The sequence below is a fragment of the Methylomonas aurea genome (assembly GCF_024505045.1).
Taxonomy (GTDB): Bacteria; Pseudomonadota; Gammaproteobacteria; order Methylococcales; family Methylomonadaceae; genus Methylomonas; species Methylomonas aurea.
Genome location: NZ_JANIBM010000006.1, coordinates 1 through 57,223 on the forward strand (window position 1 = coordinate 1; position 57,223 = coordinate 57,223).

Sequence of the window (57,223 nt, forward strand, 5' to 3'; positions counted from 1 at the left end):
TAATAAATTAATGAACTGTTTTATAAAGAAATTTTTTACCAATTGTATGCACAAAAATCCCATGAAAAAAAGCGTGCATTCTGAAACGTTATTTCACGTTTGTAAACAGCTTGACACCGTAAAGAGCATTTTATCCGATATGGCTTTTAGGCCATCATTTGCAAGAGAAGTTGTTAATGTGAACAACATGAAAACTCCTTATTATTGGGTCCCAATGGTTAGTTTCTGTGACTTTAAGCTATCTGAACTCGATTTGCATTTTCAGAAATATGGTTATTATGGAATAGGAGCTTCCAAGGACTGGGGGATAGGTAATGGATTAAATCCAGTTCTTTATTTAAGTCAAGGCTGTATGTTTTTTGGAGACGTACGCGAGGCCATAATTGAAATTCATAACATCTACGATAAACTTGCCCAAAGACCGCATAACCAGGACGATGAAGCTCTCTATCAATCTCTGTTAAATAGAAGTCAAACAATTTTAAAAATATATAGCTATACAAAAAATTATCAAGGCGACCTAGATCGAGATGGAGAATTTATTGAAAACTTCAGATTTGCAGATGATAAAGAATGGCGGTTCGTTCCTCAAATTGAACCTCAATTTTGGGGTTGTAATTTAGTAAATCCCACCAAAGAAGAGAAGAGAAGTAAAAAAGAAAGATTGAACAACCTGTTAGGTAGAGATCACTGGTTAAGATTTGAATATACAGATATTAAGTTTCTAGTAGTGTCAAATGAATCTGAGAGTATGGAATTAATTGAGTTCATAGAAAAACTATCTATTGATCATAAAACAAGAGTTTTACTGATAAGCAAGATTCTTATCGTTGAGCATCTTGAACTATAAAACTCCAGCTAGGGCCGTAGGCTGGGTGGAGCGGTAGCGATACCCAGCGGATGCTTTGAGATATCCAATTTTTTTGTATCCAATATGTTTTATGAATTTCAAAACTTATCCGCTTTCAAGCTGGGTTTCATTATCATTCAACCCAGCCTACTTCCGCAAATCTAACGTCGGCTTATTATCATTTGCTGGCATCGGCAAAACTAGAGCGATTGTCGGGTTAGCAGGTTGGTGAAAAACCATATTTTACCCACTAATTTGGCAGGAACATACCTATGTCTAGTATAAATTATTTTATTTTAACACTAGATATAGGCCTGACTAATATCGAAAAAGAGTTTTTCACCAACCTGTTAGGGTCGTTTGCGTCACAGTGATCTTGCCTGCGTTTCACAGACAGGACCGTAGGCTGGGTAGAGCAAAGCGAAACCCAGCGGATACTTTGAAATGGTCAAGTTTCTTTAAATCCAAATATTTTTTGAATTTCAAAACTCTTCGGCTTCAAAGCTGGGTTTCATTATCATTCAACCCAGCCTACGTCCACAAACGTAGATTCAGGTTATGCCCTATTAGCAGTCATTGGAGATCTCAACCAACTGTCGCTTATGGGTCGTTCGCTTCGCGGTCATTGTTATCCGTTCCACCTCCAATCTGCCGCCGCCGAGCCGGTTAGCCGTTGGTCTGTCACATAAAGGTGCCGCCATCCCTGGCGGCTTTTGTTAACGCATTCCTCCGAACACGCTAAAACGGTATCGCGGCGCAATCGAGCGCCAGCCGCATGGACCGACGCTCTCATTGCGCCGGCATGCCGGGCGCGGCTTGCCGTTGCGGAATCACCAGCAGCGCCTGCGGGTGTTGCGGGTGGCTGGCGATGCTGACTGGATAATCGAACACTTGCCGGATCGATGCGCTGTTCAAGGTTTGTGCCGGGGTGCCGACGGCGGCCAAGTGGCCTTGGTGTAGCAGGGCGATGCGGTCGGCGTACAGTGCGGCCAGGTTCAGGTCGTGTAACACCGCCAATACCCCGGCCTGTTGCCGGTCGGCAAAACGGCGGGCGATGGCTAACACGGCGTGTTGGTGGGCCAGATCCAGCGCCGAGGTCGGCTCGTCCAGCAGCAAATAACGCTGCAGCGGGTGTTGCGGCTCCCAGATTTGCGCCAGCACCCGCGCCAATTGCACCCGTTGCCGCTCGCCGCCGGACAGCGTGGTGTAGATGCGCTCCGCCAGATGGCCGGTGTCGGTCAGCGCCAAAGCTTGTTCGGCGATCGCCCGATTTTGCGCGGCGCTGTGGGTTTTACGTTGCGGGCTGCGGCCCATCAAGACCACGTCCCGCACGCTAAAGCGGAAGGCCAGTCCGGAACTTTGCGGCAACACCCCGCGCAAACGCGCCGCTTGCTTGGGCGGCCAGTCGGCCAGCGGCCGGCCGTTCATCAGCACTTGGCCGGCGCTCGGCGCCAGTTCGCCGCTCAAGGCCCGCAGCAGGCTGGATTTGCCGGCGCCGTTGGGGCCGGCCACGGCTAGCACTTCGCCGGGACGCAGTTCCAGCGTCACGCCGGCCAGCAAGGTTTTCGGGCCGGCGCGCAAGCTCAGGTCGATTGCTTGCAGCATGTCAACGCCCCATCAGTTTTTGCCGAAACAGCAGCCACAGAAAAAACGGACTGCCGAGCAGGCCGGTGACAATGCCGATCGGAATCTCGGCCGGCGCCGCCAAACTGCGGGCCAGATAGTCGGCGCAGATCAGCAACAAGGCGCCGAGCAAGCCTGAAGCCGGCAACAGCGAGCGGTGATCCGGACCCAACGCCAGCCGCAACAGATGCGGCACCACCAGGCCGACGAAGCCGATCACGCCGGACAAGGCCACCGCGGCGCCGACACCGAGCGCGACCAAGGCCACCACCCCGGTCTTGATCCGTTCCACCGGAAAACCAAGATGGCCGGCTTCGGCCTCGCCGAGCAGCAATGCATTCAGCGCGTCGGCCAGCCACGGTAACAGCAGCAGATTCGCCAGTAAAAACGGCGCACCCAACATGACGCCGTCCCAGCCGGCACCGTTCAGGCTGCCCAGGCTCCAGAAGGTCAAGCTGCGCAATTGGTCGTCGTCGGCCAGATAAACCAGCAGGCCGGTGGCGGAGCCGGCCAGGGCGTTGATGGCAATACCGGATAACAACAGTGAGGCCACGTCCAGCCGGTCGCCGCTGTCGGCCAGCCGGTACACCAGCCAACTGACGCCAAAGCCGCCGGCAATGGCCGCGACCGGCAACAAATAGGCGCCGAATGCGTCGGCCAGCGCGCCGAACAGGCTGTCGCGCAGCACGATCACCGCCACCGCGGCCAGCGCCGCGCCGCTGGAGACGCCGATCAAGCCCGGATCGGCCAGCGGGTTGCGGAATAAGCCCTGCATCGCCGCGCCGGATGCGGCCAAGGCGGCGCCGACCAGCAGGCCAAGCACCAGACGCGGTGCGCGGATCGCCAACAGCACCGCTTGTTGCTCGGCGGCGAAGGGCCACGGCAGGACGATGCCGAAGCGGTCGGCAACGATCGCGGCGGCCTGGCCGGCCGAGATCGCCACCGCGCCGCTACCCAGCGCAGCCAAGGCCGCCAAACATAATAGGAGCGCCAGCAGCCAACACAGGCCGGCCCGGCTCAAGGCCGGTTTCAGCCACTGGCTCGGTCTGGCGGCCTCGGTTGCGGAACAGGCAGTCATCGATTGGCTCCCGCGTCGGCGGCAACCGCCGGCTCGCCGTGCAATTGCATCGCCAGTTCCAGGATGGCCTGACCGCTGTGCAAACCAAAGCCGAGCAAGGCCAAGGTATCGACAACCAGGATGTTGCGGTTCCGTCCGGCCGGCGTTTGAGCAATGCCGGGTTGTCGGTAGAACGCGTCCAGGCCGCCGATGGCATTGGCGGCGACGTCGGTCAACAAAATCACCTCCGGCGCGGCAGCGATCATCGCCTCGGTACTGATAGGTTTATTACCTTGCAATTCAGCGGCGGCATTGCGGGCGCCGGCCAACGCCAACACCGCGTCGGCGGCGGTGCCGCGGCCCGACGCCAGCGGTGCGCCGTGGGCGACCGCCATCAAAAACAAGGCCTTGGGTTGCTCGCTGTGTTGCGCGCGCCACTGCGCCAGCCGCGCGAAGTCGGCTTGCACTTGCCCGGCCAGTTCCCGGCCGCGCTCGGGCCGTTCCAGCAAGCTGGCAATCGTATCGATTTTGGCGGCGATGCCGGCGGCGGAATAATCCTCGGCCAGGGTTTCGATCCGTACCCCGGCCGCGTGCAATTGCGCCAATACCGCCGGTGGCCCGGCGTGGGCGCTGGCCAGCAGCAAGTCTGGGCGCAGCGACAGCACACCTTCGGCCGACAGCGTGCGCATGTAGCCGACTTGCGGTAACGCTCTGGCGGCGTCCGGGGTCAGGCTGGTGCTGTCGACGCCGACCAGGCGCGCCTCGCCGCCCAGTGCGTAAACAATCTCGGTCAACGCGCCGCCGACCGAAACGATGCGGGCCGGTGCGGCGGCCGATACCGGCGTGGCGGCCGCCAGCCAGACTATGGCGGCGAGTGCGTTTCGGCCGGCAAGGCTTAGCGATAGGCTGAGTTTCATCTGCAAATCCCTGCCGCTTATGCCGGCGCTTCGACCGGTGCGCGGGACTTGTGACCGACATCGTTCATGTGGCGGATTTGGCTCAGATCGTCGCCTTCTATCGCAAATGCCTTGGCAAAGCCTTGCACAAAGCTGCCGCGCTGCGGCTGGATGCGGAACAAATGGAAGTCCTGCATGCTCTGCAGCTGGCGGATGAAGGCGCCGAATTTTTCTTCGAACAGACTCATCAGGTCTTCGAAGGCAGCACTGTCGCGCTCAATTTCGCCGGCCTTGCAGTGGTAGGTGACGCGCTGGCGGGCGAACAGATGCGTGGCCTTGTCCTCGTCCTCAAGGAACAGCAAGCAGACCTTGCCATTGGCGAGCAGGTTACGGGTGTGGGCCGACAACTCGCTGACGTAGATGTAGTAGTCGCCGTCGTGTTGCAGATAGGCGGCATAACTGGCTTCGGGTTCGCCGTCGGCGCTGACGGTGGCCAGCAAAACCGAGGAAAAGCTTTGCGCCAACGCGCTGTAGCTTTGGCGGATTTGGTCGGGGTCTATCGTTTTTGGATTCATGGTCTTATCCTGTGCCCGGAGACGACCGGGCCGTTAATTGAAAATACGATTGCCGGGCAGGGCGTCGATGAATTCCTGCCACAACAGACTCTCACCGTCGACGGGGTCGTAAGCGCCGAAAACGGTCGCCGCGGTGTACCCGAGGCGGTCGCGCAACAGCAAACCGCGCAGCGTGTGCCGTCCGTGGCCGAGTTGGATGATGGCGGTCTCGGCCACGCCTTTTTCGTTCAGATGCAAATTGAAGCCCTGATCCAGCACGTTGAACCAAGGCTCGGTAATCCGCAGGTTCTGCACCGGGCCGGTGTGCAACTGCAGCGCGCCGGGGCTGGGGACCAGGATTTGCAGCGGCATCGCCAGCCGCGCCAATTGCTGCAGCAGTTCCCGGAATTGTTGCCCGGAAATGAAGCCGAGGGTTTGCAGCCGGCCGGCCAGCGGCCGGCTCAGACGCTGCCATAACTCCGGCAGGCGCTCGGTTGTCGCCCAGTCGATATCGGCGGGTCTGGCAATATTCAGGGGCTCTACCGTCGGCGATTGGTCGGCGGCGGCGAAGCTGGCGACCAAGCGCCGGTAACGCGCAGCATCGGACTGCTCGGTCAGGTAGATCTTGTGCACGGCCTCGCCTTCGGCGTCGAAAAACTGCAGGCTTTGCCGCGGACCGATCCGGCTTTGCTCGGTCACCGCGTAGCCGGAATGCCAGCGGCCGGTCAGCAGACACAGTTCTAGGTTATGCCCGGACACCAACAGCAGATCGCCGCATAAACGCAGCCGTTCGTAGCGGCCGGTTTTTTCGTGTACGGCAACGTCGTTGCGGGTCAAGGCCATCACCGGTCCGAGCCCGCCGACGGCGTCGATCAGGGCCGGCCAGTCCGGACGCAGCCGGACGGCGTTGTCGCCGCAGCCGGTCGCGACCAGCTCGGCCTCGCTGACGCCAAGGCTGCTGGCTGCGTCGCGCGGCCGCAGATGGGGGTGGTCGGCCAACAGGTCGCGCCAGGCCAGTTTCAATTCGTAGGCGGCGCTGGCGTTTTGGGTAGCGGTCGCATTCAGCATCATGTTCAACTCCGGTTGCTAAAACGCGATGCCGCTGTGGCGGACATCGCGCTAGTCGGGCTTGGCGCCGACGGCGCCAAGCGCAAACGGCGGCCTAGGCCGCCAAGCCTTTTTTACGATTCACGCCCAGCACGGACATCAGCCCAGCGCCGAACATCCACACCGCGGCCGGCAGCGGTACTCCGGAAATTGGGCCGGTACTCGGGCCGATGTCGATTGCGACCTGGGCCAGGCTCATACTGTGTTCGGTGCTGTTGAAGTCGAATGCGTAACTGGCCGCCGCGGTTGGCAGATCCCAGATCGCCAGATACTGGACCAGATCGACAGGGCCGAAAGAACTGGCATAGTTGGCCTCGAAATAGGTCGTGTCGACATAGGTCGGCGCAGCGCCGTTCAGCAAAATGCTGTCGTAATCCATTTGTACGCCCCAGGTTTCGAATTGCAGGGCCACGCGTAGCGGGCCTGACGCCGTGCTGCCGCTTAACGACGCGGTGAAGTCTTCAATGACACTGAAGCTGTAGAGATTGCCCGACCCGGCGGCGAAGGTACCGGCATTCCAGGCGATATTGGCGTTGCTGGTGCCGGCGCTGCCGACATCGGGTGCGGCGGTGCGAGTGCCGGGATAGGTACTGTCAATAAAGGTATCCCATTCGGCGTAGAGCGTGCCGGCATCGCCGCGAGTCCAGCCGCCCCAAGTCGCTTCGGTGGGTGTGTCGAAACCGTAGCCGGCGGCGTAGGGATTCGGGCCGTTGGTGATATCCGCGAAGGCCGCGCCGGACAGCGATAACAGGCCGGCGATCAAAGTCAGTTGATGAGTCGTTTTCATAATGCTTTCCTATGCTTGATTGAATTAGCGTTGCTCTTCGCCGTGAAGACGCAGCGTTGGTTTTGCCAAAAATTGTTTCCGCCGCTTCGGCCCCGTGCCGGCGATCCGCGTCTGTGGTTGCGGTGGCGGAAATTTAAAAATCAATCCGGTTTTCCGGGCTCCGCAGCGGATTGCGCCGAGCGATTTACGCTGGCCGCATCCCGTGCTTGAAAGTCCACGACGTAGCGGTACTGTTTGCCGCAGTAAATGATCACTTCCTTCTGGCCGCGTTTTAGCAAGCGCATTTCTACCCGCAAGTCGCCGTAACCGTCGTGGTCCAGCAAATCGCCGAACAGGGTTTCCAGTTTGCGTTGGGCCGCCTGTTTGGCCCTGGCTGTTGTGCTCATCGGTTTGTCCTCAATCAAAATGCCAGTTTCATGGAGACGCCGAGGTTGCGGCACGGCCGGGAATAGCGGTCTCCCCAATATTCCGAACTGGAGTAGCGGTTCAACGTGGCGTGGGGGTCGTTGCCGCGGGTGTTGATGTCTTCCCAGTCGAAATATTTCTTGTCCAGCAGATTGAACACCCCGACGTTGAAGCTGAGATGTTTGCCGGCGTTGTAGTAAGCGTTGAAATCGATAACGCCGTAACCGCTGGGCAGCAGCCGGGCTTTTGCTTCCACCTCGTCGGCGGGCTGCGGCAGGGTCGAGGCTTGTTTCGGGCCGACCAGGGTCAGAATCAACTCAGAGCCCCAGTCGCCGCCGGGCTGGTCGTAACTCAAACCGATGACGGCTTTCTTCGGGCTGATTTGTCTGAGTGCCTCGTCGTCGCTGCGCTGCGTTTCCAGGTTGATGCCCTGGGTATAAGAACCGCTGACCAGTAGGCTGGCGCCGGTTAGCACCGGTGTCAGCCAGTCCAGATAAAACCGGCTTTTGAATTCGATCCCCTGAATCCGGATCGGGTCGGCGCTGTTGACGTTTTGATACGTCAGGAAATTCAGTGGTGGACACAGGGATTTGATGGGATTACAGATTGTCTTTTGGTAAATGAAGTGTTGGTAATCGTTGCGGTAAACGCTGATGTCGAACTCTCCGGCCGCGCCCCGGCCGCGTAAGCCGGCTTCGGCTCCGATGCTGGTTTCCGGCTGTAAATTGATATTGGGTATTGTGCTGTAACCGCCAGTGACGTTGGTGAAGCCCAAATTGCTTTCGCTGAAGTTGGGGCCGCGGAAACCGTGGCTGTATTGGCCGTGCACGCTGAAAATATCGTTGAGGTGCAGCAAGGCGCCGAACTTCGGCAGGAAGGCATGGGCGTCGATGACGCTGGGCACAATCGGATCGCCACCTTCCGCAACCGCGGCATCAGAGGCTTTTTGAAACGGGTAATCCACTTCCGGCAGCAAGCGGAAATATTCGAAGCGGCCGCCCGGAATCAGTTCGATGCGTTTGTCGAGTAAGCCGATGTTATCCTCGATGTAAGCGCCCGCTTTGGTGACGGTGGACAGCGGAAAGTCGCGTACCGGAAAATCGTCCGGCGTAACCGCGTTGCTGATGCTGCCCTTGGCACAAACTAATGGATTAGGTGAACCGCTGAGGCAGGCACGGCTGCCGTTGCGTTGTTGTTCGATGCTGTTCTTGCTGATTTGGCCGCCGTATTGCAAGGCATGCCGGGATTCGCCGAGCGTGAAATTTTTGTTCAATTTCAATTCGCCGCCGAAATCGTCGTTGGCGAAATCGAACAGTCGTGTGGTCAGCGTGTTACCTTCGTTTGCATTAGTGCGATCCTGCAGGGTGACTTGGCCGGTGGCGGATTTTTGAGTGTAAAACTTCCACATGGCATCATCGACGAATGCCGTGTCCAGGTGCTTCAGGGTGTGGTCCAACGTCAGCCGCCAACGCGTTTGGGTATCGGTGGTCAGCATGCGGTTGACAAAGCGGCCGCTAAAGTCGGGCTCGCCCATGATGAACAGACTTTCGAGATCGGAACGGCTGTTCAGCCATTCGCCGCTCAGCCGCAAGATGTTGTCATCATCGAACCGGTACAGCAGTTTGGTCAGCAGGTTGTAATTGCCGTTGTCCTGCGGGCTGGGCGCGGTACGAGTACTGCCCAGGGTTTCGACACTGCCTTTGTTGTCGGTTTCGTTGCTGGCCATGTGCGTGAATAGCGCCATGCTTTCCCAGCCGCCCAGTGCGTTAGCGAAGGTGGCGGTTTGGGTAAAGCCGTTATCGGTGGTGTTGTAGTTCAGTTTCAGGCCGGTGTAATAGTCCTTGCCGAACACCTGCAAGTAGTCTTGAGGGTCCTTGGTAACGAAATTGACGGTGCCGCCCATGGCGTCGCCGCCGTAAGCGGCCGGGCCAGCGCCGCGCACGATTTCCACCGCCTTCAGCGCATCCATGTCCACCGCGTTGCGAGTGGCGTTGGAGAACGAGCCGATGCTGAAAGCTTCCGGCAGCCGCACGCCGTCGATCTGCATCAACACCCGGTTGCCGCCCAGGCCGCGGATCGTAAAACCGCTGGCGCCGAAGCGCTGCGGATCGTTACCGACGTTGACGCCGGGTTCGTAGCGGATCAAATCCTTGATATTGCGGACCATGCGTTGCTCGATGGTTTTGGCGTCTATCGTCGATTGGGTGCCTGGCGGGGCGGCGGCCGGTTTGTCGGTTTTTGCTTTGACCGTGACGGTTTCCAGCTCGAGTTCTTCGGGCGCCTCGACGACTTCGGGTTCTAAGGGCTCGGCCGCCAACGGCGTAGCGGCCAGCAGCCATAGCAGCGTGCACAGTGCGGCGCGGCTGCAAGTCTCGGCAGATTCGGCGCAGGCCGCATAGGGGCAGCGGCCGAGGGTTGGCGATGAGTCAATCAGTTCGGTTGCCATGGCACATACAGTGGTTACTGCTGGCTGCCTGGCGCGAAGGCTAGGGGGCTGGCGGGTTGTTTCGGTTGGTATTGCTTGCCGGCTATTCGGCGCCGGCTGTTAATTTATCCGTGTAGGGTGACATCCTTGTCGGCCGACGGGTCCTTGTCGGTATCCTGTGCCGCAAACGCCGGCGCCGGGCAGATCGGCGCGGCGGCTGGCGGCATCGTTGCTACCAGTGCTCGGTTGTTCACCGCCGGCCGGTTTGCAGCGGCACGAAAGCGGTCGGCATGTGTCTTTGCCGGCTTTGGGATATCTGACGTAACGGCGTTTTACTGTTCATACCATTACAACGCGGCGTCCCTACCTCGCCTACGCCAGACATCCCAAAACCGGCAAAGGTCGGAATTTTGCGTACTATTTTTTCTCCGGCTCCGAGACGAAACCGATCTTGCTGACGCCGGCATTCGCCGCGTCGGCCAGGGTTTCGGCGATAAAGTGGTAAGCCACGTTGCGGTCGGCGCGGATATGCACTTCCGGGGCGTCGGCTTGCTGGCCCAGCGGCTGCAAGCGTTGTTGCAATTGCTCGCGGCTGACGGCGTCCCGGTTCCAGAACAATTGGCCGTCGGCATTTATCGCCAGATTCACCGGCTCGACCGGTGTCGGCGGCTGCACCTGGCTGCTGGCTTTGGGCAGGTCGATTTTGACGCTGTGGGTCATCATCGGTGCGGTGATCATGAAGATCACCAGCAGCACCAGCATCACGTCGATCAGCGGCACCATGTTGATTTCGGCCATCGAATGGCCGCCGGCTTTGTTTTGGTCGAAGTTGCCGAAGGCCATTATTCCGCTCCCACGCTAACCAGCGTTAGTTTTTGGGCGGGATTGGCCGGCGCGGCGCCGGATTCGATCGCCGAGCCGGTGGTCAGGAACGCGAACAGGTCGTGGGCGAAGGCGTCGAGTTGCGCCAGCAATACCCGGTTGGAGCGGACGCAATCGTTGTAGGCCAGCACGGCCGGAATCGCCACGGCCAAGCCCAGACCGGTCATGATCAGCGCTTCGCCGACTGGGCCGGCGATTTGTTCCAGCGAACCCTGGCCGCTTTCGCCGATGCCGATCAAGGCGTGGTAAACACCCCAGACCGTGCCGAACAGGCCGACGAACGGCGCGGTGCTGGCGATCGAGGCCAGTACGGTCAGGCCCCATTCCAGCTTGGCGGTTTCCTCGTCGATGACCCGGCGCATGGCGCGGGTCAGGAATTCGCTGGCCGAACCGGCTTCCTGCAGGCGTTGTTTGCCGTGCTTGGCGTGGTGGCGGCTGGCGCTGATCGCGTGGTATGCCAGATGCGAAAACGGTTCGTCGTCGCGGTGTTGATGCAGCGAGTGCGCCACTTCGTCCAGCGAGGCGGCATTCCAGAATTGGTTCAGGAAATGTTTGCTGTTTCGCCGCGCCTGCAAGCCGTGCCAGGCTTTGACGGCGATGAAATACCAACTGGTGACCGACATCAACAGCAGTAGCCCGAACAGGGTTTGGCCGACGGCGTCGCTTTGCGACAAAAAATGACTGAGATTTTGGTTGAACGACATGGCTTTATCCCTCGAGGCTGAATGAAATCGGTACTACCACCCAAGCGGCGACGGCTTGTTCGGCGCGTTTGGCCGGCACGAAACGCCATTTTTTGACGGTTTCCTGCGCGGCGGCGTCCAGGCGTTCGTGGCCGCTGGTTTTGCGTAACGTGACTTGATCGACGTTGCCTTCGGCGTTGACCAAGACCCGCAAATACACCTTGCCTTGTTCACCCAATTGGCGCGAGATCGGCGGGTAGGCCGGCGGCGGGTTGTTCAGGTAGTCGGCGTTCAGGTTGGGCAGGGTCAATGGCGCCTGATTGTTGTCGGTTTCGCTGGTTTTGGCCGCGGCCGGTGCGGCTTCTGCTGTCGAAACGGCGGCAGGCGCCGGCGGTGCGGGTGCGGGCAGCGGTTCGGCCGGCACGCTGATCGGCGAGGCGGTTTCGCTGGGCGTGGCCAGTACCGGTTTCGGTTTGGCGACTTGAGGCAAGGGTTTGGTTTTGGGTTTGACCGCTTCCGGTTTCGCTTGGGCGGCGGTCGGCGGCGGAGCCGGAGTAGGGGCTTTGGCTTCAGGTGCGGCGATCCAATTCACCATAATGGCCTGCGGCGGCGCGATTTTGGCTTCGGGCTGGCTGTCCGGAATCAGACATAGTCCGGCAATGTGCAAGGCAACGACCAAACCCAGACCGAGCCAATGGCCGGAAGTCGACGCTTGCGGCGGCGAACCGGCGCGGCGGAACGCGGGGTGCCGTTGCGGGCTGGTTGCTACAGCGCTGGCTTGTAGAAAACACAGATTGACGGTCATATAGCCTCGACTATTGCGTGGGTTGGTTGACGCTTGGCTGGCTACCGACAGGATGGCTGGCTATGCGGTACTACGGTCTATTTGGTCAAAATCAATTTGCCGTTGCTGGTGATGCGTAAGCGATATTCTTCGCCTTGGTGTTCGATAATCACTTCGCTCTGCGCGGCGAACAGCTCGCGGGTACTGATACGCGGGCGGTTGGCGACGTTTACGGTGTTTCGAACCTCTTTGTTTTTGTCGTTAAAGTCATTCATAACGGGACTCAGTGGTAAACGGCGGTTTGCCGTTGTTGCTGCTTATGGTCTATCAATTGTTGCGTCACTCCTTGCCAATGCGTCAGTAGTTGTTGGTAGAGCTCGCGGCTTTCGGGCCGCGCTTTCAATTGCGGATGGTTTAACAAATGTCCCAGTTGGCTGACGATTTGCTGCGACAATTTCGGACAGTGCCGGCCGTTGATGAACTGGGTCATCAACAGACAGGCCGTCGCATGCAACCGGGTCAATTCGGCTTGTGATCCCGCCGCGATTTCGGCTTCGTCCATAGAGACCTCGTTGTCAGGGTGCTAACCCGGCGGCCGCTTTACTGTTAGCGAGGACGCCGGATTAACGGGCTTAAAAAACCGCATTCTCCAAGCGAGACGGAAGATGCGGAGATGCCGGCGCGAGAGAAGCAACGGCATTTGTTACAAATGATAATGATTCGCAATTATAAGTCAAGCAAAAATATCCGCCGCCGCTCCAGCCTGAGCCGGCTTCTGCCGAAACCCGCTGGCGTGTGGCGGTATCGAGCGATGGGGGCGGTGAAATTGGCGGAGTTTCTAGGCGAGATCGGTTGCGGGCGGAACCGGTATTTGAGGCAATACCGGTTCGGATTGGATTTAGGCCCTATCCGGGACCTGTTCGATTCGGCTTGTAGCCGCGGATCGGCAGTTCGGCGGCTGGGGCCGACGCGGTGCCGGGGCTGATAACGCCGGCACCGCACAAACCGAGACTGCGAATTTGCGCTTAATGCAGTTTGCCGGCCGCGGCCGGTTTTGCTGCGGCTGGCTTTAACAAGTCGTCGAGTTTTTTCGCCAGATTGGCATGTTTATAGGCGGGCAAGGCAAATTGCCAACCGTGCAATCGCCGCTGCAACTGCTCGGCTTCCTGGCGCCTTGCCGCCAAACGTTGCTGTAGTTCCTGATCGGGGTTGGGCTGAGCCGGGGTTGCCGATTGGCCGGCGGCAATGTTTGCCTGAGCCGGTTTGGCCTTCGCCAGTTCTTCCCTTAACGCCTGTGCGGCGGCCGACTCATCAAACGCAACCGTAAACCGGGCCCAGGCTTTGCCGTCTTTTTGCCAGGTGTCGACCCGAATCGTCAGGCCGTCGAAGGTACGGAACATGGCTTGATTTAACGCGGGTTCGGCCGGTTGGTCGGTTGCGGCTGTAACGTCTTCCAAGTTCAATCCGGCCAATGTGGCAGCCAAGGTATTGGCGATGCCCGGCGTTACCAATTCGCGGCCGGCCGGGATGTTTTCGACTTTGAAATCGGCATCGGCGCGCTGGGTTTTGACTATGCGCAAAGGCTGGCCACCGGCCGGCGTCAACACCACTTCGGCGATGCGTTCGCTGGCGATGTCGGTCAAAGAGGGGTTCAACCATTGCGCCGGTTCGCGTTCGACGCCGAACTGGCCGCTGGCCAGCCAGCTTTGCGCCTCGGCCGGACGGCGGACGAAGGTGCCGCCGCCGTGGCTGCTGGCGTTGCCGACGATCAACGCCAGCGGCGGATCGATCCCCTCCAGCTTGACCACAACGCCTTTGGCGTCTTTGTTGTGCGGATCGTCGACGCCCAGCTCGGCATAGCGTTCCAGACTGGCGGTCTTGGCTGCCAGCAATTTGGCGTCGGCCAGATTCAGCAGCAGTTCGCGCAACTTGCCGGTATCGGCCGGATAACCGCCTTTTTCGCGCACCGTCCAACCCCGCTCGCCATGGTCCAGTGAAACCAAGGCTTTGCTTTCCGCGCCGACGATGGCGACGGATTTGACGGCGTTGATTTGCCCGCTCAGACCGGGCAAGGCGTAATCGGCTGAGCTTGATTCTGAAGCCGGCTGGCGGCTGATGGCAACCCAGGCCGCGGCGGCGGCGGCCAACAGCGTCGCGCCGGCCAGACCGGCGATCAGTTTGTGATTGACATGATTCATCGATTCAGTCCTCGAATTGGTTTTTGCTAAACGCTGAAGCGTGGATACGCCGACGTACCCACGCCTGATTCAATACTCAAACCGCCGCGCGCCTGCTACCCCAAGCCAGATACAGCAAACTGCCCAGCGTGATCGCAATCGGCAACAGCGCGATGTTGACGAATTTCAGCCAGGCCCCCAGCGTGTCGATGTCGGCATCCAGTTGCCGGCGCACCTCGCGCAACTCCTTGCGGATTTGCAGTTTGCGCTTCAGGAAATTTTCCAGTTCGCGCTGCTGCTCGGCGCTCAGCAACTGTTTCTGGTCGGCGGATTTGCCGCTTTGCAGTTCGACCAGCTTGCGTTCGGTTTCGCCGAGTTCGCGCTGCAGCTCCTGCTCCTTGACCCGGAAGCGATCGTCAGCGGCCAGTTTCAATTGCTCGACCAGGGTAAACGGCCGATACGAGGTGCCGCGGCCGCGGATCGAAATCAAATCCGACGAGCCGGCCAGGTTATCGACGGCGTTGACCAGCCAATCGCCGTTGTCGGCAAAGGCATTCAGCAATTTCTGGCCAAAGAAGTTTTGCACCCTGACCCAGTAGCGGTTGCTGAGCAGGTCGGTGTCGGCCACCAATAAGATTTCGCTGCTGTCCTTGGCTTCGGCCAGATGCTCGGGGCCGCTGCGGTTAGGGAAGGCGGTCTTGAACTTGCCCTGCAGCCGCGCCGCCAATACGTAGCCTTCGCCGCTGGCGGCAAAGCCGTTCAACAACTCAGCCGGGTCTTGGCTCATGCGCACCCGCTCGGCCGGTACCGTCATCGCCTGGCTGCCGGTTTGCAATAGCGGTACCAGTTGATACGGGCTGTCCTTGGCGGCCTTGAAGGCGCCGGCGCTGCCGACGATCAAGGTGTCGAGATTGGCGCTGACCACGTCGTTTTGCGGCAAGTCGGCCTTGCCGAACCGCAAGATGCCGGGATGGCGGCTGGGCGGTGCGTCGGGATTGCTGCTGACCGCCAAGGCATGCTCGCGGTCCAACACCACGTGTTTGGCGTCGTATTCCACGCCCCAGGCCTTGAACAAGGCCGGCAGGTCGGAGGCTTTGCTGGCCAACATGCCGGCCATCGGGTTACTCGGATCGGCACTGGCGAAGTCCGTTTCCGCGTTGGGATCGACGAAGGCCAGCAAATGGCCGCCGCGCAATACGAACTGGTCGATGGCGTATTGAGCGTCATCGCTCAGCTGTTTGGGATGCACCAGCACCAAGACCTTGACGTCGGCCGGGATGCTCTTCAGGTTGTTGGCGTCCAGCGCTTTGACCTCGAACAGCTGCGCCAATTGCTGGTAGGCTGCCCAGCCGTCGCTCATCTGCATGCTATTGGGATCGAAGCCCGGAGCCAGGTTCAAACTGCTCAGCAAGGCCACGCTGGGCTTCTTGGTGGTGGTCAAGTCGTGGATCAATTTGGCGATGTCGTACTCCAGAAAGGTTTCCTTGCTGGGGTCGAAGAAGGCGATCGCCGCCTGGCCGTCGGTGCTGTTGCTGCCGACCAAGCCGAAAAAGATTTTCTCGCCGGCCGGCCCCAACGGCAGCCCTTGCACGCCGGCCGCGACGGCGCGGTCCTCGGCTTCCGAATAGGCGACGGGGTCGACGACTTCCAATCGGATTTTACCGCCGGCAACGCCGTTCATTTCTTCCAACAGCTCCCGCACCCGCTCGAAATAGACCCGTAAGCCGCGAACATCGGTGCGGTTGCTTTCGGCGGTGGCCTTGTCGGAGAAATACAAGGTCAGCTGCAGCGGTTCGTCGAGTTTTTTCAGGATGTTGCGGGTGCCGTCCGCCAAGGTGTACAGCGACTGCTCGGTCAAATCCAGCCGCGCGCCGCGCAACAGTTGGTTACTCAGCAGCACCAACGCCACGAATAATACCGCCAGCAGCGCCAGCGCGCCGCCGGTCAACGATTGTCGAGTCGAAAGCATGGCCCCTCCTTAATCGGCCTTTTTCAGATCGATCACCACGGCATTGGCGTACAGCCAAAAACCGATGCTGAAAACAAAATACAACAGGTCGCGCAGGTCGATGACGCCCTTGCTGATGGCGTTGAAATGAGCAAAAAAGCTCAAGCCGGCTATGGCATCGACCAGGCCTTGCGGCGCGATGGCGCGGAACAGGTCCAGCACCAGCGGAAAACCGGCCAGCAACAACAAAAAGCAGACCACGACACTGAGAATGAAGGCCACCGCCTGGCTGCGGCTGGCCGCCGACAAACAGGCGCCGATCGCCAAAAACGCCCCGGCCATCAACAGGCTGCCCAAATAACCGGCGACGATGACGCCGTTGTCCGGCTCGCCCAGCACATTGACGGTAATCCAGATCGGGAAGGTCAAGGCCAGCGCCAAGCCGATGAAGCACCAGGCGGCCAGGAATTTGGCGACCACCGCCTGCCACATCGTCACCGGCAAGGTCAGCAGCAGCTCGATGCTGCCGCTCTTGCGTTCGTCGGCCCACAAGCGCATCGCCACCGCCGGCACCAGGAACAGGTAGAGCCAGGGGTGAAAGCGGAAAAACGGCTCCAGATCGGCTTGGCCGCGCTCGTAAAAACCGCCCAGATAAAAAGTAAAGGCACCGGACAGCAGCAAAAAAATGACGATGAAAACGTAAGCCACCGGCGTTGCGAAATAACTGCGCAGTTCGCGCTGAAAAATGGTCAAGATCGGATTCATGCCCGGCCCTCCACTTGCTGTGCCAGAGTGATGCTGCGGAACACCTCGTCCAGCCGTCCCGCTTCCAATTGCAATTCGCTGACCGCGATTTGCCGACTGCTCAAGGCTTCGCTGACCGCCGCCAGAATCGCTTTGCCGGGTTTGGGGAAGGCGGTCAAGCGGCGGTCTTGCGGATCGATTTCGATGCTGGCGATGTCGGCGATGTCGGCCAGCGCCGTCTTGGCCTGTTCGGGATTTTCGGCGGTTAGCGACACCGCGCGGTGGTAACGCGAGCGCGCTTCCAGTTCGGCCGGCGTGGCGTCGGCCAGCAATTTGCCGCCGGCGATGACGATGGCGCGGTTACAGACCGCATGCACTTCTTCCAGGATGTGGGTGGAGATGACGATGACCTTGTCCTTGGCCATGGCGTTAATCAATTCGCGCACCTGGTGCTTTTGGTTGGGGTCGAGGCCGTCGGTCGGCTCGTCCAGGATCAACACCTTGGGATCGTGCAGAATCGCCTGCGCCAGGCCGACCCGGCGTTTGAAGCCCTTGGACAGGGTATCGATGCTCTGGTCCAGCACGCCTTCCAGTTGCAGGCGGCCGATTACGTCGTCCAGGCGCTGCTTGCGGTAGGCGCCGCTCAGGCCGCGCAGCGCGGCAATGAAATCCAAAAAGCCGCGCGGCGTCATTTCGCCGTAGCTGGGCGCGCCTTCCGGCAAATAGCCCAGCGCCTTTTTGGCTTGCAATGGCTGTTCCTCGACGTCGAAACCACAAACGGTGGCTCTGCCCGAGGTCGGCGCCAGAAAACCGGTCAGCATTTTCATGGTCGTGGATTTGCCGGCGCCATTGGGGCCGAGAAAGCCGAGTACCTGGCCGGGCTCGGCAGTGAAACTGATTTGATCGACGGCGGTAAAGTCGCCGTAGCGTTTGGTAAGGGCGGTGGTGGTAATCATGCTTTCCACCTCGCCTGGCGTGGAAACAGATCGGCGTGCATTGTGGTTTACCTCCTGGTTTTGGTTGTCATTTTTCCGCTGGCGTCGGGCGGCTTGGTCTTTAGCGGATGGCCGGACGCAAAAAAGCCCCGGAATCCCGGGGCAAAGCTTGCAGGTAGGTGTCTTAGTAGTCGTCCATGCCGCCGGCGGGTATTGCCGGTTTGTCCTGTTTCGGCAACTCGGCCACCATAACTTCGGTGGTCAGCATCAAGCCGGCAATCGAGGCGGCGTTTTGCAAGGCGCAGCGGGTGACTTTGGTCGGGTCGAGGATACCCATCGCGATCATGTCGCCATACTCGCCGCTGGCGGCGTTGTAGCCGTAGCTGCCTTCGCCGGCTTGCACCTGGGCCAGCACCACCGAGGCTTCGTCGCCGGCATTGCTGACGATCTGGCGTAGCGGTTCTTCGATGGCACGGCGCAGGATGCCGATACCGACGTTGCGGTCGGCGTTGTCGCCTTTCAGCTCTTTCAAGGCCGCTTGGGCGCGAATCAAGGCCACGCCGCCGCCCGGCACGATGCCTTCCTCGACCGCGGCGCGGGTAGCGTGTAGCGCGTCTTCGACCCGGGCTTTTTTCTCTTTCATTTCCACTTCGGTGGCCGCGCCGACCTTGATTACGGCGACACCGCCGGACAATTTGGCGACGCGTTCCTGCAGTTTTTCCTTGTCGTAACTGGAGCTGGTTTCCTCGATTTGCTTACGCAACTGCTCGACGCGGGCCTTGATGTCGTCGCCACTGCCGGCGCCGTCGACGATGATGGTGTTCTCTTTCGAGACCTGCACTTTCTTGGCGGTGCCCAGTTGTTCCAACTCGGCTTTTTCCAGGCTGAAGCCCAGTTCCTCGGTAATCACCGTGCCGCCGGTCAGAATCGCCATGTCTTCCAGCATGGCTTTGCGGCGGTCGCCGAAGCCGGGCGCCTTGACCGCGCAGACTTTCAAAATGCCGCGCAAGGTATTGACCACCAGCGTCGCCAGCGCTTCGCCTTCCACGTCTTCGGCGACGATCAGCAACGAGCGGCCGGATTTGGAGACTTTTTCCAACAGCGGAATCAGGTCGCGGATATTCGATATTTTCTTGTCGTGCAGCAGGATGTAGGGGTTGTCCAGCTCGGCGGTCATGCCTTCCTTCTGGTTCGCAAAGTAGGGCGAAATGTAACCGCGGTCGAACTGCATGCCTTCCACCACGTCCAGCTCGTTCTGCATGCTGGAACCTTCCTCGACGGTGATCACGCCTTCCTTGCCGACCTTGTCCATCGCGTCGGCGATGATTTGGCCGATGGCATCGTCCGAGTTGGCGGAAATGGTGCCGACCTGGGCGATGGCCTTGCTGTCGGTGCAGGGCTTGGACAGTTTTTTCAATTCCTCGACTGCGACACTCACAGCCTGGTCGATGCCGCGCTTGATGTCCATCGGATTGGCGCCGGCCGATACCGACTTCAAGCCTTCGCGGACAATGGCTTGCGCCAGCACGGTGGCGGTGGTGGTGCCGTCGCCGGCGACGTCGGAGGTCTTAGACGACACTTCCTTGACCATTTGCGCGCCCATGTTCTCGAACTTGCCTTTCAGTTCGATTTCCTTGGCGACGGATACGCCGTCCTTGGTCACGGTCGGCGCGCCGAAACTGCGCTCCAGCACCACGTTGCGGCCTTTAGGGCCCAAGGTTTGCTTGACGGCATCTGCCAGAACATTGACCCCCGCCAGCATGCGGTGGCGGGCTTCGTCGGCAAATAACACTTCTTTTGCAGCCATAAATGCTTTTCCTCCAAAAACACTTAAATCAGGATTTCAAAAAAGAATTCGCTTGGAACATCAGGCTTCCAAGACGCCGAGGATTTCGTCCTCGCGCACCACGACGTGTTCGACGCCGCCGACCTTCACTTCGTTGCCGGCGTATTTGCCGATCAACACCTTGTCGCCGGCTTTGACTGCCAGCGGCCGCAGCTCGCCGTTATCCAGCGGCTTGCCGGCGCCGACCGCGATCACTTCGGCTGTGATGGGTTTTTCTTTGGCGTTGTCCGGAATAACGATGCCGCCGGGCGAGGTAGTCTCGCTTTCCAGGCGTTTGACGACGACGCGGTCGTATAAAGGACGTATGCTCATCAGCTTATGCCTCCTTGATAATCAACGTAAAACACAAAGACTCAACGCTGCTTGCCAGCGTTGCAGGCGTGAGTATGGGCGGCCGTTTTATTTTTCAAGTGCTGCTGATATGCGCAGCCGGAGCGGAGGGGTACAAGTTTGCGGCGAACCGCCGCAGCGCGGAAACCCGGCCGCAGCCGAGCTTACTGCGCGGTGGCGGCGTGGATGCCGTCGTCCGGCCGTTTTGCGGCAACGGCTTCCAGCCTGGCCTGGAATTGTTCCAGCGGCAGCGGCCGGCCGAACAGGAAGCCCTGGTAGAAATTACAGCCGTGGGCTTGCAGGAAGGCGAACTGTTCTTCGGATTCGACGCCTTCGGCCAAGCTTTCGATACCCAAATTGTCGGCCATGCCGATGATGGTTTGGATGATGACCGCATCGTTTTGGGTCACGCCCAGGTTATGCACGAAGGAACGGTCGATTTTTAACTGGTCGAACGGCAGTTTGGTCAGGTAGTACAGCGACGAATAACCGGTGCCGAAATCGTCCATCGAAAAGCGCACGCCGCTTTCTCTCAGTTGTTGCATTTTGAGGATGGTGTCGTCGATATCGTCCAATACCAGGCTTTCGGTCAGTTCCAGTTTCAGGCGGCTGGGGCAAAGCCCGTGGCGTTCCAGGCAACGGCGGACCTGGTCGACGAAATCGGCCTGGCGGAATTGCGGCGCGCTGACGTTGACCGCAAGCTGCAAGCTGTCCAAGCCGGGCTGGCTTTCCCAGAGCTTCAGTTGAGAGCAAGCGGTTTCGACCACCCAATCGCCGATCGGCACGATCAGCCCGGTTTCCTCGGCCAGCGGGATGAATTCCGCCGGCGGCACCAGGCCGCGTTGCGGATGCCGCCAACGGATCAAGACTTCGGCGCCGATGGTGCGGCCGCCTTGGTCGACTTGCGGTTGGTAATACAAGACGAAACCGTTTTCTTCCAGCGCCCGGCGCAGATCGCCTTCCAGTGCGGCCTTGGCTTCCAGCGCCAACTGCATCGCCGGGTCGTAGAATTGCATCCCGTTGCGGCCGCTGCGTTTGGCCTGGTATAGCGCGGTATCGATGCATTTCAGCAACTCTTCCACCGTGGTATCCGGCTGGCGGAACAAGCCGATGCCCATGCTGGCCGAGCAATGGTACTCGTAGCCTTGCAGCGGATAAGGCCGGCCGATGGCGGCCAGGATTTTACCGCCGACCATTTTGGTCTGCGCCGAGGCTTGGGCGGCATCGCCGTGCAGGCCGTTCAAAATCACGACGAACTCGTCGCCACCCAGTCTGGCTACGGTGTCGCCTTCGCGCACGCAGGCTTCCAGGCGGCGGGCTACTTCGACCAGCAGCAGATCGCCCTGGTTATGGCCTTTGGTATCGTTCAAAGCCTTGAAATTGTCCAGGTCGATAAACAGTGCGGCGCCGTGGCTGGCGGCGCGGGCGTTGGCGACGATGGCCTGGTGCAGACGGTCGTAGAGCAGGCGGCGGTTGGGCAAGCCGGTCAGCGGGTCGTAAAACGCCAAGCGTTCGATTTCGGCTTCGGCTTGTTTCTGGGCGCGGGAGCGGCTGAAGTTGTCCAGCGCGATATCGATGTCCGTCGCCATTTCCAGCAACAGGTCGCGGGCGTCGCTGTCGAATGCGTTGACTTCGTCGGCATACAATACGAATACGCCAACGACCGCGCCGTCCTGGTGCAACGGCAGCGAGGCCGAGGCTTGCCAGCCGGCCCGCAGCGCTTGCGGCCGCCACGGCAGCGTCAGCGGATCGTTTTGAAAATCCTGGCACCAATAAGGCCGTCGCTCGCGAATGGCGACGCTGGTCGGGCTGCGGCTGAAGGCGCTGCCGGCGGCCAAGGCCATGTCGATGGTTTGCAGTTCTTCGGCGCCTTCGCCGAAACTGGCGCACGGTCGCAGCACGCGCCCAGCGCCAGCCAGCAGACCGACCCAGGCCATTTTCATGCCGCCGAACTCCACTGCGGCCTGGCACACCCTGAGAAACAGATCGGCTTCGCTGCTGCATTGGACGATGGCTTTGTTGCAACGGCTCAGCGCGGCATACAGTTGCATATGACGTTGGATTTTGGCTTGTGCGGCCCGGCGTTCGCTGATGTCGCGGGCAATGCCCAGCACGCCGATCAAGTTACCGCTATTGTCGCGGACCGGCGTCTTCAGGGTTTCGAACAGCCCCCGGTAGCCGTTGTCGGCGAACTCCAGCCATTCCTCGTTGGCGCAAACCTTGCCGGCCTGTACGGCCTTGAGGTCGTTCTGCCGGAAAAAGTCGGCCAGTTCCACTGAGACGAAGTCGCGGTCGGTTTTGCCGACGATCTCGGCCTCGCGGGCACCGTACAGGCGTTCGAATTGGCGATTGCAGGCCAAATAGACGCCGTTCGGGTCTTTCAGCCAGACCAAGTCCGGAATGGTGTCCAGCAGGGTACGTAAGTGAGTGTGGGCGGAAACGTAATCGTCCAGCGTGGTTCTGAGTTTTTGCTCGCTCTGGCGCAGTTGGCTGCTGCGTTCCGCTACCGCCTCTTCCAGCCGATTGCGCAGGCGTTCGATTTCAAGGTGGGTTCGCACCCGCGCCAGCAATTCTTCGCGCTGGTAGGGTTTGGATACATAATCCACGGCGCCTAATTGGAAGCCCTGCACCTTTTCTTCGGTATCCGACAGCGTGCTGACGAAGATGACCGGCACCTGACGTGTGGCCGGATGCGCTTTCAGCCGGCGGCAGACCTCGAAGCCGTCGATGCCGGGCATCATGATGTCGAGCAGCACCAGGTCCGGCGGATTGTCGATTGCCGACTCCAGCGCCAACTCGCCGTCGATAGCGGAACGCACCTCGTAGTCCTCGGCCCTGAGCAGTTCGGACAGCAGCTTCAGCGATGCCGGCGTGTCGTCGACGACGAGAATTTTAGGTTTGCCGCTGGTCATGTCGAATCGCCTCGGTTGGCTCGCAACGCTTTTAATATCGCCGGATAGTTGTAATTTTCTGCCAGCAGCGCCAGTGCCGCCGCCAGTTGCGTATCGTAAGCCCCTACCCGGCCGATGGTATCGGCGATGCGGTCGGCGTCCAGGCTTTTCAATGCATGTTCCAGGTCGCTGCACATTTCTGCCGGCAGCGTGGCCAGGCGGTCCGCCGTCACCACCGGCATTGCCGGGGTTGGCGCGTCGGAATATAGGTAACGTACCCCCAATTGCCGGGCCAGGCAATCGTAGATTTCGGCCGGGCGGTAGGGTTTGCCGATGAATTCGTCCATGCCGGCCGCCAGGATCTCGTCGCGCTGTTCGGCAAACGCGGAAGCCGAGACACCGACGATTTTCACCGCATCGCCGCCCGGCAACGCCCGAATCGTTTGTGCGGCTTGCAGGCCGTCCATCACCGGCATTTGCCGGTCCATCCAGATCAAATGCGGCCGCCAGCTTTGGAACAGTTCCACGCCGTCGCGGCCGTTTTCGGCCAATTTGATCCGGAAGCCGACCGTTTCCAGCAGCCAGGACAGCAACAGTTGATTATCGACTTGGTCTTCCACGATCAGAATCCGGTATTCCGGCTGGCCCGGCGCCAGCGCCAGCACTTCGCGTTCCGCCGCCGCAGTATGTGGAACGAAGCCAGCGGGGGATTCCGCGATCCGCAACGGCAGTTCGACCCGGAATAGCGAACCCTTACCCACTGCGCTTTCTACACCGATGCTGCCGTTCATCAATTGCACGAATTGGCGGGTGATGCTCAAACCCAGGCCGGTACCCTTGCCGTCGGCGTCGTCGCCGATTTGGACAAAGGGCTCGAAGATACGTTGCCGGTCCGTTTCGGCGATGCCGGGGCCGGTGTCCTCGACCTCTATCAACAGATGCGAGGTGGCGTTGTGTTTGCTGCGCAAGCGCACCGTGACGCCGCCGCTGCGGGTGAATTTTAGCGCGTTGCCGACCAGATTGATCAGCACTTGCCGCAAGCGGTCCCGGTCGCCGACGATGAAGCGCGGGAACTCCGATGCCGGGTCCAGCGCCAGGTTCAGCCCTTTTTCGGCGGCGCGCGCCTGTACCATGTCCAGCACGTCACCGACCATTTCCTGCAGGTCGAACGCCGCATCCGCCAACTGCACCCGGCCGGACTCGATTTTAGCCATTTCCAGCACTTGGTTGATCAGATTCAACAGATGTTCGCCGCTGCGGTTGATGATGTCCAGGTTGCGGCGGTCGTTGTCGGCCAGTTGCGGACTTTTGTGCATCAAGCTGGAGAAGCCGAGGATGGCGTTTAACGGCGTGCGCAGTTCGTGGCTCATGTTGGCCAGGAATACGCTTTTGGCTTTATTGGCGGTTTCCGCGGCGTCGCGCGCGAATTGTAATTCCTCGGTGCGGCGTTGGACGGTTTCTTCCAGCCGGTCGCGGTAATGGCGCAATTCTTCCTCGGTCTGCTTGCGCTGGCTGATGTCGCGGCAGATCGCCAAATTGTATATTTTGCCGTCGAATTCGAAAACGTTGCCGGTGATTTCCACCGGAAACACTCGGCCGTGGCGGGTGCAATGCATGGATTCGAACTGAATTTGCCGGCGTTCCAACAGCTGCGGCCAGAATTCTCGCCACTTTTCCGGCGACCAAGTCGGATCGATGTCGAATACGCTCATGCCGCCGGTCAGCTCGGCGCGGCTGTAGCCCAGGGTATGGGCCCCGCTCTGGTTGACGTACAAAAAGCGCGGATCGTTTTCGCCCATCAGCAAGATGGTTTCCCGGACCTTATCCAGCGCGAAGCTCAACAATTGCAAACGCTGTTGGGTTTGTTTGCGTTCCGACAGGTCGTAGAACAGGCCGAGGAAGCCGCCGATCCGGCCATCCTCGTCGCGCAAAGCGGTTACCGACAGGTTTACCGGCAGCCGAGTGCCGTCCCGGCGAATGAAACTCCATTCGCGCTGTTCGGCCTGGTTGCGCTGCGCCCGTGCCGTGAATACGCTGAAGCCCGGCGCGATGGTTTCGCCGAATTCGGCCGACAGCTTCCGGGCATACAGCGCCACTTCTTCTGCATCGTGCCATAGCGCAGGCGTCTGCCGGCCGACCACGTCGGCGGCGGCATAACCCAATAAGCGTTCCGCGGCCGGGTTGAAACTGGTGACGACGCCGTCGCGGCTGGTCGAGACGATGCCGTGGGCAGCGTTGTCTAGGATCGTGCGTTGGAACAGGCTGAGCCGGTGCAATGTGTCGTCGCGTTGTTGAACTGCGGCCATCATCGCATTGAAATTGCGACCGAGTTGAGCCAACTCGTCGTGACCTTCGGCTGGTACCCGATGCCGGTAGTCAGCCTTAGTTCTTACTCGCTCGGTGGCCTCGGTCAAGGCCGCGATCGGTTTGGCTACCGTACGCCGCAACACCAGCAATTGGCTCCAGGTCGCGCCCATCAGGATCAGCACGCCGGCGCCGAATAGCCACAAGATGTGTTGCGTCTGTCGCTGCAGTTGTTCCAGGCTCATGCTCAGGTGCAGACGGGCACCGCGGGGTAGGGTCTGCAGCCAGTCGGCGTGGGCCGCGGCCAGATAGATACCGTCGATGCTGCCGGCTAGGCCGGGCGGATCGACGTCGGTGGCCTCGCCGATCCGGGCCAGCAGCCTGCCGTCGCCGAGCACGATGTCGGCCCCGAGCAGTTGCGGATTGCCTTTCAGCGTATCCAGGATTTCCTGGGCGCGTTGGCCGTCTTCGAAAGCCACGGCGGTGTCGGTTCCGACCGCAACCAGTTGGGCGTAAGGTTCAATGATTTGGCGGACCCGCTGTTCCAGCGTCAGGTTCTGGTAAATCAATAAGCCGCTACCCATCAACACGAAAGTCAACGCGGCCGATCCCCACAATACCAATGACAACCGACGGTGGATGTCCAGACGCATCGCCATCGCTTACCTCATCTGGCGCAATGCGCCGTTGAACAGGACGCCGTTGGAAACCTCCAGCATCTTGGTTTGTATGGTCAGCGAAACGGCCCTTGCCTGATCCAGATTGATGTTCATACTCACCCGCTCGTCGACGACGAAACTTATGACGCCGCCTTCGGCCAGAAATTCCGGCGCGTCGCCGACGGTCAGCACCGGTTTGTTACGCAGCTCGGCCAGAGCGTCGCGCCGTTGCGAAGCCTCGGTGTAGGCGATATAGACCAAATGGCAAAGCGGCAAATCGGCGAGCGTTTCCGCACGAACGATGCGGAAGCCGCGCCCCTGCTCGGTACGGCCGCGCAACGTATCGTCCAAGATCTCGCCGAACGGGTCGGGGCCGAGAATGCCGACGCACCAGGGTGAGCCGCTGTCCGGCAACGCCTGGGGCGGCCAACCGACATAATGGGCGAAATTGCGCAGGAAAGCGGCTTTGACCCGGTAGGGGTTTTCCTGGGTAGAGGCCGGCGGCGGCGCTAACGCGAACACTAGCGACGCCAGCAGCTCTAACGCCCGGCGCCGGCAAAAGCGGCGCAGGCTCGAGCCGGTGCCTGGAAATCTGATGCCGTTTCGCATGCCTGTGCCGCTGCGGTCAGTATTTAACCGAAAAGTTGATCATCAACTCTTGCGGCCGGCCGCGGCTGCTCTGCGACGGTCGGTAGCGTTCGTCGAGCAGATTCTTGCCGATCAGGTCGATGCTGATGCTGTGGCCGCCGGCTTGCCAGGTGTAACCGACTAGCGCATTGACCAGCGCATAGCTTTGGTAGGCCGAACTCGGCGTGTCCGGTAACAAGGTTTGGTCGAACACCAAGTTGACGCCACCGCCGATATGCAGCCCTTGCAGCGGGCCGGCGTCGAAATCGTAGCGGGTCCACAGATTGGCCAGATGCGGCGCGCTCATCTGCAATGGCGCATTGTGAAAGCGCAACGCGTTCTTGTAGTAGGCGCGACCGGTCGCGTCCAGCGTATTCGGATCCTGGGCCAGGATGGCGGCGTCGTTGCCGGTGAATTCGGTAATTTTGGCATCCATGAAGCTGTAGGACAGGTACAACTGCCAGTTGTCGGCCAGCCTGGCCGTGGCGTCCCATTCGATACCGCGCGAGCGCTGCTTGCCGGTGGGGACGCCGTAGATGGTCGTGATACCCAAGCCGTCGGTCACGGCCAGGTCGTTGACGATGTTTTTGTTTTCGATGTCGAAGAAGGTGAGTGTGCTCGACAGGCGGCCGTCGAACAGTTCTGCTTTCAGGCCGATGTCCACCCCGCGGCCCTCGCTCGGCTCGGGGATGCCGCGGCTGCCGTCCAGATTGTTGACAAAAAACGTGGCAGGGACGAAGGATTCGGCATAGGTGGCGAAGGCGGTCCATTCCGGCGTGATTTTGTAGAGCAGGCCGTACTGGGGCGTGACTCGGCTGACGCTGGTTTGCGGTTGGGCGACGTTGGTCAGGCCGTCGGTGACTTGGCTGGTCGTAGAAGTCCAGCGCCAGCCGGCCAGTGCCAGCAAGCGGTCGCCGAACAGGCCCAGTGTGGTACCGCCGTACACCGATTTGTCGACTGCGCCGACGTCCTGGTTGAAGCTGCCGGCGGTCAAGGCCGCTAGCGGAATCGCGGTATTGCGGTTCCAGGTCGCCGGGTTGCCCAAGTCCCACCGCGGCAGCGGCGAGCCGATCGGATTGTTGCCCAAGGCCGGATCGTTCGGCGCCTGGCCGGCATTACGGTGGAAATTGCGGTCGACATACTGGCCGCCGAGCAATAAGCGCAGGCTGGCGAAACCCAGATCGTATTTACCGACGCCCTGAATTTCGATGGTATCGTCGCGATTGGTATAGTTCTGGAACCGAACCCGCCGGCCTTGCATTAGCGTGGCGTTGTTGGACATGCCCAGGTTGCCGCTGAACAAGGCCTCGATATCGTATTCCAGATGCGAATAGCCTGCGCGCAGATTCCAGTGTTCGTCGGCTTTGACGTCGATCCAACTGCTGAAATTGTTGGTTTTGCTGTGACGGAAGTCGCTATAGGCCATGCTGTTCCAGGTATCCGCCAGCCCCGGCACGTCGACGCCGGACAGGTTGGGGTCTGCAGTGCTGGGGACCAATCCTGCCCAGGTGTTATAGCCCGGTTTTTGCATCAATTGCGGTTCTTCGATCTTTTCGAAGTGTTCGAATTTCAGCGATACGCTGAGCCGGTCGCTGGGTTGCCAGAGCAGGGATGGCGATATGTTCCAGGAATGGGCGTCGTAAGCGTCCCAGTAATGCATGTCCTGGTCGTAGGACGCCGCCAAGCGGTAGGCCAGCGTGGCGGAGGCCGGGCCGGTGACGTCGGCATCGAAGCGGTATTCGCCGTAAGAGCCGTAGCGAGCGTCGGCGCTGGCGGCAAACCGGCGCTGCGGTTGTTTGGTGATGACGTTGACGATGCCGCCCGGCGCGACCTGGCCGTATAAAAACGAGGCCGGGCCTTTAACGACCTCGACTCTGGCGATGTTGGTGAAGTCGAAAATCGAGGGGCCGTGCACGCCGTCGCGCAGGATCTGGATATTGCCGCCGGCTAGCGAGCCCACGGTAAAGCCGCGGATGGCCAGATTGGCATTGCCTTCGTTGAAATCGTTGCTGCGGTAAGTGACGCCGGGCGAATAGCGGGCGATATCGAAAATGTCGCGCGGTTTCTGGTCGGCAATGAACGACTCGGTGAAGGCCTGCACCGCGAACGGCAGCTCGCGGATCGGCGAATCGAAACGGGAGCCGGATACCGAGTTGGAGGCGCTGTAACCGCGGTCGAGTTGGCTGGACACTTCGAACGGCGACACCTTGACTCCGACCAGTTCGTCGATATCCATGTCGGCGACCGCTTTGCCTGCGCCTGCGGCAGCCGATTCACCAGCCGTTTCGGCAAGCGGTTGTGCGGGCTCTAATGTGCCCAGCGGGCTACCGGTGTGTTGCGCTACGCCCGCCGCCGCGGCGATAGGCTGCTCGGCGCCGAGCGCCAAACCGGCCGCGACTGCGGCTAGCCCGCCGAATTCGGGCCAACGTCGTTTCATCATCAGGCCTCCCGAATAGGGGTTGATCTGGGGTGCCGTCCGGATTGGCCGAGATGGGATTCCGCCCGCTGACCGCATCGGCGAGCCGGTTGCGGGAGAATAGTAGCACGCACCCGGCTTGGGGATTGCAGCTAAGCTATCACTGCATATAGCGGCGCCACAGCCGCTCGACTTCGCCGCGCAATTCGGCAAATTCGCTGCCGTCTGCGGTGGCGCTGAGCCCTTGCAACACTTGGTGGTGGCCGAAATCGCGGTAAGCGCAGTAGGCCTGCTTCAGCAACTCTGCGTCGGCGGCCGGCATCAAACCGTGCTGTTGCAGGCCTTGCAAAAGGCGTACGTTGTCGGTGTAGGTGGCAAGGTCAGGATAGTGTGCGGCGCCGGCCAGAATCGAGTATTGGACGATGAACTCGATGTCGGCGATGCCGCCAGCGCTGTGTTTCAGGTCGAATACCGCCGGGTCTTTCGGCGCCAGATTGTCGCGCATCTTTTCCCGCATTTCCCGCACTTGGGTCCTCAATTCGGCCGGATCGCGCGGCAGCGCCAGAACCCGGGCCCGAATCGCTTCGTAATCGGCTTGCAAATGCTTGTCGCCGGCGACGAAACGGCCGCGCACCAGGGCCTGGTGTTCCCAGGTCCAGGCTTGGTCCCGCAGATAGGCTTCATAATGGCCGATATGGGTCACGAGCAAACCGGAATCGCCATTCGGCCGCAGGCGCAGGTCGGCCTCGTACAATACGCCGGACAGCATCTTGGTATCCAGGATATGGCGGATTTTCTGGCCCAGCCGCAAATAGAACTGGGCCGTGCCGATCGGCTTTTCGCCGTCGGTGGCGGCGTTACCGTCGGCGCAATCGTACAGAAACACCAGGTCCAGGTCGGAGCCGTAACCGAGCTCGATGCCGCCGAATTTGCCGAACGCGATGACGGCGAAAGCGGCCGGACCCGGGCCGGTGCCGGGCGGGCAGCCGTGCTTGGCGGCCAGCATGTGCCAGGCCCGTTCCAGTACCTGCTCCAGAATCGCTTCGGCGATCCAGGTCAGATAGTCGCTGACGATCATCACCGGAATCGCGCCCATGATGTCGGCGGCGGCGACTCGCAACACATTCAGGTGTTTGAACTGGCGCAGCGCAATCATCAACTGTTCGCCGTCCTGCTGGTCGACTTTATTCAGCGCCCGCTGCAAGTCTTCGCGCAGGGCCTGTTTCTGCAACGGCTCGTACAGCGAGCGGGTGTCCAGCAGTTCGTCGAACAAGATCGGATACTGCGCCAGATACTCGCAGATCCAGGGACTGGCCGCGGCCAGCGTGATCAGTTGTTGTAAGGCATCGGGGTTTTCCGCCAGCAAGGCCAGATAGACGTTACGGCCGGATACGGCTTCGAACAGTTGCAAGATGCGCAGCAAGGTGGTGTCGGCGTGCTCGCTGCCGGCAACCTGTTCGATCAGCTTCGGCATCAGCCGGTCCAGCACGGCGGCGCCTTTGGCGGTCATGCGTTTTACCGCGTGGGATTCCTTAAAATCGGCGACGGCTTTTTGCATGGCCAGCGGGTTGGCGAAACCGTAATCTGCCAGCGCCTCCAGCGCCTGTTCGTCGTCGGCTCCGGCGGTCCAGACCAGGCGCGCGCTTTGCCGCTTGTTGTCCTGTTCGCTGAGCGAAAACACCTGTTCGAAAATTTCGTGGACCGAGGCGCGCACCCGATCCAGTTCCTGCTTGAATTCGTGCCAGTCGGCGAAATCCAGCGAATAGGCCAGCAGCAATTGCGCTCGCGGTTCGCTGGGCAAATCGTGGGTTTGCTTGTCCTGATATTCCTGGATGTGGTTTTCCACCCGCCGCAGAAAGCGGTAGCCGAACTTCAGCGTAGCGACGTCGTCGTCGCGCATCAATTGCAACTCGCGCAGCACGTCCAATACGGTCTGAATTTCCCGTTGCTGCAGCGCGGCCTCCTGGCCGCCGCGGATCAGTTGGAAGGCCTGGCCGATAAACTCCACCTCGCGGATACCGCCGGGGCCGAGCTTGACGTTTTCCATCCGGTCTTTGCGCCGCAACTCCTGTGTGATCTGGAATTTCAGCGAACGCAATTCTTCGAAGGCACCGTAGTCCAGATAACGCCGGTAAACGAAGGGTTTGATCATCGCCGCCAGTTGCTTGCCACTGACGAAATCGCCCGCCACTTGGCGCGCCTTGATCATCGCGTAGCGTTCCCATTCCCGGGCCTGCGTCAGGTAATACTGCTCCATGCCGTCGAAGTTCATGATCAACGGGCCGCTGTCGCCGAACGGCCGCAGCCTGACGTCGGTGCGGAACACGAAACCGTCCACGGTGATTTCGTCCAGCATTTTCACCAGCGAGCGGCACAGGCGGGTGAAAAATTCCTCGTAGCTGATTTCTTTTTTGCCGTTCAGCACGCCGTCCTCGGCGTAGGCGAAAATCAGATCGATGTCGGACGAGTAATTCAGCTCCCAGGCGCCGAGTTTGCCCATGCCGAGCACGACGATATTGAACGGGGTGGTGTCGGCCAGCGTCGGCGTGCCCCAGCGCTGGCAGGCCTGACGGTATAAAAAATCCAACGCGGTCTGGATGCAGGTTTCCGCTAGTGCGGTCAGGTCGGCCAGGGTTTCGTCCAGATCGGACCAGCCGGCCAGATCGCGCCAGGCGATTCTGACCATTTCCCTGCGGCGGAACTGCCGCAGCGCGCTGGCCAAGGCCGGTTCGGCGTCGGCGGCCGCGACGCTGGCGGCTAATGCGTCCGGATAATCCTGGCGACGCAGTGGTGCGAACAGATCGCCCGAGCCGACCAGCTCCGGCAGCAGGCCGGGATGGCGCAGCCAGTTGTCGCTGATGAACTGGCTGCAGGCGCATACCTTCAATATCGAGGCACGGAAGCGTTCGTCGTCGAATGCCGCCAGATGTTCGGGGGTAGAAACCTCGGCCAGTCTGGCGCAAAAATCGCCGGCCCAGGCTTGCAATTCATCGGGTAAGTGCGCCGAATGCTGCGACAACGAATCGAAAAGCGTCATAGGCCGGTTCCTGTAGTTGTAAACGGAAGGGCATGATACCTAAACTGCCGAGGTCTGAATAACAATATCCACACGATGATTAAGGCATGCTTCCGCAGCGTTTTCCCGGCATACTGGCATTGATGCTTTAAGCTCGCACGCAGCCAGCCCAAAGGGGGCTATCACTATGAAAAAAATTTACCCAATACTCGTTTTATTCTCGGCAGCGGTAGCCTGTTCGGCGCCGGAGCAACAAAACCTGAATAGCCCAGGCGGCTGGAGCCAAACCGGAACGCCGGCACTGCATGCGGTGCGCGACGGCAAATTGCGCGAACTGATGGACCGAATGGACAGCCTGATGCATGAGCGGTTTATGACGGAGACGCAAATCGATGCGGAACGGCGCAAGTACGCGCGGCAGATTGCCGAGACTGCGCAAAGCCTGTCGGCGAACGTCGACACCATCATCGCCAGCCTACCCGGTCTGAACCTGACCGCGGACGAACAAATTGCGTTTCGCGCGTTGGCGGCAAAGCTGCGTAGCGAAATGGGCTTGTTGCAACGCCAAGCCGAATCAAACCGTATCGATCAAATCAGCGACAACCTGCATGAAATCAACACGACTTGCACCGCATGCCACGCTTTGTTTCGAAAATTGGAGGATTAGGGTGATCGTGCGGCGTCACTTTTTTCTGAAATTGGCAATGCTGCTGGCATTTTGGGGGGCGTTGCCAGGTTTGGCGGCGGCTGACGACGACATCAAGGCACTCTTGGGAGCGATGAGTCGGCAGATCGAGGAGTTGAAACAACAGGTAGCGCAGTCCAATCAGCGCATCGGCCGGTTGGAGCAGGAACTGGGGCATTATCGCAACGAGCGACAAGCGCTGGCGCATGATACCGCGGCCGATCACGACCACGCTCTGCCCGCCCCGGTAGCCTCGCCCAAGAATGTCGACTCCGGGATCAAGCCGCACGCGGCGGTAGCGGTGGAAGCCGGGGATATCCGGGGGACTTTGAAGCTTCCCGGTACCGACACCTCGGTGGGTTTGGGCGGATTTGTCAAAACCGACCTGCTGTTCAGCAGCGTCAGCGCCGGGCGCGACCGCTTGGGCGACCAGCAATTGGCGATGGCGCAGATTCCGGTCGGCGCCGCCGGCGAACGTAGCCAGATTGCTTTCCACGCCAAGGAAAGCCGCTTGTGGTTCAAGTCGTTTACACCGAGTGCATGGGGCGACGTCAACACCTTCGTTGAACTGGATTTTTACGGCGATCCGGCAACCTATACTTATACTCCGCGCTTGCGCCACGCCTACGGCTCGTTCGGCCATCTGCTGGCCGGCCAAACCTGGACTACGTTTTTGAACGCGTCGGCCTTACCCGACAATCTGGATGTCGGCGGCTCGGCCGGCGCCTTGGCTAGTCTGCGTCAGCCTCTGGTACGCTGGACCGAGACGTTCACCTGGCTGGATACGCCGATGGAGTGGTTGCTGGCGCTGGAGGCTCCGCGCAGCCGGCTTTGGGTGGACAACCATCTGGAGACCGCAGCGGCGAATCGGGCCGCGGCGGGCGACCCTAATCTGGATGCAGCCTATTGGACGACGCCGAACGCCGACCGCTACCCGGACTTGGCGGCCCGGCTGAATTTGAGTCCGGAATGGGGCAACGTGTCGCTGGCCGCGCTCGCCAGGCAGTTGCGTTATACCAACGGTAACACCGGCTACCGCCAGGATGCTTGGGGCGGCGGCGTCAACCTGTCCGGCAGGATCAATACCTTCGGCTTGGATAACATCCGCTTCATGGCGCATTACGGCAAGGGCGACGGCCGCTACGTGTCTACGGCCAATACGTTCGCCGATGCCGCGCTGGATAGCCACGGCGCGATAGAGTTGTCGGAGAGCTACGGCGCTATGCTGGCCTACCAGCATTGGTGGGACAAACAATGGCGTTCCAGCGTGACTTACGGCTTCGCCCAAACCGACTATCCGTACTATGCCAATCCGGTATTGACCCGGCAGGTGCAATCGCTGCACGCGAATTTGTTATGGAGCCCGGTCAGCCAGGCCATGCTCGGTGTGGAATATACCTATGCCGACCGAGAACTGATTGATGGTCGGGACGGGATTTTGCAGCGGGTGCAGTTTTCAGCGAAATATAGTTTTTAATCGATTGAGTAATTTATTTGTCTACAAGCGATGGGGAGACGTAATGAGTTTGCGTGAACATTATTGGCGTTTTTTAGCTAATTGTAGAAATCTGGCCACTTTTATAAAGGATATGTTAAAGCCTTACTATTATCCATTACAGCAACGAAATAATTTCGGTTTTTTTGCAGTGGATATCAAGGCCAGGATTGGTTTTTTTGCTCAATTAAGCTGGTGTCTTTATATTCTCGATCATTGTGAAAGGTTAGGCCTAAAGCCGATTTTGCTCTTGTCCAGTCCGTTTTATACTTTAAATGAGAAAGATAATTGGCTGGACTATTTTTTTCTGCCCCAGTACAGTATGGATGCGTTGAAAAAAGACCGACGTATTAAGGTTAGCCATATTTCCGATATTGAACAGCTGGGTTTGCCGCAAAATGTGCCGCAAATGACTCTGGAGCGAGGTAATTATTTAATTAACAAATACTTGCCAATAAACGACTCTGTTTTGAGTTATGTTGAGGAGTTTGTAGGTGAAAACTTTGGAAAGGATTGCACGCTTGGGTTGCATTATCGCGGTACTGATAAAAAACTCGAAGCTAAACCTGTGGAATGGGACGTAGCATTGGATAAGGTTTTCATTTATTTAAATAATAACAGTCAAGTGGATACATTGTTTGTGGCTAGTGATGAACAGGCATTTATCAAATGGCTTGAAGTTAATTTAGGTCATCGCGTTCGCGTGGTTTATCACAAGGACCATGTGCTTAGCGAGAACGGTCATCCTATACACACTAATCTCAATTCCGGATGTAACTATACTAAAGGTAAAGAGGCGCTGATTAATTGTTTGCTTCTTTCAAAATGTCATGCTTTAATTCGAACGTCGTCTTTTCTTTCCGGATGGGCTAGTGTATTTAATCCTAGTCTACCGGTGATTATGCTAAATAGGCCGTATACTAATACAACTTGGTTTCCGGATTCGCTTATTTTGCAGCGAGCGATTGATGAATATCTGCCGGATAAAACCAAGGAAATTTTTGAATCCTAAGCGATTGTCAAAAAGGTAAGTAAATGCAGATAAGTAATCACGTAAATAATCATCTATAACGGATTTTAAATTGATTCCCTACGGCGTCCATTATCTTAGTAACCTCTTCATGTAACTGTTGTTTTGACCAAGTAACAAAGCGTCGCCAATGGTATTTGGCGTGTTGCCACCTTCTAAGCTCCTGTCTAATTTTTGGACAGGACAGGTTAATAACCCTGGTCAATTTTCAGCCGGAATTCGGCCTCTTACATGTTCAATTTTCAACTGGCGCCAACAATATCGGCTACCGTAGAAAATGAATGCCCCTTGTGAAGGACCAGTAACCCAAGTGCACGACGACGGTAGTCGGGATAATGATGATGTTCTGCTAATTCGTGGAGTGTAATTGGTCGCTCCTGAAACATTTCGGCTTTTTCAGGGACGACTAATTAATTTTCGGCCAAACTGATGGCAATGCAGCTGTTTTTCAACAGCCTGTTAAAAGACTGGGTCTGGTTTTCATTGAAACCATTTGCCGTAGCATGGCGAATTGAACGAGTTTGTTTATTTTATTTATTTTTCGGTATTTGCTTGACGACACGCAGCTTGATGTAGTCTCAAGCTTTGTTTGTCGGGATTCAATTATGGTGTTTACTGCGGCAATAATGCCAGTTTATCCAATGGACTGGAAATGCATGTCGGCCTATCTATTCGTCATTTGTACGTGTATCGGACAGCGGGTATGGATTTCCACGGAGGATCGTGGGAATCAGGTATTCAGATAACGATGAGAAGGGGGCGGTATCAAAGCCAGATTGAGCGGGAAAATTATTAACCTCGCAACAATGGCGATTGCAGAAGCAGCGCTGCCGTAATCAGCACCGCGGCGCCGAAGATGGCGCGCAGGGTGCCGGTGTTGTTGCGCTTGAGTTGTTTGCGCAGTTGGATCATTTCCTTTTGCTGGAGCTGCAATTGCTGCTGCATATGCGCGGCGCTCTGCAGGGCTTGAAATACCAGTCCCGGCACTTCCGGCAATTGTTCGCCGATTTCCGGAAACTTGCCCAACAATTCCTTGAGTTTCTTTTCCGGACCCACCCGTTGTTTGAACCAGTTTTCCAGGAACGGTTTGGCGGTTTGCCACAGGTCCAATTCTGGATAAAGCTGGCGGCCCAGGCCTTCGATGTTGAGCAGGGTTTTTTGCAGCAGTACCAGTTGCGGTTGTACCACCATGTCGAAACGGCGCGCGGTCTGGAACAGGCGCAGCAACAGTAGGCCGAAGGAAATGTCCTTCAGCGGCTTTTCGAAAATCGGTTCGCATACCGCGCGGATCGCCGCTTCGAATTCCTCGATCCGAGTGGTTGGCGGCACCCAGCCCGATTCAATATGCATTTTCGCCACTTTCCGGTAGTCGTGATTGAAAAACGCCAGAAAGTTTTCGGCCAGATAGCGCTGGTCGCTGTCCGACAAGCTGCCGACGATACCGAAATCCACGGCCAGGTACTTATCCGGCAGCTGCACGAAAATGTTGCCGGGATGCATGTCGGCGTGAAAGAAATTGTCGCGGAACACCTGGGTGAAGAAAATTTCGACGCCGCGCTCGGCCAGCTTTTTGAAGTCGGCCCCGCCGCGGCGCAAGGCATCGATATCGCCGACCGGGATGCCGTAGATCCGCTCCATCACCAGTACTTTACGCCGGGTCAACGGCCAATGGATTTCCGGGATATACAGCATCTCCGAATTTTTGAAATTGGCGCGGATGGCGCTGGCATTGGCTGCTTCGCGGACCAGGTCCAGTTCGTCGAGTATGGTTTTCTCGAATTCGGCGACGATTTCCATCGCCCGCAGGCGGCGGGCGTCGGCCCAGAAGCGTTCTGCCAGGCGAGCCAGTTCGTACAACAAGCCGACGTCGGAATGGATTTTGTCTTCGATATCGGGCCGCAATACTTTAACGATGACTTTCTCGCCGCTGGGCAACGTTGCGGTATGGACTTGGGCCACCGACGCCGAGGCGAGCGGCGTCGGGTCGAATTCGGCGAATGCTTCCTCGATCGACTGGCCGAGCTGTTGTTCGATGATCTTGCGGGCCGTGTCGATCGAAAACGGCGGTACCCGGTCCTGCAATTTGACCAGTTCTTCGGCGATGTCTTCCGGCAGCAAATCCTTGCGGGTCGATAAGGTCTGACCGAATTTGACGTAAATCGGTCCCAGATCTTCCAGGGTGCGGCGGATGCGCACGCCGCGCGGTTCGCGCGAGTTGCGGGTCCAGTAATTCGGCGAAAAGAACGCCAGAAACCGGATCGGTCGGAACAGATGAGTTCTGAGTACGATTTCGTCCAGGCCGTGAAACATCATCACCCAATTGATATGCATCAGGCGCAGCAGTATTTTGGGGCGAATCACGGTGTCGGTCCTTTAGTCAGACTCAGAGGTGTTGTCGGAAGTTGCGGCCAGCCGATCCAGTCGAGCGGCAAGGCGGTCGCAATCGTTGCGGCAGGCGTCGATGCCGCGGAACAGCAATTCGGCTTCGGCCTTGGCCGGCAGTTCGCGGGTTTCTTCCTGCAGAAATTCTTCCAGGTTTAGCCGCAGCGTATGCAGGCTTTGACCGGTCCAGCGTTTGCCGCCGCGGACGAAATCGCCCAGTTGCCGAGCCAGCCGCTCGCCGGTGACGCGAGCCAGTTTGCCCTGCAGATCGATATCGAGTTTTTCGAACAGGCGCTGGAATTTGCGGGCCAGTTGCACGTCGCCGGCCAGGCGCACTTCGCCCTTGAACAGCGAACGCATCGGCGTGGCGCTGAGGCCCATCAGGCCCAGCGACGATAAGGAACCGCTCAGTGTGGCGTCGGCCGCTGCCGGATAACTGTCCAGGATGCGAATAGTGTCCGTGCCGGGGCACAAAAACAGGCTGCTGCCGAAGGTATCGATCCGCAGTTCGATGACCTTGCCGGCCATCGGCGCCAGGTATTGCTCGCTGTGGCTGTCCAGAGCCAGATAGCGGGACAACGCTGCTTCCAAAGCGGAAATCATCAGCGGTTTGAGCGCGGTTGGCATCTATTGGGCCTGTTGCTGTTGTTGCTGATAGTCCCGCATGCCTGCGTTATTGATCCGATGATATAAATCGGCGAGGGCTACGCTCAGACCGACGCAGTCGAAGCTGATCCTGTCGCCGAGAAAGGAGTGCGCCCGTCGCCAATCGGCTTCGCTGATCGGATATTGCGCCTGGTGTAGAGCCATCTTCGAATCTCGCTGCCGGGTCGGAGAGGCAGCTTAAAACTTGTAGCCCCGGTGCACGGCAACGATGCCTTGGGTCATGTTGAAGTATTCGCAACGCTCCAGGCCGGCGTTTTCCATCATTTGCTTCAATTCGTCCTGCTTCGGGTGCATCCGGATCGATTCGGCCAGATAGCGGTAACTGTCCTCGTCTTTGGCAACGACGGCGCCGATTTTCGGCAGGATGTTGAACGAATAAAAGTCGTAGACTTTTTCGGTGATCGGGTCGATCGGATGCGAAAACTCCAGCACGATGACGCGGCCGCCCGGCTTCAAAACCCGATACATCGAGCGCAGCGCAGCGTCTTTATCTGTGACGTTGCGCAAGCCGAAGCCTATCGTCACGCAGTCGAAGGTATTGTCGGCGAACGGCAGGCATTCGGCGTTGACCTGGGCGTAACGGATATTGCCGGCAACGCCTTTGTCGATCAAGCGATCGCGGCCGGTGCGCAGCATTTCCGAATTGATGTCGGCCAATACCACCTGGCCGGATTTGCCGACCCGTTTCTCGAACAGCAAGGTCAGGTCGCCGGTACCGCCGGCCAAGTCCAAAACCTTATCGCCCTCGCGAACATTGGCCAGTTGCACCGCAACCCGTTTCCAAATCCGGTGGATGCCAAGCGACATCAGGTCGTTCATCACGTCGTATTGGCGGGCGACCGAGTCGAAGACGCCGCGCACCAGCGCGACTTTATCTGCCTTGGGAACCTGTTTGAAGCCGAAATGGGTGGTATTGTCGTTAGTCATGATTCGATTCAGTTGTGTAAGGGCGAGCGGCGGCTGATGCCGGCGGCTTGCAATGCTTCCAGGTAAGCCGACCACAGCAGCGGGAAGTCGGAACCCAGCTTGTACAGCAAGTCCCAGCTATAAATGCCGGTGTCGTGGCCGTCGCTGAAGATGAGTTTCACCGCGTAATTGCCGACCGGCTGAATGTCGGTAATGGTGACGTCTTCCTTGCCGGTCTGCAGAGTTTCCTGGCCGGGGCCATGGCCGACCGCTTCCGCCGATTGGGTGAAAACCCGCAGATACTCGCTGGGCATCTCGAAGATGCTGCCGTCGTCGAAATGGATTTCCAAAATCGCCGACACTTTGTGCAGCTTGATTTCGGTGGGTTGGCAATGGCAGGGAGTGATGGCTATGCGCATGGTCGGTTATAAAATGTAGCGGCTCAAATCTTCGTCGCCGGCCAGTTCCAGCAGGTGGTCATCGACGTAGGCGGCATCGATGACGACCGATTTCTCCGGTAAGTCCGGCGCGCTGAAGGAAATGTCTTCCAGCAGTTTTTCCAGAATCGTATGCAGTCGGCGGGCACCGATGTTCTCGGTCTTTTCGTTGACCTGCCAGCCCAGTTCGGCAATGCGCTTGATACCATCGGCGGTAAATTGCAGGTCGACGCCTTCGGTTTTCAGCAACGCCTGGTACTGCTCGGTCAACGACGCATCCGGCTCGGTCAGAATGCGGACGAAGTCGTCGGCACTCAGTGCATTCAACTCGACCCGGATCGGAAAACGGCCTTGCAGTTCAGGGATCAGGTCGGACGGTTTGGTCAGATGGAACGCACCGGAGGCGATGAACAGGATGTGGTCGGTCTTGATCATGCCGTACTTGGTGGTGACGGTGCTGCCTTCGACTAGCGGCAACAAGTCGCGCTGAACGCCTTCGCGGGAGACTTCGCCGCCACCCATTTCCGCGCGTTTGCAGATCTTGTCGATTTCGTCCAGAAACACAATGCCGTGTTGTTCCACGGCTTCCAGCGCCGCTTGCTTGATTTCCTCTTCGTTGACCAGTTTGCCGGCTTCCTCTTCTTGCAGCAGTTTTAGCGCGTCCTTGATTTTCAGTTTGCGCGATTTGGTGCGGCCGCTGTTAAGGTTTTGAAACATGCCCTGCAGCTGGCTAGTCATCTCTTCCATGCCCGGCGGCGCCATGATTTCGACGCCGACCGACGGTGCGGCGACGTCAATTTGGATTTCCTTGTCGTTCAAATCGCCTTCGCGCAACTTTTTGCGCATTTTCTGCCGGGTGGATTCCTCGGTGTCCGACAGCATACCGCCCTCGGCGCGCGGCAGAAGAATGTCCAGCACCTTGTCTTCGGCGGCGTCGGCGGCGCGGTTTTGCACCTTTTCCATGGCCGATACCCGCGTCATTTTTACTGCGCTGTCGATCAGGTCGCGGATGATGGATTCCACGTCGCGACCGACGTAGCCGACCTCGGTGAATTTGGTGGCCTCAATCTTGATGAATGGCGCATTAGCCAGTTTGGCCAGGCGGCGGGCGATTTCGGTTTTACCGACCCCGGTCGGACCGATCATCAGAATGTTTTTCGGCGTGATTTCGTCGCGCAGCTCCGGCGCGACCTTACTGCGGCGCCAGCGGTTGCGCAGGGCGATGGCGACCGAACGTTTGGCGTCGGCTTGGCCGACGATGTGTTTGTCCAGTTCGCTGACGATTTCTCTCGGGGTCATTTGACTCATGGTTCACTCTTGCGCCGCCGGTTGCGGTTCGGCGTCCAGTTCTTCGATGCGTAAGTTGTGGTTGGTATAAATGCAGATGTCGGCGGCGATTTTCAAGGCCTTTTCGACGATGTCGCGTGCGCTGAGTTCGGTGTTTTCCAACAAGGCGCGGGCCGCGCTTTGGGCGAAGGCGCCGCCGGAGCCGATCGCGATGAAATCGTGTTCCGGTTCGATCACGTCCCCGGTACCGGAAATCACTAAGGAGGTTTTGCTGTCGGCGATGATCAGCAACGCTTCGAGTTTGCGCAGGGCGCGGTCGGTACGCCAGTCTTTGGCCATTTCCACGGCGGCACGGGTCAGGTTGCCGCGGTGTTTCTCCAGTTTGCCTTCGAAGTGTTCGAATAAGGTAAAGGCGTCGGCAGTGGCCCCGGCGAAGCCGGCTATCACTTTGTCGTGGTACAAGCGTCTGACTTTTCTGGCATTGCCTTTCATTACGGTGTTGCCCAAAGTAACCTGGCCGTCGCCACCGATCACGACTTTGTTGCCGCGCCGGACCGATAGAATTGTGGTGCCTCTGAAGTTGGTCATAACCTGCGTAACTGAGAACGGAAAGCCGGCGATTTTACATGTTCTGAGTGGAGAAGGGTTAGAAGTTTAATAACCGCGGGCCCCGTAGGTAAAAGGCTCGGAGATTGATCAAAGCGTTAAAACTGATTAAAGTTCAAACTGCTGGTATTTTAAGGATGCGCCGCTTTTTGCGGCGTTTCCAAGATTACAACAACAATAACAACAAGAGGCTAGTCATGAATTTGTCGATTCGCTGGAAAAGCGCGCTGCTATTGGGTGCAATGGTTTTTTCGAGTGTGGCGTTGGCGTTGACCCCGGAGGAAGAGGAGCGGTTGAAGGAATGCAAACGGCCCAAGTTTCGCGACTTCGTTCCGGAGCATAAAGCCGAAGTCAATGCTGGCGTCGATTTGTCATTCCATGTTTCCCATAATGCCGACCCCTCGTCCATCAGTGCCGAGGCTCGCGGCGAGAAAATGAAAGTCGAGGTGGTCGACAAAAAGACCTTCTATTTCGTTAAATCCAAGCTGCCGCAACTCAGCCCGGGATTCGCTCGTATCCATGTCATGGCCAAGTCGGCCGAAAGCAAAGTCGAATCGGGCTGCTGGGGCCAGGATGGCTGGTTGATCAAAATCAAGGGCGAAGAGGCGGCCGCCAAGCCGGCGCCTGCTCAGTAGCGGATTTTATCGGCTTGGTCGTGCCACAGGCGGAACGGCTCTGCTGCCGATTCGATGGCCAGATGCCTCATGGCGATCTGGCGTTGGTCGGCAGGTTTGTCGATTTCGGCGTAAATCAGACTGTCGTCGAACCCGGCTCGGGCAGCGTCGTCGCGGTTGCTGGCGAAATAGACCTCGTCCAGCCTGGACCAATAGATGGCGCCCAGGCACATCGGACAGGGCTCGCAACTGGTGTAGAGCACACAGTCTTTCAATTGAAAGTCTTGCAGATACTGGCAGGCCTGGCGGATCGCCAGAACCTCGGCGTGGGCGGTGGGGTCCATATTCTCGGTGACTCGGTTGCCGCTGGCCGCAATGATGCGCTGGTCTCGCACTATTAGCGCACCGAACGGGCCGCCACCATTGTGGACGTTGAAGCAAGCCAGTTCTACCGCTTGATGTAGAAAATCCCGGTGCATCATAGTCCCAACGGGTTGTGCGGGTCGACGCCGTCCATGAACGGTAGGCGGCGGTCTTCGTTGGTGATCTGGTAGACCTTGCCCAGCCAGTTGTTGAATACGGCTTTGGCCGAGTCGCGCCAGGTGATGTCCAAACCCCCGACGATTTGCTCTTCAGGCATCGCTTTCAGTTGCCGGCCACCGTGGCGGGCAGCCTGGACGTGGCTGGCGTAGTCGGCTAACAGTCTTTGCGCCGCCTCGTCGAAATAGTGTTCCGGATACGGCGGATAATCGTCGCGTTCGGCTCGGTAATAGCGCAGTACCTCGCGTTTGTACTCTTTCAACAAGCTGATGTCATCGTATTCCGGGTGGCCCTGGAAGAACACAATGCGAAACCCGTCCGGGCTTACCGCCAAATGCACCCCGGCCTGGTCGCTGGCGACCAAGACCTTCAGGCCGTGTTTTTCCATGTCGCTGCGGAATACTTCGTTGAAGCGCGAATGCGGCACATCGAAGCGGGTGTTGATTTCGGCAACTAGCGGGTGACTGCGGTCGACCACCTTGTGCGAGTAGACGCCCCAACGTTTCGCCGGCAACCGGGTGCGTTCGACGCCGTAGCAATGTTGAATCAGGGCATGGGTAGCGAGGCAGGAGCAGAGTACCGAGGTGACGTTTTCCTTGGCCCATTCGAACACTTCGGTCAACGGCCGCCAGAAATCCTCTTCCTGCAAATGGTCGTGGGTGACGTTGGCGCCGCTGATGATCAGCGCATCCAGACCGTCGCGTTTGATTTGCTCGAAGCTTTCGTAATACTTGCCGATATGCGCCAGGGCCTCGGGGCCGCGTTCCAGACCGTCGATGGTAAACGGGTGCACGTGGAATTGGGCGATTTGGTTGCAGGCGCCGACCAAGCGGAAAAACTGGCGCTCGGTGGCTTCAAGCGCGGCGTCCGGCATGATGTTCAGCAGGCCGATATGCAATTCGCGGATCGATTGGTGGGTGGCCCGCTCCGGGGTCAGAATTTCTTCGCCTTCCTCCTGCAAGCGGCGGAAGGTGGGTAATTCGGTATGAGCGACTAAAGGCATGGCAGTGGCCGGCTCAAGTGCTTTCGCGGGCGATCGCCGCGGCGATCAGCTGCACGAAATCGTCCTCGGTTTCCACCTTGGCCGTTTCATCGGCGCTGACCGTATAACCGTACCGAGCGGCGATTGCCTCGTAACGCGGCACGCGGGCCTTGAACAATTCCGGAAACACCCAGCTGACGAATTCGTCGGGCGGGATTTGGTCGGTATTTTGGTAGCCGCGCTCGCTCATGAATTGCGCCAGCTTTTCGTCGACGAATTCCGGTCGGTAATACAACGGTTTCGGATCTTGCTTGGCGCGATCGATAATGGTCTGTTCCAGCGCCGGCGGAATTTTGATGTAGACGATCAGCGTATGCTTGGCCAGGTTTTCCAGCACTTCCGGACAATCCAGTTCGCAGACGCTGCCGCCGGCATCGTTGATGAAATGTTTGTAGCCGTAAATGGCTTCGGCTTTATGGATGAAATCCGGCACGTCGTTCATCGCAGCGACTTCGGCCTGGTGGTGCAAGGCCTGGCGGCGCTTGAATTCGGCCTGGGTCAAGCCGCCTTTGTTGGGGTCGCCGATTTTGCCGAGGAAACTGGATACCGGCGCCAGATTGTCGACGGTGATATTGCTGCAGATATAGATCGAGTCGGACTTCAGCAGGTCCCGCAAAAACGGCACGCCCATCGCTTGCTGCTTGATGTTGTCCAGGATCGGTTCTTCCAGGTATTTGGTGCCGATCCGATAATCGCCGGAATAATGGAACCATTTGTCTTTGGGCAGTTTGGCCGATAGCGTGGTCTTGCCGGCACCGGACATGGCCAGCAGCGTGATGCTTTTGGACTCCCAGTCCAAAAACTGTTGCGGGGTCATTCTCATAAGGTCGTGTTCAATCCAAAAAGTCGCTGATATCCAAATCTTCCGAATCCGCGCGGCTGTGGCGGTCCGGGTCGGTGTAGCCGAGATCGTCGGCTTCCAGATCGTCGAACGGTGCGCTCCAATCGTCCGGATCTTCGATGTAATCGATGGTCGAGCTGTACCAAGAATCGTTGTCGTATTCGCCCAAATCGCCGTTCGCATATTGCACTTCGATGGATTCGTCGGCTCCCTCGATTGCCACTACCTTGAAGGTAAGATTGCTTTCCAAATCTTTGTACCAACGGCCGATGACCGGATCTGCAATGGTTGTCATGGTTGCATCCTCGCTGTGTTGATGTGGTGGGCAATGATAGCGAGTTTAGCAGGGCGGTGCGAGTGCGGGAGCGCAAAACCGCGGCTAAATTCGATTAGAATGGCGAAACTCGCTAACTTTCACTCCGTTATGAACGAAGAACGCATTATCGAATTGGAGATTAAACAAGCTTATCAGGAAGACCTGATTCAGGCTTTGAACCAGGTGGTGGCCGACCAGCAGAAACAGATCGGCAAATTGGAAGAAACCTGCAAATTGCTGAACGACAAGATCAAGAGTTTGGCGTCGAGCATGGCAGACCGGCCGTTGCTGCCGCTAGACGAAAGGCCGCCGCATTACTGAACGGCGGCCGATTCAAGACTAGGAGTGGTTGCGGTGGCGGCCTTTGCTGCGGTTGCCGGCCGCAGCCACGGTTTGCTTGGGTTGCGGAAACGAGCTGCAATCCAGGTTTTTGCCGTGCAGGCGGCGGCAGAAGTCCCGGCTGTCGTCCTGTTGCAAGCCGGTCCATTGGCTGAGCCAGAGCGTGCCTCTTTTGTTTTTGCTTTTGACGATGCGCGGTTGGCCGTTTTTCGCCAACGGGCCTAACGCATTGCGGACCCGCTGCAGGTTGACGTCGGCGTCGATTTTGCGCGGAAAGCTGCCCAAGCTGACGTTCCAAGATGCGGCGCTATAGCGCGGCTGCGGTTTGTTTGCGGCCAGCAGCCGGCGCTCCCGGCCCTCCGGCGTTTCGTTGATCCGGATCGGTTCGTAACGGCTGATGCTGCCGGAATCGGCGCCCATTTGCTCGGCGCTGCCGGCACAACGGTTGGAGGCTAATTGAAACGGCGGCGGCGATTGGGCGATATCGTGCAATTGCGAAATGTGTTCGCCGAATTGGTTGTTGGCAGTTTTGGCAAACCCAATGTCCAACAAATTGCTCATTTGTTCGAAGCGTTCGCCGCTGCTGTGGGCGCCGAGCAGCACGCCGATGATCCGGTGGCCGTTGCGTTTGGCCGAAGCGATCAGGTTATAGCCGGAGCCGCAGGTAAAACCGGTTTTGAAGCCGTCGGCGTCGGGGTAGGTTTTCAGGATTTTGTTGGTATTCGGCATTACCCGGCCCTTGTAGCGGAATTCGGTGGCCGAGAAGTAATGGTAATACTGCGGGAAATCGCGCAGCACCGCCGCGGATAGCAACGCCAAATCGCGGGCGCTGCTGATTTGGCCGTCGTCGGGCAGGCCGCTGGCGTTTTCGAACGAACTGCTGCTCATGCCCAAGCGGTGCGCGGTTTGCGTCATCATCGCCGCGAAATTGGATTCGGTTCCGCCCAATCTTTCCGCCAACACCACCGCCGCATCGTTGGCCGAGCGGGTGGTGACGGCCATGATCGCTTGTTCTACCGTTAGGCTCTGCCCGGCGCGCAAGCCCAACTTAGAACTGGGCATAGACGCGGCGTGTTTCGAGGCGTAAACCGTATCGGTTAGTTTTAGGTCGCCGGATTCCAGCGCGGCAAACGTCATATACATGGTCATGACTTTGGTCAGCGAAGCCGGGTACCAGCGCTGGGTGGATTCGTTCTCGTGAATCACCCGGCCGCTGTCGGCGTCGATGACGATCGCCGCGTAGCGGGCAGCCGCAAACGGGCTTTGCAGCATCAGGCAAGCCAGGGATATCAGGGCTAAATGGGGCTTAGGCAGGGCGCTCAAGTTATTACTTTGCTCCAGGAAGGTAATGTAAGCTTATGACGACATTATTTAATCAGAAATTTCAATTTCGACAAAGGTGGATTTCTTTCCGGTGCAGATAGATTCGGCAGACCGAGTGGCAAATTTTTAGCCGAATCGCCGCGGCAGATTCGCTAACTGCGGAGTACCGTGCCTAGCTGGCGACCGAATTTGCCGGAACTAGGCAACATTCGGGAAAATACCGAAGCCGAAGGCGCTCGGATCAGGCGCTGCTGCGGAGTTTGAATTTGTGATGGGCTCGGCGTTTTTGCAGCCAGCGAATCACGCCGGTGACGAACAGCAGCGGACAGGCCAATCCGGAAATTAGCACCAGCAATTGCCCGGTCAAACCGAAGGCTTCGCCGGTATGCAAGGGGTGCAACCAGTTGATCAGTGTGTCGGAACCGCCGAGATCGGCGGGATTGCTGACCGCCAGTATCCGGCCGCTGTATTGGTCCACCCAGACATTGGTTTTCGGGAAGCGTTGGCTAGGCTCGCCGTCTTGGCGCAGATTGATGCGGAAACTGCCGCCGGCATCGTGCGGGGTTTCTATCCAGCATAAGCGGGCGCCGGGAAAAACCGACTGGCCGGCAGCGACCGCTTGATCGACGCTAATCCGTTGTTGGCCGGACGTTGTCAGTGAGGATTGCGGTTTGGGTGTGGACTGTAGCGGCGAGAAATAGCCGAATAGCGGATTGACGTATTGTGGGATTTCTAGGGCAACGCCGGTTAGCGCCAAAACCAGCATCACGATGAAAGTGTAAAAGCCCGCCAATTTGTGCAGATCGTAATTCAGCCGTTCCTTGCTGGCGTTGGCCTTGAATGTCAGCGCGGTTTTTAGTTTGCTTAACGGCGGCCACCACAGGTAGAGGCCGGAGATCAGCGAAACCAGCAATATGCCGCCGACAATCGCCATCAAAATTTTACCGGGCTCGTCCAGCAACAGTTTGTAATGCAGGTCGTATAGCCAGGTCATCGCAAACTCGCCCCAAAAGCGGTTAGCCAGCACTTTGCCGGTGTATGGGTCCAGCGAAACCATCAGCGGCGCAAAGCCGTGGTGGGCGGTTTCTTCCGGTTTGTAATAGCGGGCGGTGACGGCGCGGTGCGGGTCTGCAGGAATTTCCAGCCGCCAGCCGCGTTGCCGGCCAGGTTCCGCCTGGCGTAAAGCCTGGTACAGGGCTTCGTAGCTTTGCCGCTGTGCGCCGGGCTGGGCGATCACCAATTGCGGATTCAGCCATTCGTCGAGATCGAGATAGAACACCAACAGGCTGCCGGTCAGGCCGACGACGGCAATGACCACGCCCAAACTCAGACCCAAGTAGAGATGGACCGCCAGCCAAAGCTGGCGGGCGGTCTGTTTCCTTTTGGCTTTTAAAGCAGGCGAAGCCATGTTTTAGTAGTCGAACTTGACGTTGACGGCGCCGTAGAAGGCGCGACCGTCACCGGGGGAGTACATTTGTCCTAGGCTGGCATCGTAAAACACATATTCACGCTGCGTATCGGTCAGGTTTTTTACTTGAAATTGCAGGTCAACTTGCTTTGTAAGCTGATAACCCAGGTCCAAATTCAATAAAGCATAAGCTCCATATTTCGGTAGCCTATTTGCTTGGTCGGCAAACGAATCATCCTGCCCTGTAGTCCAAAGTGAAGTTTTTAACGCGGGTGTAATTGCATAATCAATACCGCCTGAAAACAGATAATTTGGGGTGCTGATAATTTGATTGCCGACACTGTAGCTTGTGTTTGCAGGCGCAGTTTTTACCTTTGCTTCCTGCAACGAGTAGGCAACCCAAATGCTTAGCGGGTCAACTGGATTGAGTCTCGCTTGAATATCGACACCTTGTCTCGTAGTGGCTCCAAGCAGGACCGAATCGTTATTTGCGCTGTTTAACACGCGACTGGATTCGTTGGTAGCATCCTGCATCCAATATGCTACACGCCCTTCAGCCCAATCTACCGGATGGACTTTTACCCCGACTTCCCAGCCGTCATTGATTGATGGGCCTATGTCAACGGCTCCGCGTAGCGTTTTATAAGTTGCACTGCCGACGCCGACTTGAAAAGTCCGTCCCCAGTTGCCGTAGAGGCTGTAGCCCTCAAAGGGAGTTATCACCATGCCGATTTTTGGCTGGGAAATTACTCCGTAGTCATTAATATTGGATTTAATACCCGTTATTTTATCTGTAAATCCGCCATCTATTTGGTCGGCGCGATAACCTGGAGTTATTTTTAGCCATTTTGTCGGTTTAATAACTGCTTGTACATATCCACCATATACTAGAAAGTCGAATTCTTGGTTACGTAGCTCCGATAGTCGGTTTGTAAAGACGGTGCGGTAACGATTGGATTTATTTTCTTGTTGCTGAAAGTCGAAACCGGATTCAAGGATAAAGTCCTCTAGCCATTCGATAACCGGATGATAAGTTAGAGACGTAATGGCTCCAAACTGGGTTTCTTCACCACCACGTTCCTGTTGCCTTAAACTTGCTGGAGTGAGGGGGTTATTTCCGTTAAATTTAACGAAGCGTTGGTCGTCGTAATAATTGCCGTAACTTTTTATCGACCAAAATAGTTGATCTGTAAAGTTGGCGTCCAGGTGAACGCTGACTTGTCCGACACTGCGTTTGCCGCCATCAGTGGCGTTTCTCGGCAGGGATTGCGTTGGATCGGCCAGTTGCTCCTCATAAGTCAAATAACCAGGTTCTTTTGAGTCTGCGTCGCTCCAGCGCGCACTAAGGCCAATTTTGTACCGATTATCATCGCCAGTATAAAACCATTTTCCAGAGAAACTATTTTTCTCCGAATCCCCGTGATCGCGATAGCCATCCAATCCGCGGTAAGAGATAGCGTAGTTTTGAGTAAATCCATTTTTTTCAATACCTAAGCCGGATTGGATTTCATGCGTTCCGAAGCTGCCGTAGCTAATTCGACCTTTTACATAATTCCCCCCTGCAGCGGTTCTGATATTTGCATTACCAGCAATATTATGCAGGCCGTAGCGAGGGTCGTTAGTGCCTCTTACTATTTCAATTGATTCGATATCTAACGGAAATAAGGCGTCTATAAACGGCATGTTGCCGTCGTTTGTATTGCTCGGAATTCCATCGATTAATAGTTTTACAGCGTTGATATTACCTTCGCCATTAAATGCTCTAAAAGAAAATTTACCGGTGGTAGTTCCTTGGCCGAACTGTGTGATTTGTACGCCAGGCATCCGGTGAAGCAGATCGTAAGCGGTTATTACGTTTTGATCTTGAATTTTGTCGGCATACATGATGTCGACGGAAGTGGCGATGTCCTTGCTGGTTAGTTTATTGCCATCCTCGCGGTCGCTAACTGTCACTTCGCCTAGCTCGAATATGGAGTCGTCACGCACGCTTTGCGGCTTGGGCGCCGGCGGCGCCTTCTTGATGGTAATGACGCCGTCGCCGACGTTTTCGAACTGCAGCCCATGCTTGTTCAGCAAACGCTCCAGTGCCTGCGGCACGCTGAATTCGCCGTGCAGGGCGTCGGCTTGAATGCCATTGACCAGCGAGTCCGCATAAATCAACTTGGCGCCGCTGGTTTTCGCCAAACTGTCCAGGCTGGCGGCCAGGCTTTGCGCCGGCAGATCGATTTGGCTCGTTGCCGCAGTGCCGGCCCGGGTATTGCCGACGATTGCCAGCGATAACGCCAGCATCGGCGCAACGATGCGATGGCCGTTGCTCCGGCGGTAGGATGGATTGGTTAATCCGGTCATTGTCGTCTCCTGGTTGATGAAGGTAGGCCAGGCGGTTGCTGGCGATACTGTTCATAACGAAGCAGGGCGGCGAAACTGGACAGCGGCAGCGAAAAAATTTTCGGCGGGGCGGGAAATGCGCGATGCGGTGGATGCGGTTAGCGTTTATGCAGCACGATGGTGTCTTTGCCGCGCTGCACGCGTACCGGCAACATGCTTTGCAGCGCTTGTAAAAACGGTTGCAGATCGCCGGCATCGAAACGGCCGCTCAGGGTTTGTTGGCCGAGCGACGCATCGGCGAGTACGAAATGGAGATTATGGTAACGCTCCAATTCTTTGATCACTTCAGTCAGCGGCGTGTGATTGAACAGTAACTGGCCGCGGGTCCAGGCCAACACCGGCTCGGCATCGATTTTTTCCGGCGCGCGCCAGCGTCCTTCCGCATCAAGGCGGCGGCCGAAGCCGGCGCTCAACACTTCTCCCAACCAACTGCGGCCGAGGCGCAGTTCCACTTCGCCTTCCAATACCGAAACCGAGGTTCCGCCAGCGTCCTGGTGGCGCACGTTAAACAGCGTGCCGATGTCGCTGATGTGCAATTTGCCGGCATGGACCCGAAACGGGCGCCAGCGCTCGTGAGCCACGTCGAATACCGCTTCGCCCTGTTCCAGATCGATTTCGCGGCGCAGCCACGAGATGCGGGCGTGCAAGCGGGTGGCAGTGTTCAATTGTAGGCGGGAGCCGTCCGCCAGGGCGATTTCGCGACGCTCGCCGATTCCGGTTTGGTGGATTGTTGTCGGAGCCGAGATTTCATGCCATCCCACGCCCACTATTGTCGCGAGCAATACTCCGGTCAACAGTGGTCCGCCATGGCGCCAGCGCTGTGGTCGGGCGGCGCGAGCATGTTCCAGTTCCGGCAACTCGCCCGATTTCAGCTCATCCAGATTGCCCCAAACCCGCTCGACCTCGCTGAAGGCTTGGCGATGCACCGGGCTTGCCGCCAGCCATCGTTCGAAATTTTCGCGTTGTTCGGGAGCGACCTGCTCGGACTGTAAGATGACGAACCAGGTGGTGGCTTGTTTCAGGTGGCGTTGTGAGGGCGTGGTTGCGGTCATCGGCAGGTTTCGGACGGGTGGGCGACGAGCGGGACGAGTGTACCCGATGTTCGAGTCGGATAGTCAAGGCATTCCCCGATGCCGCTTGCCGTTATGGCAACAAGTCGCGGCAAAATTCGTGGCAATGCAGCATCGCTTTAACCAATTGGCGTTGCACGGTCTTTTCGGAAATGCCTAGTTGATCGGCTATTTCCCGGTAACCGAGTTCGTCGATTTTGCGCAGCAATAAGATGTGCCGGCATTGAGTCGGCAACGCGGCGATCGCTTCCAGCACACGTCGATAGCGTTGGTTGACGATCGCTGCATATTCCGGTTGCGGCAACGGGCAGGGAGCGTCGTCCGGCAAGGCTTCCAGTTGCGCGTTATGGCGCTGGCGATGGCGGACGAAATCGATCGCCAGCCGCTCCGCGGTGCGAAACAGGTAACCGCTGAGATTCTCGGTATGGGCCAGTCCATCCTTACGCAACAGGCGTAAATAGGTTTCCTGACTCAAGTCCTGTGCCGTGTCGGGGCATTTGACGCGCTGTAACAGAAAATGCACGATCGCTTCCTTGTGGTCGCGAAACAGTGCGGCAACCTGATCGGCGGGAATGGCGGCAGCGGACAAGACGGGCTCCGGTTACAGAAGATGGAGCCCGTTGCAAGCAATTTATTTGCCAGTCCTGTTGCCGAATCGGCAGTCCCGGATTTTAAAGCCAGCGCGGGATAACGCAGCGGGATTTCGCCGGGAAAAAATAATTAATCTAAGTTAAATGGCTCAATGGGTTCGGCATATCGCGCAGGTTCGATGCTGGAATATGGTCGGCAACAGGTGAACGGCGCGGCTGAAATCGGTCAAGCGCAAGCGAATTTTAGCCGGAGCCGGGTTTGCTATACCATGCCGCGACCATGGATAAAAGTTATAAGGGGAGCGCTAACCGTTACCGCACCGATTACTACGACCCGGATTCAGAAAGGCGGCTTCGATGGCGACGGCATCCGTTCGTACGGCAGTTGGGGTATGTTCAACTACTCGGCGTTCCGGGCCAACGGCGTTTACTAAAGCGCCGGCACTTCGGTTGGTGGTCGGTTGGGCATGATCTTGGGGCAAAATGCGTTCAGGATTCACGGATGCAATCCGGAAGGGATCGAGTTCGGAATCTCGCATTTGACCAAATTGGATGGCCAGGACCATTTACGCAACACCTTCGACGGGGTCGACTTTAGTATGGGTTACGGCATGTTGCGGGTGCGGAACGAAGTTTTATTGATGCAAGCTCATTTATTAAGGCCCGCGTTGTACGATGCCGCGGGGAATACCCTCGATTTCGGTAAACCACATCAGCTCACCTATCATTCGACGCTTATTGCAGATTTAGAGGCGTTGGTCCGGCGGCCGGTTCAAGCATTCGCGCGTTACGGCCGGTGGCAGCCCAAGACCCATTATACCGTCGACGGTTATGACGGTTCCATCGTCAGCATCAACCCGGTTTCGCTGTTCAGCCTGGGCCTAAATTACAAATTTAACGATCATTTGCGAGTCAAGTTCGAATATACCGATTCGTTGGCAACCGAAACCCAAGAGCATTAGTTCGACAAAAAAATCGGAATGGCGTAAATGGTCGTGGTCTTTTGAGATGGATAAGCGGCTTAACAAGTTAGCGCGCTGGCTGGCGGTCGTGTTGTGGCTGATGCAAAATTCCCTCGCGCAGGCCGAAGCGGCAAATCCGCACAGCATAGGCGCTGGCCAGCCGCAAACGGATTGTAACGGCTGCCACAAGGAACTGCCGCCGTTGAAGGACGACAGTTCGTTCAATACCCAGACCATACAGTTGCTTGGTCGGGGTTCAAGCGGGATGGCATTGCGATGTGCTCCGCCTGCCACAATCCGGACCAAGGGCATACCTTGTCTGGACCAGGGCTTATCGGAATCCATACCTCGCTCGCCAATTACAAACAGAGCAACTTTTAAGGGCCGACGGATTGTTAAAATTTGCCCGCATACCCTAGGGTTCGCCGCCATTTTTAAGTCGGATCATTTGCGTAATGCGGGGCTGTTGAACGAGGCGTCGCTCTGGAGGGGACCGTGTCAAATGGTGCCGCTAACGGGGATGTTGTAAAGCAACAGCGTAGGTCAAAGGCTGCCGGCGCTTGCTTTTATTTAACGACTCGCAACTGCGGCTTTTGCGGTGGTTTGGGTTCGGGAGGCGCCGGCGGGGTTTCGTCGTCGGTCTCGTCCGGATCGAAGATCATGCCTTTGCCGTTTTCCTTGGCGTAAATCGCCAGTACGGCCTTACAGGGAGCGACGATACGCATGGCTTTGCCGGCAAAGCGGGCGTTGAATTGTATTTCGTCGTTACCCAAATTCAGACCCTGAATCGCTTCCGGTCGGATGTTCAGGACGATGCGGCCGTCTTCGACGAAATCGGTCGGCAGCACCACGCCGGGATATTCGGCATTGACCAACAAGTGCGGAGTAAGGCTGTTGTCGACGATCCATTCGTAAATGGAGCGAATCAGATAAGGTTTTAATGGGGTCATTTGCTTGCAAATTGCATCATGTCTTTTTCTTCGCGGCTCAAGCTTTCCTGAAACGCTTTGCGGCCGAATAAACGGTTAGCGTAGGCGGTGATGCCTTTGCCCAGCCCGGCGATGTCGATACCGATACTCGGCAGGCGCCATAGAAACGGGGCCATCGCGCAATCGATCAGGGAATATTCTTCGCTCATGAAATAAGGGGTTGCTTCGAATACCGGTGCCGCCGCGATCAGGCTTTCCCGCAACATTTTCTTGGCTTTTGCCGCTTTCTTGTCGCCTTGAATCTGGACTTCTTCCAACAACGGGTACCATTCTTGGTCGATGCGTTTGATCAACATTCTGGCGTTAGCGCGGGAGACCGGATCCATTTGGTGCAGGGCGGGGTGGGGAAAGCGTTCGTCGAGGTATTCCATGATGATGCGGGCGTCGTAAAGAACCAGGTCGCGTTCGACGAAGGTTGGCGCGGTGCCGTTCGGGTTCAATTCCAGCAAGTCTTCGGGCGGATCGTTCGGGTCGAAAAATTCGATGTCGGCCGGTACCCCTTTTTCATGCACCACCAGCCTGGCGCAGTGGCTCATTATGCAATTGGCCGAGCTGAAAAGAGTCATTGCGGATTTTCGGCTGGAGATGTTTGCCACGAATTGAACCTCTTTGAGAAACGGTATTTGAATCGCGGCTGATTGTAGCATGGATGATTCGGCTTTTGGGGGCGCGGCGGAGCCCTGAAACACCGGAATTCCGCCGGTTGCAGCCCTACCGGAACGTCTTTGCGGAGCAGGTGTCAGCCGAGTTTGACGATGATGTCTTCCAGCACGTTGGCCGTGTCGTGGACCTTGTCGGCGGCATTGGAAAGATGCCGGTAGAGCTCGCGTTGTTTGAACATATTGAGGTAATCGTTGCCCTGGAATAAGTCGGCGATGGCCTTACGGTACATTTTTTCGATGCGTCGCTCCGAATGGCGGGCGGCAAAGGCGTGCGGTTCGGCGCCGCGCGGTTGTTTTCCCAGCACCGCAAAGCCTTTCTCCAGGGCATGGATGCCGATCTGCAATTCCTCTACCATCGCCAGCGAATGCCGGTCCGGCGCCAGATGCAGCGCTTCCATTTCGTTGTAAGTGCTCTTGCAATAGGTGACGATACTGTCCAGCGCGGCGATCGCCCGGTAAATGTCTTCGCGGTCCATCGGTGTCGCGAACGAGCTGTTCAGTGCGTGCAGATTGCGCATGCGCAGACGGTCGGCTTCGTGTTCGTCTTCTTTCAGCATTTCGCCGGCGGCTACGCATTCGGTGGCCATGAACCGCGCCAGGTTGTCGACGGTGACGCATACCTGGCGGCATTGTTCGTGCAACAGCAAGTAAAAATCGGCCGTTTTCGGAAAGATCCTGTGCAGAATGCGCGAAATGGCAGAGCTTTTCTGGTTTGACATGGTGGTTTATCGTCCCATCGCGGGTAATTGGCTGATCAATTCATAACTCAAACTTGCGATCAGTGCCGAACCCGGAATCGTAATCAGCCAGGTTTCCAGTATCTCCCAGGCTTTGCCCCAATGCACGGTACGCGGCCGTTCCGAGGCGCCTATACCCATGATCGACGCCGCGACCACATGGGTGGATGAGACCGGCGCACCGCACAACGAACCGGCGAATATGGCGCAGCAGGCGCTCAGCTGCGAGTTCAGGGCGTGAATCGGCCGAATCTTGTAGATCGAAAAGCCCAAGGTGCGGACGATGCGCCAGCCGCCTGTCAGCGTACCGGCCGTCATTGCGCCGGCACAGAGCAAGATCACCCACATCGGCACCCGAAAGCTATCGATGGCGCCGCCGAGAAGCAGAACCAGCGTCAAAATGCCCATGCTTTTTTGGGCGTCGTTGCTGCCGTGAGCGAAGGCCAGTGCCGCGGCGGTCAGCCATTGGCTTTGTTGCAAGCGTTTGTTGATGCGCGGATGGGCTGCGCGCAGTAAAAACAGGGTCAGCCGCTGTAATACGAAGCCGGCCAAAAAGCCCAATAGTGGCGACAGGCACAAGGCGAGCAGGACTTTGCTGAAGCCGTTGAATTGTCCGCGGCTAAGTTCCGAGAATCCCCAATCAATAGGATCGACGCCGACCGAAATCAGTACGGCGCCTATCAGTCCGCCTATCAGAGCGTGCGAGGACGAAGACGGTAAACCTTTCCACCAGGTGAACAAGTTCCAGGCGACGGCGGCGAACAAGCCGGAGATGACGATAGTCAAGGCTTGGCGTTTGGGGATGTGGGATAAATCGATCAGGTTGCCCAGCGTGTTGGCGACGGCCGAGCCGCCCAGCAGCGGCCCGAGAAACTCGAAGCAGGCCACGACCAACACGGCTTGGAGCGGAGTCATCGCCCGAGAGGCCACGACTCCGGCAACGATATTTGAGGCGTCGTGAAAACCGTTGGTATAGTCGAATGCCAGCACGATCCCAACGGCAATCACGACGAGCGGTATCAAGCCCTCCAATATCAGTTGCCAGCCTCGTCGTCAGTTGATCACGTTATGGCCGCGTTGCCGCAAGCAATTGCGGTAAGCATTCTTGTAACTGTCGTTGGAGTGGATGCCTTGTTGCGCCGCACCGCCGATGCCGCCGGCGGCGGCGCCAATCGCGGCGCCTTTGCCGGGGCTGCCGGTTACGGCGCCGATCGCCGCGCCGCCGGCTGCACCGATCAAGCCGCCGACGCCGGCGCCGATTGCGGTGTCTTTGACTGTGCTGGCCGATTGCGAGGCCAACTGTTGGCATTCCTGCATGTCTTGGTTCAAGCGGTAGGCGTTTCTGTCGTTGTAGGTATCCACGGTCGGCGTCCAGCCGGTGGTGGTCGCGCAGCCGGAAACCAATAATCCGGTTGCCAGTACTGATGGTAGCAATAGTTTTTGCATGTCATTTCTCCTATATGTCCGGCGCTGCGGAAGTGGGCCAGAGATTAGCCGATTTCGCACCAATTTGGAATCGGGCAAGTCGAATTGACAGTTGCTCGCCCGTTCACGTATGATTCGCAGCCTTTTTATCCGTTATCAATCAGGGCAGTACCTCATGAAAAGAACATACCAACCCAGCAAAATCAAACGCGTCAGAACTCACGGTTTTCGTGCCCGGATGGCTACCGTCGGCGGCCGTAAAGTGATTAACGCGCGCAGAGCCAAAGGCCGCGCTTCGTTGACGGTTTAATTGTCGGCGGAAGGTTTTGGCTTTCCCGATCAGTATCGGCTAGGGACGCCCGCTGAATATAAAAGAGTATTCGCCAATCCGGTAAAATCGACCGACAGGTATTTTACGGTACTGGCAGTGAGCAATTGCCTGGCCCATTCGCGTTTGGGCCTGGCTATCGCCAAAAAAACCATAAAAAAAGCAGTCGCACGGAATCGCATAAAAAGGGCTGCTAGGGAAAGTTTCAG

The 57,223-nt window shown here is 57.9% G+C and carries 54 protein-coding genes (1 of these 54 cut by a window edge); 9 read left to right on the forward strand and 45 right to left on the reverse strand.

Annotated features, from left to right (window positions below; all coding sequences use genetic code 11):
- Positions 1-850, forward strand: an 850-nt coding sequence (locus tag NP603_RS07075) for an abortive infection system antitoxin AbiGi family protein (RefSeq protein ID WP_256610218.1), incomplete at its 5' end; no start/stop codon positions are given.
- Between the two features lie 789 nt (positions 851-1,639).
- Here the strand turns inward: NP603_RS07075 and NP603_RS07080 are convergent.
- From NP603_RS07080 to glnE, 24 genes are all read right to left on the reverse strand, one after another.
- Positions 1,640-2,452: a heme ABC transporter ATP-binding protein gene (locus NP603_RS07080; protein ID WP_443192644.1), complete on the reverse strand. Its 813-nt coding sequence runs from the start codon at positions 2,450-2,452 to the stop codon at positions 1,640-1,642.
- 4 nt (positions 2,453-2,456) lie between these two features.
- Positions 2,457-3,551, reverse strand: a complete 1,095-nt coding sequence (locus tag NP603_RS07085; protein WP_256610220.1) for a FecCD family ABC transporter permease — start codon at positions 3,549-3,551, stop codon at positions 2,457-2,459.
- Complete coding sequence (locus tag NP603_RS07090) at positions 3,548-4,447, reverse strand: heme/hemin ABC transporter substrate-binding protein (RefSeq protein ID WP_256610221.1); 900 nt, start codon at positions 4,445-4,447, stop codon at positions 3,548-3,550. Before NP603_RS07090 ends, NP603_RS07085 begins: the two co-directional genes overlap by 4 nt.
- 17 nt (positions 4,448-4,464) lie before the next feature.
- The gene (locus tag NP603_RS07095; protein WP_256610222.1) at positions 4,465-5,001 is read right to left on the reverse strand and encodes a HugZ family pyridoxamine 5'-phosphate oxidase; all 537 of its coding nucleotides are present in this window, start codon (positions 4,999-5,001) and stop codon (positions 4,465-4,467) included.
- A gap of 33 nt (positions 5,002-5,034) precedes the next feature.
- Positions 5,035-6,051, reverse strand: coding sequence for a ChuX/HutX family heme-like substrate-binding protein (locus NP603_RS07100; protein ID WP_256610223.1), 1,017 nt, complete (start codon positions 6,049-6,051; stop codon positions 5,035-5,037).
- A gap of 91 nt (positions 6,052-6,142) precedes the next feature.
- The gene (locus NP603_RS07105) at positions 6,143-6,874 is read right to left on the reverse strand and encodes a VPLPA-CTERM sorting domain-containing protein (protein WP_256610224.1); all 732 of its coding nucleotides are present in this window, start codon (positions 6,872-6,874) and stop codon (positions 6,143-6,145) included.
- 140 nt (positions 6,875-7,014) lie between these two features.
- On the reverse strand, positions 7,015-7,260 hold the full coding sequence (locus NP603_RS07110) for a hypothetical protein (protein ID WP_256610225.1): 246 nt from the start codon (positions 7,258-7,260) through the stop codon (positions 7,015-7,017).
- A gap of 14 nt (positions 7,261-7,274) precedes the next feature.
- Positions 7,275-9,725: a TonB-dependent hemoglobin/transferrin/lactoferrin family receptor gene (locus NP603_RS07115; RefSeq protein ID WP_256610226.1), complete on the reverse strand. Its 2,451-nt coding sequence runs from the start codon at positions 9,723-9,725 to the stop codon at positions 7,275-7,277.
- Positions 9,726-10,121: 396 nt separating this feature from the next.
- Positions 10,122-10,547 carry an ExbD/TolR family protein gene (locus NP603_RS07120; protein WP_140910836.1) on the reverse strand — a complete coding sequence of 142 codons (426 nt, stop codon included), beginning with the start codon at positions 10,545-10,547 and terminating at the stop codon, positions 10,122-10,124.
- On the reverse strand, positions 10,547-11,290 hold the full coding sequence (locus NP603_RS07125; protein WP_256610227.1) for a MotA/TolQ/ExbB proton channel family protein: 744 nt from the start codon (positions 11,288-11,290) through the stop codon (positions 10,547-10,549). The genes NP603_RS07120 and NP603_RS07125 overlap by 1 nt, the downstream gene beginning before the upstream one ends.
- Before the next feature lie 4 nt (positions 11,291-11,294).
- Entirely contained in the window at positions 11,295-12,074 is a 780-nt protein-coding gene (locus NP603_RS07130) for an energy transducer TonB (protein WP_256610228.1), read from the reverse strand.
- A 77-nt stretch (positions 12,075-12,151) separates the two neighbouring features.
- Positions 12,152-12,328, reverse strand: coding sequence for a hemin uptake protein HemP (hemP, locus tag NP603_RS07135; protein WP_256610229.1), 177 nt, complete (start codon positions 12,326-12,328; stop codon positions 12,152-12,154).
- A gap of 8 nt (positions 12,329-12,336) precedes the next feature.
- A complete protein-coding gene (locus NP603_RS07140) occupies positions 12,337-12,615 on the reverse strand; it encodes a hypothetical protein (protein WP_256610230.1) in 279 nt (92 codons plus the stop codon).
- Positions 12,616-13,078: 463 nt separating this feature from the next.
- On the reverse strand, positions 13,079-14,251 hold the full coding sequence (locus NP603_RS07145) for a DUF4340 domain-containing protein (protein ID WP_256610231.1): 1,173 nt from the start codon (positions 14,249-14,251) through the stop codon (positions 13,079-13,081).
- 76 nt (positions 14,252-14,327) lie between these two features.
- Positions 14,328-16,199: a GldG family protein gene (locus tag NP603_RS07150; protein WP_256610232.1), complete on the reverse strand. Its 1,872-nt coding sequence runs from the start codon at positions 16,197-16,199 to the stop codon at positions 14,328-14,330.
- A gap of 9 nt (positions 16,200-16,208) precedes the next feature.
- Positions 16,209-16,943, reverse strand: coding sequence for an ABC transporter permease subunit (locus NP603_RS07155; protein WP_064040430.1), 735 nt, complete (start codon positions 16,941-16,943; stop codon positions 16,209-16,211).
- Entirely contained in the window at positions 16,940-17,878 is a 939-nt protein-coding gene (locus NP603_RS07160) for an ABC transporter ATP-binding protein (RefSeq protein WP_256610233.1), read from the reverse strand. The genes NP603_RS07155 and NP603_RS07160 overlap by 4 nt, the downstream gene beginning before the upstream one ends.
- Before the next feature lie 163 nt (positions 17,879-18,041).
- On the reverse strand, positions 18,042-19,664 hold the full coding sequence (groL, locus tag NP603_RS07165; RefSeq protein WP_256610234.1) for a chaperonin GroEL: 1,623 nt from the start codon (positions 19,662-19,664) through the stop codon (positions 18,042-18,044).
- 60 nt (positions 19,665-19,724) lie between these two features.
- Positions 19,725-20,015 carry a co-chaperone GroES gene (locus tag NP603_RS07170; RefSeq protein ID WP_256610235.1) on the reverse strand — a complete coding sequence of 97 codons (291 nt, stop codon included), beginning with the start codon at positions 20,013-20,015 and terminating at the stop codon, positions 19,725-19,727.
- Between the two features lie 182 nt (positions 20,016-20,197).
- A complete protein-coding gene (locus tag NP603_RS07175; RefSeq protein WP_256610236.1) occupies positions 20,198-22,945 on the reverse strand; it encodes an EAL domain-containing protein in 2,748 nt (915 codons plus the stop codon).
- Positions 22,942-25,887, reverse strand: a complete 2,946-nt coding sequence (locus NP603_RS07180) for a PAS domain S-box protein (protein ID WP_256610237.1) — start codon at positions 25,885-25,887, stop codon at positions 22,942-22,944. The genes NP603_RS07175 and NP603_RS07180 overlap by 4 nt, the downstream gene beginning before the upstream one ends.
- A gap of 3 nt (positions 25,888-25,890) precedes the next feature.
- The gene (locus tag NP603_RS07185; RefSeq protein WP_256610238.1) at positions 25,891-26,496 is read right to left on the reverse strand and encodes a TOL_0243 family YfiR-like periplasmic protein; all 606 of its coding nucleotides are present in this window, start codon (positions 26,494-26,496) and stop codon (positions 25,891-25,893) included.
- Between the two features lie 16 nt (positions 26,497-26,512).
- A complete protein-coding gene (locus tag NP603_RS07190) occupies positions 26,513-28,954 on the reverse strand; it encodes a TonB-dependent siderophore receptor (RefSeq protein ID WP_256610239.1) in 2,442 nt (813 codons plus the stop codon).
- A 136-nt stretch (positions 28,955-29,090) separates the two neighbouring features.
- Entirely contained in the window at positions 29,091-31,967 is a 2,877-nt protein-coding gene (glnE, locus tag NP603_RS07195; protein WP_256610240.1) for a bifunctional [glutamate--ammonia ligase]-adenylyl-L-tyrosine phosphorylase/[glutamate--ammonia-ligase] adenylyltransferase, read from the reverse strand.
- Positions 31,968-32,133: 166 nt separating this feature from the next.
- Here glnE and NP603_RS07200 point away from each other — a divergent pair, with 166 nt between their 5' ends.
- Genes NP603_RS07200 through NP603_RS07210 form a run of 3 tightly spaced genes read left to right on the forward strand, consistent with a single transcriptional unit; the run spans position 32,134 to position 35,138 of the window.
- Positions 32,134-32,613: a hypothetical protein gene (locus NP603_RS07200; RefSeq protein ID WP_256610241.1), complete on the forward strand. Its 480-nt coding sequence runs from the start codon at positions 32,134-32,136 to the stop codon at positions 32,611-32,613.
- Positions 32,614-32,620: 7 nt separating this feature from the next.
- A complete protein-coding gene (locus tag NP603_RS07205; protein ID WP_256610242.1) occupies positions 32,621-34,108 on the forward strand; it encodes a DcaP family trimeric outer membrane transporter in 1,488 nt (495 codons plus the stop codon).
- Positions 34,109-34,151: 43 nt separating this feature from the next.
- Complete coding sequence (locus NP603_RS07210) at positions 34,152-35,138, forward strand: O-fucosyltransferase family protein (protein WP_256610243.1); 987 nt, start codon at positions 34,152-34,154, stop codon at positions 35,136-35,138.
- 810 nt (positions 35,139-35,948) lie between these two features.
- On the opposite strand, the gene ubiB is transcribed toward NP603_RS07210, so the two are convergent.
- From ubiB to hslV, 7 genes are read right to left on the reverse strand one after another with little or no spacing between them, the layout of a single operon-like run.
- Complete coding sequence (gene ubiB / locus NP603_RS07215) at positions 35,949-37,517, reverse strand: ubiquinone biosynthesis regulatory protein kinase UbiB (RefSeq protein ID WP_256610244.1); 1,569 nt, start codon at positions 37,515-37,517, stop codon at positions 35,949-35,951.
- Between the two features lie 12 nt (positions 37,518-37,529).
- Complete coding sequence (locus tag NP603_RS07220; RefSeq protein ID WP_256610245.1) at positions 37,530-38,165, reverse strand: ubiquinone biosynthesis accessory factor UbiJ; 636 nt, start codon at positions 38,163-38,165, stop codon at positions 37,530-37,532.
- Positions 38,166-38,348 (reverse strand): hypothetical protein, encoded by a 183-nt coding sequence (locus NP603_RS07225; RefSeq protein ID WP_256610246.1) that lies wholly within the window; start codon positions 38,346-38,348, stop codon positions 38,166-38,168. It lies immediately after the preceding gene.
- A 33-nt stretch (positions 38,349-38,381) separates the two neighbouring features.
- On the reverse strand, positions 38,382-39,131 hold the full coding sequence (gene ubiE, locus NP603_RS07230) for a bifunctional demethylmenaquinone methyltransferase/2-methoxy-6-polyprenyl-1,4-benzoquinol methylase UbiE (protein WP_140910821.1): 750 nt from the start codon (positions 39,129-39,131) through the stop codon (positions 38,382-38,384).
- 8 nt (positions 39,132-39,139) lie between these two features.
- Positions 39,140-39,529: a gamma-butyrobetaine hydroxylase family protein gene (locus tag NP603_RS07235; protein ID WP_256610247.1), complete on the reverse strand. Its 390-nt coding sequence runs from the start codon at positions 39,527-39,529 to the stop codon at positions 39,140-39,142.
- Positions 39,530-39,535: 6 nt separating this feature from the next.
- Complete coding sequence (hslU, locus tag NP603_RS07240; RefSeq protein ID WP_256610248.1) at positions 39,536-40,855, reverse strand: ATP-dependent protease ATPase subunit HslU; 1,320 nt, start codon at positions 40,853-40,855, stop codon at positions 39,536-39,538.
- Between the two features lie 3 nt (positions 40,856-40,858).
- The gene (hslV, locus tag NP603_RS07245) at positions 40,859-41,422 is read right to left on the reverse strand and encodes an ATP-dependent protease subunit HslV (RefSeq protein WP_256610249.1); all 564 of its coding nucleotides are present in this window, start codon (positions 41,420-41,422) and stop codon (positions 40,859-40,861) included.
- A gap of 215 nt (positions 41,423-41,637) precedes the next feature.
- Between hslV and NP603_RS07250 the strand changes: the two genes are divergently transcribed.
- Positions 41,638-42,075, forward strand: coding sequence for a hypothetical protein (locus NP603_RS07250; RefSeq protein ID WP_256610250.1), 438 nt, complete (start codon positions 41,638-41,640; stop codon positions 42,073-42,075).
- On the opposite strand, the gene NP603_RS07255 is transcribed toward NP603_RS07250, so the two are convergent.
- Genes NP603_RS07255 through NP603_RS07270 form a run of 4 tightly spaced genes read right to left on the reverse strand, consistent with a single transcriptional unit; the run spans position 42,069 to position 44,772 of the window.
- Positions 42,069-42,536 (reverse strand): nucleoside deaminase, encoded by a 468-nt coding sequence (locus tag NP603_RS07255; protein ID WP_256610251.1) that lies wholly within the window; start codon positions 42,534-42,536, stop codon positions 42,069-42,071. The two genes, NP603_RS07250 and NP603_RS07255, sit on opposite strands and share 7 nt — an antisense overlap.
- Entirely contained in the window at positions 42,533-43,597 is a 1,065-nt protein-coding gene (metA, locus tag NP603_RS07260) for a homoserine O-succinyltransferase MetA (RefSeq protein WP_256610252.1), read from the reverse strand. Before metA ends, NP603_RS07255 begins: the two co-directional genes overlap by 4 nt.
- A gap of 13 nt (positions 43,598-43,610) precedes the next feature.
- Positions 43,611-44,459 (reverse strand): ATPase, encoded by an 849-nt coding sequence (locus NP603_RS07265; RefSeq protein ID WP_256610253.1) that lies wholly within the window; start codon positions 44,457-44,459, stop codon positions 43,611-43,613.
- A 10-nt stretch (positions 44,460-44,469) separates the two neighbouring features.
- Positions 44,470-44,772 carry a DUF6763 family protein gene (locus NP603_RS07270; RefSeq protein ID WP_256610254.1) on the reverse strand — a complete coding sequence of 101 codons (303 nt, stop codon included), beginning with the start codon at positions 44,770-44,772 and terminating at the stop codon, positions 44,470-44,472.
- 129 nt (positions 44,773-44,901) lie between these two features.
- Here NP603_RS07270 and NP603_RS07275 point away from each other — a divergent pair, with 129 nt between their 5' ends.
- Positions 44,902-45,114, forward strand: a complete 213-nt coding sequence (locus NP603_RS07275) for a SlyX family protein (RefSeq protein WP_256610255.1) — start codon at positions 44,902-44,904, stop codon at positions 45,112-45,114.
- A gap of 18 nt (positions 45,115-45,132) precedes the next feature.
- Here the strand turns inward: NP603_RS07275 and NP603_RS07280 are convergent, their stop codons facing one another.
- From NP603_RS07280 to NP603_RS07300, 5 genes are all read right to left on the reverse strand, one after another.
- Positions 45,133-46,455, reverse strand: coding sequence for a D-alanyl-D-alanine carboxypeptidase family protein (locus NP603_RS07280; protein WP_256610256.1), 1,323 nt, complete (start codon positions 46,453-46,455; stop codon positions 45,133-45,135).
- 241 nt (positions 46,456-46,696) lie between these two features.
- Positions 46,697-47,863 (reverse strand): PepSY-associated TM helix domain-containing protein, encoded by a 1,167-nt coding sequence (locus NP603_RS07285; RefSeq protein ID WP_256610257.1) that lies wholly within the window; start codon positions 47,861-47,863, stop codon positions 46,697-46,699.
- 3 nt (positions 47,864-47,866) lie between these two features.
- Entirely contained in the window at positions 47,867-50,212 is a 2,346-nt protein-coding gene (locus NP603_RS07290; RefSeq protein ID WP_256610258.1) for a TonB-dependent receptor, read from the reverse strand.
- Positions 50,213-50,349: 137 nt separating this feature from the next.
- Entirely contained in the window at positions 50,350-51,303 is a 954-nt protein-coding gene (locus tag NP603_RS07295; RefSeq protein WP_256610259.1) for a FecR family protein, read from the reverse strand.
- A gap of 91 nt (positions 51,304-51,394) precedes the next feature.
- Positions 51,395-51,910: an RNA polymerase sigma factor gene (locus NP603_RS07300; protein WP_256610260.1), complete on the reverse strand. Its 516-nt coding sequence runs from the start codon at positions 51,908-51,910 to the stop codon at positions 51,395-51,397.
- Between the two features lie 540 nt (positions 51,911-52,450).
- Between NP603_RS07300 and NP603_RS07305 the strand changes: the two genes are divergently transcribed.
- The gene (locus NP603_RS07305) at positions 52,451-52,873 is read left to right on the forward strand and encodes a hypothetical protein (RefSeq protein ID WP_256610261.1); all 423 of its coding nucleotides are present in this window, start codon (positions 52,451-52,453) and stop codon (positions 52,871-52,873) included.
- A gap of 566 nt (positions 52,874-53,439) precedes the next feature.
- On the opposite strand, the gene NP603_RS07310 is transcribed toward NP603_RS07305, so the two are convergent.
- From NP603_RS07310 to NP603_RS07330, 5 genes are all read right to left on the reverse strand, one after another.
- Positions 53,440-53,823, reverse strand: coding sequence for a ClpXP protease specificity-enhancing factor (locus tag NP603_RS07310; RefSeq protein WP_256610262.1), 384 nt, complete (start codon positions 53,821-53,823; stop codon positions 53,440-53,442).
- A complete protein-coding gene (locus NP603_RS07315; protein ID WP_256610263.1) occupies positions 53,820-54,428 on the reverse strand; it encodes a glutathione S-transferase N-terminal domain-containing protein in 609 nt (202 codons plus the stop codon). The genes NP603_RS07310 and NP603_RS07315 overlap by 4 nt, the downstream gene beginning before the upstream one ends.
- Before the next feature lie 173 nt (positions 54,429-54,601).
- Complete coding sequence (locus NP603_RS07320; RefSeq protein ID WP_256610264.1) at positions 54,602-55,243, reverse strand: DUF47 domain-containing protein; 642 nt, start codon at positions 55,241-55,243, stop codon at positions 54,602-54,604.
- A 6-nt stretch (positions 55,244-55,249) separates the two neighbouring features.
- Complete coding sequence (locus tag NP603_RS07325) at positions 55,250-56,284, reverse strand: inorganic phosphate transporter (protein ID WP_256610265.1); 1,035 nt, start codon at positions 56,282-56,284, stop codon at positions 55,250-55,252.
- A 30-nt stretch (positions 56,285-56,314) separates the two neighbouring features.
- Positions 56,315-56,707, reverse strand: a complete 393-nt coding sequence (locus tag NP603_RS07330; protein WP_256610266.1) for a YMGG-like glycine zipper-containing protein — start codon at positions 56,705-56,707, stop codon at positions 56,315-56,317.
- Positions 56,708-56,861: 154 nt separating this feature from the next.
- Here NP603_RS07330 and rpmH point away from each other — a divergent pair, with 154 nt between their 5' ends.
- Positions 56,862-56,996: a 50S ribosomal protein L34 gene (gene rpmH / locus NP603_RS07335; RefSeq protein ID WP_054763660.1), complete on the forward strand. Its 135-nt coding sequence runs from the start codon at positions 56,862-56,864 to the stop codon at positions 56,994-56,996.
- On the forward strand, positions 56,997-57,223 hold the 5' portion of the coding sequence (gene rnpA, locus NP603_RS07340) for a ribonuclease P protein component (protein ID WP_256610267.1). Its footprint extends 142 nt past the window's final position; the window shows 227 of its 369 coding nt (coding positions 1-227); it begins with the start codon at positions 56,997-56,999; its stop codon lies beyond the right edge, outside the window.

Coding starts and splice junctions, on each gene's coding strand:
- NP603_RS07290 (WP_256610258.1), bottom strand. CDS start 50,212: ATGACCGGATTAACCAATCCATCCTACCGCCGGAGCAACGGCCATCGC.
- hslU (WP_256610248.1), bottom strand. CDS start 40,855: ATGAGTCAAATGACCCCGAGAGAAATCGTCAGCGAACTGGACAAACAC.
- NP603_RS07185 (WP_256610238.1), bottom strand. CDS start 26,496: ATGCGAAACGGCATCAGATTTCCAGGCACCGGCTCGAGCCTGCGCCGC.
- NP603_RS07225 (WP_256610246.1), bottom strand. CDS start 38,348: ATGGCTCTACACCAGGCGCAATATCCGATCAGCGAAGCCGATTGGCGA.
- NP603_RS07220 (WP_256610245.1), bottom strand. CDS start 38,165: ATGCCAACCGCGCTCAAACCGCTGATGATTTCCGCTTTGGAAGCAGCG.
- NP603_RS07090 (WP_256610221.1), bottom strand. CDS start 4,447: ATGAAACTCAGCCTATCGCTAAGCCTTGCCGGCCGAAACGCACTCGCC.
- NP603_RS07320 (WP_256610264.1), bottom strand. CDS start 55,243: ATGTCAAACCAGAAAAGCTCTGCCATTTCGCGCATTCTGCACAGGATC.
- ubiE (WP_140910821.1), bottom strand. CDS start 39,131: ATGACTAACGACAATACCACCCATTTCGGCTTCAAACAGGTTCCCAAG.
- NP603_RS07235 (WP_256610247.1), bottom strand. CDS start 39,529: ATGCGCATAGCCATCACTCCCTGCCATTGCCAACCCACCGAAATCAAG.
- NP603_RS07085 (WP_256610220.1), bottom strand. CDS start 3,551: ATGACTGCCTGTTCCGCAACCGAGGCCGCCAGACCGAGCCAGTGGCTG.
- groL (WP_256610234.1), bottom strand. CDS start 19,664: ATGGCTGCAAAAGAAGTGTTATTTGCCGACGAAGCCCGCCACCGCATG.
- glnE (WP_256610240.1), bottom strand. CDS start 31,967: ATGACGCTTTTCGATTCGTTGTCGCAGCATTCGGCGCACTTACCCGAT.
- NP603_RS07170 (WP_256610235.1), bottom strand. CDS start 20,015: ATGAGCATACGTCCTTTATACGACCGCGTCGTCGTCAAACGCCTGGAA.
- NP603_RS07210 (WP_256610243.1), top strand. CDS start 34,152: ATGAGTTTGCGTGAACATTATTGGCGTTTTTTAGCTAATTGTAGAAAT.
- NP603_RS07275 (WP_256610255.1), top strand. CDS start 44,902: ATGAACGAAGAACGCATTATCGAATTGGAGATTAAACAAGCTTATCAG.
- NP603_RS07130 (WP_256610228.1), bottom strand. CDS start 12,074: ATGACCGTCAATCTGTGTTTTCTACAAGCCAGCGCTGTAGCAACCAGC.
- NP603_RS07110 (WP_256610225.1), bottom strand. CDS start 7,260: ATGAGCACAACAGCCAGGGCCAAACAGGCGGCCCAACGCAAACTGGAA.
- NP603_RS07180 (WP_256610237.1), bottom strand. CDS start 25,887: ATGGCGATGCGTCTGGACATCCACCGTCGGTTGTCATTGGTATTGTGG.
- NP603_RS07190 (WP_256610239.1), bottom strand. CDS start 28,954: ATGATGAAACGACGTTGGCCCGAATTCGGCGGGCTAGCCGCAGTCGCG.
- rpmH (WP_054763660.1), top strand. CDS start 56,862: ATGAAAAGAACATACCAACCCAGCAAAATCAAACGCGTCAGAACTCAC.
- NP603_RS07265 (WP_256610253.1), bottom strand. CDS start 44,459: ATGAGAATGACCCCGCAACAGTTTTTGGACTGGGAGTCCAAAAGCATC.
- NP603_RS07175 (WP_256610236.1), bottom strand. CDS start 22,945: ATGACCAGCGGCAAACCTAAAATTCTCGTCGTCGACGACACGCCGGCA.
- hslV (WP_256610249.1), bottom strand. CDS start 41,422: ATGACCAACTTCAGAGGCACCACAATTCTATCGGTCCGGCGCGGCAAC.
- NP603_RS07160 (WP_256610233.1), bottom strand. CDS start 17,878: ATGATTACCACCACCGCCCTTACCAAACGCTACGGCGACTTTACCGCC.
- NP603_RS07295 (WP_256610259.1), bottom strand. CDS start 51,303: ATGACCGCAACCACGCCCTCACAACGCCACCTGAAACAAGCCACCACC.
- NP603_RS07100 (WP_256610223.1), bottom strand. CDS start 6,051: ATGATGCTGAATGCGACCGCTACCCAAAACGCCAGCGCCGCCTACGAA.
- NP603_RS07105 (WP_256610224.1), bottom strand. CDS start 6,874: ATGAAAACGACTCATCAACTGACTTTGATCGCCGGCCTGTTATCGCTG.
- NP603_RS07250 (WP_256610250.1), top strand. CDS start 41,638: ATGAATTTGTCGATTCGCTGGAAAAGCGCGCTGCTATTGGGTGCAATG.
- NP603_RS07155 (WP_064040430.1), bottom strand. CDS start 16,943: ATGAATCCGATCTTGACCATTTTTCAGCGCGAACTGCGCAGTTATTTC.
- NP603_RS07330 (WP_256610266.1), bottom strand. CDS start 56,707: ATGCAAAAACTATTGCTACCATCAGTACTGGCAACCGGATTATTGGTT.
- NP603_RS07255 (WP_256610251.1), bottom strand. CDS start 42,536: ATGATGCACCGGGATTTTCTACATCAAGCGGTAGAACTGGCTTGCTTC.
- NP603_RS07140 (WP_256610230.1), bottom strand. CDS start 12,615: ATGGACGAAGCCGAAATCGCGGCGGGATCACAAGCCGAATTGACCCGG.
- NP603_RS07095 (WP_256610222.1), bottom strand. CDS start 5,001: ATGAATCCAAAAACGATAGACCCCGACCAAATCCGCCAAAGCTACAGC.
- hemP (WP_256610229.1), bottom strand. CDS start 12,328: ATGAATGACTTTAACGACAAAAACAAAGAGGTTCGAAACACCGTAAAC.
- NP603_RS07145 (WP_256610231.1), bottom strand. CDS start 14,251: ATGAATCATGTCAATCACAAACTGATCGCCGGTCTGGCCGGCGCGACG.
- NP603_RS07150 (WP_256610232.1), bottom strand. CDS start 16,199: ATGCTTTCGACTCGACAATCGTTGACCGGCGGCGCGCTGGCGCTGCTG.
- NP603_RS07120 (WP_140910836.1), bottom strand. CDS start 10,547: ATGGCCTTCGGCAACTTCGACCAAAACAAAGCCGGCGGCCATTCGATG.
- NP603_RS07310 (WP_256610262.1), bottom strand. CDS start 53,823: ATGACCCCATTAAAACCTTATCTGATTCGCTCCATTTACGAATGGATC.
- NP603_RS07285 (WP_256610257.1), bottom strand. CDS start 47,863: ATGGCTTCGCCTGCTTTAAAAGCCAAAAGGAAACAGACCGCCCGCCAG.
- NP603_RS07200 (WP_256610241.1), top strand. CDS start 32,134: ATGAAAAAAATTTACCCAATACTCGTTTTATTCTCGGCAGCGGTAGCC.
- NP603_RS07270 (WP_256610254.1), bottom strand. CDS start 44,772: ATGACAACCATTGCAGATCCGGTCATCGGCCGTTGGTACAAAGATTTG.
- NP603_RS07125 (WP_256610227.1), bottom strand. CDS start 11,290: ATGTCGTTCAACCAAAATCTCAGTCATTTTTTGTCGCAAAGCGACGCC.
- metA (WP_256610252.1), bottom strand. CDS start 43,597: ATGCCTTTAGTCGCTCATACCGAATTACCCACCTTCCGCCGCTTGCAG.
- NP603_RS07315 (WP_256610263.1), bottom strand. CDS start 54,428: ATGACTCTTTTCAGCTCGGCCAATTGCATAATGAGCCACTGCGCCAGG.
- NP603_RS07115 (WP_256610226.1), bottom strand. CDS start 9,725: ATGGCAACCGAACTGATTGACTCATCGCCAACCCTCGGCCGCTGCCCC.